The following is a 56231-nucleotide window of genomic DNA, read 5'->3' on the forward strand; positions in this document are numbered from 1 at the left end:
GTTGTTTGCAAGACCGCGTTCCCCCGTTCACTCACGTCCTTACAGGGCGATCCCGGCGCATTTCTGCGCAATCGCAAAAGAATTATCGGCATTAATAGCCAGTTAATTTCCAAGCGACATTCTGAACCTACGTTAAATCGACCTGGCCCCGGCCCCTTGGCATCACGTTGAATGCCGACCTTTTCTGGCGCCACACATATCGATTTATACGATTGATTTAAGCGTTTATTTGCGCTTTTTAATCAAATTTACAAGCGTAAAATCACTTCCACACCCACTGAACAAAACGAACACCTTCAGGAGCAACCACCATGAAAACCAAACTGATCCTCGCCCTGGCCCTCTCGGTACTGGCTGCCAACACCTTCGCCGCCGATGGTTATGACAAAACCCCAGGCGGTGCCTACACCGTAGCGGCCGATGGTTACGACAAGACTCCGGGCGCCAACGCTGTTGCCGCTGACGGCTACGACAAGACCCCAGGCGCCAACGCTGTTGCCGCTGACGGTTACGACAAGACCCCAGGTGCCAACGCTGTTGCCGCTGACGGCTACGACAAGACCCCAGGTGCCAACGCTGTTGCTGCCGACGGCTACGACAAGACCCCAGGCGCCAACGCTGTTGCTGCCGACGGCTACGACAAGACCCCAGGCGCCAACGCTGTTGCCGCTGATGGTTACGACAAGACCCCAGGTGCCAACGCTGTTGCCGCTGACGGCTACGACAAGACTCCAGGTGCCAACGCTGTTGCCGCTGACGGCTACGACAAGACCCCAGGCGCCAACGCTGTTGCCGCTGATGGCTACGACAAGACTCCAGGCGCCAACGCTGTTGCCGCTGACGGCTACGACAAAACCCCTGGCGCTGCCGCCATCAGCTAATCCGTGCGTTAGCCTTGCAGCCCGGCTTCGGCCGGGCTTAGTTGTTTCTGGGGATCCTGAAAATGCCACGACCCCTTGTAGGAGCCGGCTTGCTGGCGATGACGGCCGATCAGACGACGCAAGACTCCCTGGCCTCATCGTCAGCAAGCAGGTGCCTGCAAGGGCCAACACCTATCGCATTTCCCCGCGACGCATCGCACACTGTCGCCTTCCCTTGATGATCCGATCCCTGGAAACCCTCGAACCATGTCCGACGCCATCCACTACTACGAACCCGCCAACGGCCACGGCCTGCCCCACGACCCGTTCAATGCCATCGTCGGCCCACGGCCCATCGGCTGGATTTCCTCGCAGGATGCCCAGGGCCACCTGAACCTGGCGCCCTACAGCTTTTTCAACGCGTTCAACTACATTCCGCCGATCGTCGGTTTCGCCAGCGTCGGTCGCAAAGACAGCCTGAACAACATCGAACAAACCGGTGAGTTCGCCTGGAACCTCGCCACCCGGCCCCTGGCCGAAGCCATGAACCAGAGTTCCGCGGCCGCGCCCGCCGAGGTCGATGAATTCGAACTGTCCGGCCTCACCCCCTCCGCCTCGCGGATCATCAAGGTGCCACGGGTAGAGGAAAGCCCGGTGTCGTTCGAATGCAAAGTCACCCAGATCATTCAACTGCAACGGGCCGATCAGGCGTTGGTGCCCACCTGGCTGGTGCTCGGCGAAGTGGTCGCCGTGCATATCGCCAAGTGGCTGCTCAAGGATGGGGTCTACGACACCGCCGCCGCCGAACCGATTCTGCGCGGCGGTGGACCGGCGGACTACTTCCAGTTGGGCCCGGAAGCCTTGTTCAAGATGTACCGTCCACGATAGACCCGGTCGTTAAACCACCGACCAGGCCAACTCACCCTCTTCGTCGACATCAGCCAGTCGCGCAAGCTCTTGCGCGGCAGCCTCGTCGGCCTCGAAGGCGGTCTTGAACTTCTGTTCATCGAGTATTTTGTGAAACCGTGGTGCACCGGAACCGTCCAGGGCTTTCACGGCAATCGCCGCGCTATAACCGCCCTCACCGGGAACCACCGCCGAAACGGCTTCGAAGTGTGTGAATGCTTTACGTGCCATGCCTGTTATCCCGGCCAATTGATTGGCCGGCATTCTAAACCTTCAGCTGGCCAACTGCTGCAAGGCACCTGCGCTGGACAGATGAAAATCGCACTGGGCCCGGGCCGCGCTGACATCGCTGAAGGTATGGAAGTCGAAGCTGTCGACCACCAGGTCCTGGACCAGCTCGGCAAAGACCTGCATGGCCGGGGTATTGAAGTAGGCTGTCATGGCCGGTTGGTTGATCCAGAATCCGGACACCAACCACAGGTCGGCATCGGCCAGGGAGTGCTGCAGGGAAAATTGCAGGCAACCGGGGGCCTGGCGGGAGGGTTCGATCAGGCTGCTCAGCCGTGCGCCCAGCTCGGCGGAACGCCCAGGGCGTGCACGAACAAAGGCCATATGACTGACGGGGATAGGCTTGGACATGCGCGACGCTCCCGAAGAGAAGTTGTACTCGCTCAATCAGCCCGGGGACTGACTGCGACAGGAACAGAGATTAGAGCGTTTGACGAGGGGTCGTTAGTCGATTCCTGCCGGCTTATTGCACAATCCTGCCGCGACGCCGATTCCCGCCAGCGCCGAGCCCCCCGGACTGCCCTCTCCCTCCCCACCGCGTTTTGAGCAACTTCCCGGCGCCTGGCCGCCTGTAATATGACCGTCATATGAAAAGACTGCAGAATCAGGCAAGAATTGCGCAGTATTGTCCTGGCGTTGCGGATTGCCCAAACTTAAGCTTGCCCCATTCGCAATCACCTCCAGGGCCCGCCATGTCCTTGCTCGATCAACCCCAAGTCCCCCTGCCGGTAGAAATGGAAAAGTTGCGCGCGGAGCTGGCCGAGATCATCTACCGCAACACCGGTGAAGACGGCAGCTACGCCACCGCGGTGGGCTCGCTGCACCTGTCGCGCCATGGCCAGCCCCACGAATTCTCCCCGGTCCTGGCCCAGCCGGCCCTGTGTGTCATGGCCCAGGGTCGCAAGGAAGTACGCCTGGGGGATGAGAACTTTGTCTACGACCCGCTGAACTACATGGTGGTCTCGGTTTCCATGCCGATTTGCGGGCGGATCACCAGTGTCTCGCCGGAACACCCAATCCTCGCCTTGCGCGTGGATATCGATCCGGCCGAAATCAGTGCCTTGATTGCCGAGGCCGGTCCCATGGGCGTGCCCAGCCGGCCCACCGGGCGCGGCTTGTATGTCGAGCGCCTGGACACACAGATGTTCGATGCCCTGCTGCGCCTGACCCGCCTGCTCGACAGCCCGAAAGACATCAACATGCTCGCGCCGCTGATCCGTCGGGAAATTCTCTATCGACTGCTGCGCAGCCCGCAGGGCTACCGGCTGTATGAGATCGCCATCGCCAATAGCCAGAGCCACCGGGTCAGCCAGGCGATCAAGTGGTTGAACGGCAATTTCGAACAACCGCTGCGCATCGACAGCCTGGCCCGCGAGGCCAACCTCAGCGTGTCGACCCTGCACCACCGGTTCAAGGCGATGACCTCCATGAGCCCGTTGCAGTACCAGAAGCAGCTGCGCCTGCAGGAAGCGCGGCGGCTGATGCTGATCGAAGGCCTGGACGCCTCGGCGGCGGGCTACCGCGTGGGCTATGAAAGCCCCTCGCAGTTCAGCCGCGAATACAGCCGGCTGTTCGGCGCGCCACCGCTGCGCGACCTGGCGCGGTTGCGCCTGAGTGTCTAGGCGCTAGGCTGCCAGAACCCGGCACGCCTCGGCCGGAATGGTCACCGAGACCCTATGCCCCACCCCCAGGCCGATGCCCTGGCACGGCGTGCTCAGCGCCGTGAACGACACACCGGAACACTCGACGATGGTTTCAATGGTCGAGCCGATATCGCGGACGAAGATCACCGTGCCGAGCAGGCGATTGTGCCCCGCCGTCGACTCGGGCGCGGAGAGTTGCAGGTCTTCCGGGCGCACCAGCATCCGCACCTGCTTACCGGTCTCGACACCTGCACTGCTCGGTACCTCGATGCTCTCGCCCCCCGGTAGCCCGACCCTTCCGCCGCCCAGCACGGTGGCCGGAAAGATATTGCCCGAACCGATAAAGTCGGCGACGAACTCATTGGCCGGGTGCCGATAGATCTCGATCGGCGTGCCCACCTGCTGCACCCGATGCTCGCCCAGCACCACCACGATATCGGCCATGGTCATCGCCTCACGCTGGTCGTGGGTGACCATGATGGTGGTGATGTTCAGGCGCTGTTGCAGCTGGCGGATTTCCACCTGCATCGATTCGCGCAACTTGGCATCCAGCGCCGACAGCGGCTCATCCAGCAGCAGGAGCTTGGGCCGCGCGGCAATCGCCCGGGCAATCGCCACCCGCTGGCGCTGGCCACCAGAGAGCTTGGACACCGGCCGGTCGATCATCTCGCTCAGTTGAATCAGTTGCAGCAGTTCGACCACCCGCGCCTGCTGCTCGGCCTTGCCGACCCCGCGCAGCTTCAGCGGATAGGCGATGTTCTCGCCCACGGTCATATGGGGAAACAGCGCCAGGGACTGGAACACCATGCCGAAGTTGCGCAGGTGCGCCGGGGTCTGGCCGATGTCCTCGCCGTCCAGGCGGATCTCGCCACCGCTGAGGGTTTCCAGGCCGGCGATCATCCGCAGCAAGGTGGTCTTGCCGCACCCCGAAGGGCCGAGGAAGCACACCAGCTTGCCCTCGGGCAGGTGCAGATTGACGTCCTTCACCGCACAGGCCAGGCCGTAGTGTTTTTCGACGTTTTCCAGAATCAGTCCAGTCATGTTGCTTACCTCAAGAAATCAGAAGGAAACGCCGCCCTCGCCCACCAGCTTCTCCAACGCCCAGATCAGGACGAAGTCGATCAGCACGATCAGCACGGCAAAGGAGAAAACAGTCGGGTCCAGGGACGAGACGGTGCGGCTGTACATCCAGATCGGCACGGTCATCACGTCGATGGTGTAGAGGAAATAGGTCACGGTGAACTCGTTGAACGAGACGATGAACGCCAGCAGCATCCCGGCGAGAATCCCCGACTTCATCAACGGCACCACCACATCGAGGATCGCCCGCTGCGGCGAAGCACCAAGCATCTGCGCCGCCTCCTCGACCTCGCTGCCGATGGAGAGCATGGCCGCCGTGCAGTTCTTCACCACGAAGGGCAAGGCCAGGATCACGTGGGCAATCACCAACCGCGAGAAGCTCATCTGGAACGGCAGGCTGTCGAACACCAACAGCAACGCCAGGCCCAGCACCACCATCGGAAACACCAGGGGCAGGGACATCAACTGCAACGCCACGGCCTTGCCACGAAATTCGCAACGCACCAGCGCATAGGCAGCGGGCACCGCCACCAGGGTCGCAAACACCATGGTCAGGCAGGCCACCAGCAAACTGGTAGTCATCGCCTTGCCCAGGCTCAGTACATCGCTGCTATCGGGTGAGACGAAGGTCTGCCAGGCCGCGCGATACCATTGCAGGCTGTAGCTGCTGGGCGGGAAGTCGAGGTTCGAGGCACCGCTGAAGGACATGACGATCATGGTCAGGATCGGCAGCACCGCCAGCAGCAGGATGATCCCCGAAAGAATCCCGGCGAAGCGCCCGGTCTCCCCCGGCAGGATCGACAGGCGTTTGGACGACGACAGGCTCATTGGCAGGACTCCAGCATCCGGCGCCGACGGCCGGTGACGTATTCGGACAAGGTCATGATCGCCAGGGTGGTGATGATCAGGACCACGCCGGCCGCCGAAGCCGCCGGCCAGTTCATCAGCGGGGCAATCTGGTCATGGACCATCACCGCCAGCATCGGTACACGCCGACCGCCCAGCAGCAGGGGCACGACAAAGCTGCTGGCGTTGTAGGCAAACACCAGGGTCGCGCCGGTGATGATGCCCGGCAGGCTCATCGGCAGGACCACCTGGCGAAACACCTGGAAGCGGCTGGCGCCGAGGGTCGCGGCGGCCTCTTCGTAGGTGCGGGCGACACCGCGCATGGCGCTGGCGATCGGCAGGACCGCGAGGGGAAAAGCGGTCTGCACCAGGCCCATCAACACGCCGTTCTGGTTGTACAGCAGCATGATCGGGCGCTTGATCAGGCCCAGGCCCATCAGCGCCTGGTTGAGCATGCCGCCGGGACCGAGAATCACCAGCCAGCCGTAGCTTTGCAGCAGCAGGTTGACCAGCAGCGGCAGGAGCACCGCGGCGAGGAAGATTCGCCGCAGAAACGGCGAGGTCAGGCGCGACATGGTGTAGGCCACGGGGATCGCCAGCAGCACCGCGATCACGGCGCTGAACAGCGCCAGGCGCAGGGTCAGCAGCAACGACTTGAGGTAGTAGGGTTCAAGCAGTTGCGCATAGCTGGCGAGGCTGAAGCCGGTCCATTCGGCGCCCTTGGTGCCGACGCTCATCCGTAGCACCAGCAGGCTGGCGAGGATCAGCACGGCGAGAAACAGCATCGACGGCGAAAGGAAAAGCCAGGCCCGGGCGGTGGGCGAAATCCCCGTAGAGGGACGCGGCAAAACCACGCCGACCGGCCGGGTCAGAGGTTGGTGTTCCATAAAAAGAGTCTCGACTGAGAGAAATCATCAACAAGGCAGAAGCTGGCGGACACGCCTGATCGCCAGGATTGAACGCGGTCCCTTGTAGGAGCCTGGCTTGCCAGCGAAGGCGTCCTCAAGAACGCCAAAAGCTTCGCGGGCAAGCCGGGACGCCGGACCGCCTGCTCCCACAGGTTGCGCGGTGTCTTCGAATCCTGGCGCGACCTGAACCTCAGGACGAAAAGATTTCCGTATAGCGGCGAATCCACTGGTCATGCACCGTCGCCAGGAAAGCGTTGTCGTGCATGATGGCCTTATCGGCAATCTGCTCCGGCGTCAGGATGTACGGGCTCTTGCGCGCTTCGGCGGAGATGATCGCCTTGGCGTTGACCGGGCCGTTGAAGATGTCTTCGGCCATCTTGCCCTGCACCAGCGGGTCGAGCGAATGGTCGATAAAGGCGTAGGCCAGGTCGGTATCGCCAGGGCGATTCTTCGGCATCACCGAGAGCATCAGGTCGGTGTAGAAGCCTTCCTTCATACCGAATGTGGCACCCAGGCCGTAGGCCGGATCACGGATCTGTTTCGGAAAGAACGCCGGGGCATACAGGCCGCCCAGGTCCAGGGAGCCGGTACGGAACAGCTCGGCGATCTGGTTGGGGTTTTCCCCGAGGGTGACCACGCGGTCCTTGAGCTCGGCGAGCTTCTTGAAGCCCGGCTCGATATTGTGCTCGTCGCCACCGGCCAGCTTGGCGGCGATGATGATCAGGTCCATGGCCTCGGTCCAGTTCGGCGGCGGCAGGAACAGATTGCTGGCGAAGTCCTTGTCCCACAGCGCCGCATAACTGTCCGGCGCCTCTTTCACGGTGCGGGTGCTGTAGACCAGGCTGTTGCACCAGAGCAGGTAGCCGATGCCATGGCCGTTGGCGCCGGTACGGTATTTTTCCGGCACGTCGACCAGGTTGGGAATGCGGTTCAGATCGGGTTTTTCCAGGAGCCCGGCAGCGGCCAGGCCTTCGGCGCCGACACCGGCCAGGGTGATGATGTCGTACTGCGGACGATCACCGCCGGCCTTGAGCTTGGCGACCATTTCCGAGGTGCTGCCGGTGCGGTCGGCGATCACCTTGGCGCCGGTCTTGGCCTCGAAGGTCGCGGCGATATTGCGCAGGGCGGCAAGGCCGGTGTCATCGGACCAGGTCAGCAGCTTCAGGGTCTTGCCCTGGAAGCGGGTGTCGCTGGCATTGGCCCGGATAAACGGCATGCTCATGGCGGCGGCGGCCACCGAAGCGACGCCCACGGTCTTGATGAACTGCCTTCTGTTCAGGTCGTACTGGCCCATTTCGGACTCCCTTTATTCTTTTAGGTATGAGGTCGGTCGCAACGTCTGCGGCCGGTCTTCGATCTCGCTGGAGCCCCCGTGGACCGTGGGTCGTAGCTGAGTCGGCGGGTTCATCCTGAGGTCGCCTGGGACCGGCAACAATCGAAAGTTTGTCATTGAAGCCATGCACTCGGCGCATGCCTCATTTCGAGGCATGCACTGCCCTGTTTTACAGGGCGCGAATCACATGTTTGATTTCCTGGAAGGCCTGCAAGCCCCAAGGCCCCAGCTCACGGCCCAGGCTGCTCTGCTTGTAGCCGCCCCAGGCGGTTTGCGGGAAGATCACCTGCGGCGCGTTGATCCATACCAGCCCGGCCTGCAAGGCATTGGCGATACGTTGCGCGGTCTGGGCATTGCTGCTGACCACGCTGGCCACCAGGCCGAACTCGCTGTCGTTGGCCAGCGCCAATGCCTCGGCCTCGCTGGTAAAACTGCGCACACAGAGCACCGGGCCGAAAATTTCTTCACGCCATAACGCACTGTCCAGGGGCACTTCGGTGAAGATGGTCGGTCGCAAAAAATAACCGCGCGCGAGCTCCGGCGGACGTCCGCCGCCACAGACCAGTCGGGCACCGACACTCAGGCCACGGTCGATATGAGCGAGCACACGCTGGTATTGCGCCTGGTTGACCAGCGCGCCCATTTCCACCTCGGGGTCGAACGGGTCCGCCACACAAATGGCCTCGGCCCGCGCAGTGAGGCGCAGCAGGAATTCATCGGCGATCTCCTCCGCCACCAGCACCCGGCTGGTGGCCGAGCACATCTGCCCGGCATTGAAGAAACCGCCGCCACTGGCGAGCTCCACCGCCAGATCGAGGTCGGCATCGGCCATCACCAGCAGCGCCGATTTGCCCCCCAGTTCCAGGCTGACGCCCTTCACGGTTTCCGCTGCCCGCTGCATCACCTGGACTCCCACCGCATTGCTGCCGGTGAAGGAAATCTTCGCCACCCGAGGGTCGGCCGCCAAGGGCGCGCCGACGGCCAGGCCGGTGCCGCAGACCAGGTTGAAGACCCCGGCTGGCAAGCCGCTCTCAGCAATGATCGACGCCAGTTCCAGCTCCGGCAGCGGCGTGACTTCCGACGGTTTGAGCACCACGCAGCAACCGGCGGCCAGGGCCGGAGCCAGCTTCCAGGCAGTGGTGACCATCGGGAAATTCCACGGCACGATCAGCCCCACCACCCCGCACGGCTCGCGGCGGACATGGGCGGCGAAGGCGTCGCTGGGCAGCTCGACCGTTTTGTCCTGCTGCCCGTCGAGGGCCTCGGCCAGGCCCGCGTAATATTCGAAGGTGGCAATCACATCATCGACATCGATGCCCGCCTCGAACAGCGGTTTGCCGTTGTTGCTCGATTGCAGGTGCATCAGGGTTTCGCGGCGCTCGCGCACGCCCTCGGCAATCCTGCGCAGCACAGCGCCACGCTGTGCCCCGGTGGTCGCCGACCAACCGGCAAAAGCCCGGCTCGCCGCGCTCACCGCCTGTTCCACCGCCTGTCCATCGCCACCGGAAACGCTGCCGAGCAGAGCCTCAGTCGCCGGATTGATCACCCGCAGCTGTTCGCTGCCGGAACGCCATTGGCCGTCGATATAGAGGCCGTCCTGATTCATCTGCACTTTCATCACCAGGCCTCCCCTTCCATCCACAGGTGCTGGTCGATTTCGATCAGGGTCGGTCCCTGGCGATCCGCGGCGGCCTCCAGGGCGCTACGCAAGGTCTCAACACCGGAAACGGCCTCGGCCACGCAACCCAGGGCTCGGGCAACACCGATAAAGTCCGGGGTATAGATATCCACGCCAACCGGGGTGATAGCGCGATTGACCATGTATTTCTTGATCTCTTCGTAGCCCTGGTTGTTCCAAAGCAGCACGATGATCGGGGTCCGCGCTTCCACCGCGCTGGCCAGTTCCGACAGGGTGAACTGCAAGCCGCCGTCACCGATCAGGCAGACCACAGGAGGCCGCTGGCTGCGTTCGCTGGCGCCGCCCAACCAGGCACCGATGGCCGCCGGCAAGGCATAACCGAGGGTGCCGTAGCCGGTGGACGAGTTGAACCAGCGCCGTGGGTGCTCCGGGTTCAGGGTCAGGTTGCCGGTGTAGACCGGTTGGGTCGAGTCACCCACCAGCACCGCCTCCGGCAACACCTCGAGAACGGTGTTGAGGAATTGCGTCTGGGCACGGGTCGGAGCGTCCCAAAGCGCATCCAGTTCGGCGCGCAAGGCGGCGGCGCGTTGCGCTCCCCAATCGCCTTGGCGTGCAGCCAGCGCCTGGCCTTCGACGGCGGCGAGCAACGCCTCGGCGGCGGTCCGCGAATCGGACACCAGCGCGACCTTGGGCGGATAGTTGCGCACGGTCTGATCCGGGTCGATATCGACCCGCAGCAAGGTGCCGGGAATCTCGAAACCACCGGCAAAGGTGATGTCGTAGTCGGTTTCCGCCAGCTCCGTGCCGATGGCCAGGACCACGTCGGCATCCGCCACCAGGGCACGGGTCGCGACCATGGATTGGGTCGATCCGATCAGCAGCGGATGGCGCGACGGCAACATGCCCTTGGCGTTGATGGTCAGGGCCACCGGAGCCTCCAGCCGCTCTGCCAACCGGGTCAGCGCGGCGGCAGCATCGATGGCACCGCCACCGGCGAGGATCAGCGGATGGCGGGCCTTGGCCAGCAGTTCGGCCATTTGCGCGATCGCCGCGGGGGCGGCGCCGGCACGGGTAATCTGCACCGGCTGACTGTCGAGCAAGGCATCGGCGTTTTCCACCAGTACATCGAGAGGAATCTCGATATGCACCGGACGCGGCCGCCCGGCCTGGAACAGCGCGAAGGCCCGGGCCAGCACCGCCGGCAATTCGGCCGCCGACATCAGCGTATGGGAGAACGCCGCGACACCCGCGACCAGCGTGCCCTGGTTCGGCAACTCGTGCAGCTTGCCGCGCCCACCGCCCAGTTGACTGCGGGACTGGACGCTGGAGATCACCAGCATCGGGATCGAGTCGGCATAGGCCTGGCCCATCGCCGTGGTGATATTGGTCATGCCGGGGCCGGTGATGATAAAGCACACCCCCGGCTTGCCGCTGGTGCGGGCATAGCCGTCGGCCATAAAGCCGGCGCCCTGTTCATGGCGCGGCGTGACATGCTCGATGCTCGATGATGCCAGCCCGCGATAGAGCTCCACGGTATGCACGCCGGGAATGCCGAACACCTGCTCGACCCCGTAGCCTTCCAGTAACTTGACCAATACTTCGCCGCACGTCGCCATCTGTCCCGCCCTTCTTGTTCGTATAAGCCATGCTGCCGATGAGCACAGCGATAGGGTTATTGGAGCGTTTGGCCGATGGCGGGCACAAGGCAAAAATAGTCATACTAGGCATGTCCTGTCGTCATGCCTGAGCTGCCCCGCCATGAAACGTCCGCCACCGCTGCCCGCTCTGCATACCTTCCTGGTCACCGCCCAGTGCTGCAACTTCACCCGCGCGGCCGAGCTGCTGCACATCACCCAGGGTGCGGTGAGCCGGCAGATCGCCGGGTTGGAGAGCCACCTGGGTTATGCGCTGTTCCAGCGCCAGGCCCGTGGCCTGAGCCTGACGGCCCAGGGCCGCGAGTTGTTTCCGCGGATCCAGCAGGTGTTCAACCTGATCGACGAAGCGGTGGATCAGGTCGGCGCCCGGCGCGAGGCCCTGCAACTCAAGGCCCCGACCTGCATGATGCGCTGGCTGCTGCCACGCCTGTTGCAATGGCAGAAGGAACGCCCGGACGTGCCCGTGGAGCTGACCACCACGGTGCAGCACGCGGTGGATTTCCGCCGGGAAGAATTCGATGCCGCCGTGGTCTATGGCCCGGCGCCGGGGCCCTCGGTGGCGTCTCACCATCTGTTCGACGAGCAACTGACGCCGGTTTGCTCACCGCAACTGCTGGAAGGTCCGGTGCCGCTGAACAGCTTCGCCGACCTCGAGCAGCATATGCTCCTGCATCCCACCCGCGACCAGCGGGACTGGGAAGCCTGGCTCAAGGTAGCCGGCGCGCGGGTCAGCAATATTGGCAAGGGACAGCATTTCGACACCCTGGACCTGGCGATGAGCGTGGCGTCCCAGGGCACTGGCGTGGCAATTGGCGATTGGGCGTTGATCGGCGAGGACCTGAGTGCCGGAAGGTTGGTGATGCCGTTCGATTTGCGGGTGCGCACCGGGCAGGCGTATTACCTGGTCTACCCGGAACGGGCCGGGACGGCGCCAGAGTTGCGGGAGTTGATGGAGTGGCTGGTGGCGCAGGCGGCCACGCGGGTTTGATAAGACCTGCAGGAGCCGGCTTGCTGGCGATGCAGACGCCGCGGTGTCTCAGACAGACCGCGTTATCGTTCATCGCCAGCAAGCCGGCTCCCACGGGAGGCACGGCGTATCGCTAAAACTCAGTAGCCGACGGCGAAGCGCTGACGCGAGTGTGCCGGTTTCTCGACTTCATCCAGCAGGGCGATGGCGTAATCGGCAAAGGTGATCCAGCTGCGACCTTCGGCACTCACCAGCAGGTCATCCTTGCCCAGGCGGAAGTGCCCGGTACGCTCGCCTTCGACAAACTCCGCCGACGGCGACAGAAAGCTCCAATCAAGTTCCTTTTCCTGGCGCAAGCTCTCAAGGAACTCCGCCCCCGCACTGGCCTCAGCCTTGTACTCCGCCGGAAAGCCCGGGCTGTCGATCACCCGACCGCCACCTGGCAACAGCAGCGAACCGGCACCGCCGACCACCAGCAGGCGCTTGACCCCGGCCTTCTTCACCGGACCGATCACCGCCGCGGCCGGCAGGGTGGCGAAATGCGCGGCGCTGATCACCACATCGTGACCGGCAACCGCCGCTTCCAACGCCGCGGCATCCAGCGCATCGACCGCCTTTTTCACCACACCGGCACGCTCGGCGATCTTCGCCGGGTTACGGGCAATGGCGGTCACGCTGTGGCCGCGACGCAGGGCTTCTTCCAGCAACTGGCTACCGGCACGGCCGGTGGCACCAATGATTGCAATCTTGCTCATGACACTCTCCAGTTCCAATCGAATGACGCTGTGCGTCGAGGGGGCCTTCCCGCCCAGGGAGCAGGAAGGCTGATCTACAGATACGTCCAGTCCAATCAACAGGTGAGCGAACTCACCACTTCATCTCGCCCTTGGCGACCTTGGCGCTGAGCTCCAGGGAGGACTCCTCGCCGAGGCCCGGATAACGCTTCTTCATCGCCGCAATCAGTTCAGCGGAATCCTTGGCCTTGGCGGTCTCTTCGTCGAAGGCCTTGATGTAGTCCGCGGTAAATTGCACCGCCGCAAGGGAACGCGAGCTGTCGCCAAGGAAGTGACCGGGCACCAGGGTCTTGGGTTTCAGCGCCTGGATGTGTTGCAGCGTTGCCAACCAGGCCCGATGGGACTGCGCGGTCTGGGTGTCAGCCATCCACACATGGATGTTTTCCGCCACCACCACACCGCCCACGACCGCCTTGATCGACGGAATCCAGACAAAGGTGCGATCCGGTTGCTGGCTGTTCAAACCGATAACTTTCAGCTCACGCCCTTCCAGCGTCAGGCGATCGCCCTTGAGCACCTGGGGCACCACCGTGTGCGCCGGCACATCGGCGCCCATTTTCGGCCCCCAGAAAGCCAGCTTGCCGTCGACGGTGGCCTTGATATGCGCCACGGTCGGCGCCGATGCCAGCACCTTGGCCTGGGGGAACGCCTGGGTAAGGGTATCCAGGCCGAAGTAGTAGTCCGGGTCGCCATGGCTGATGTAGATGGTGGTCAGTTGCTTGCCGCTGGCGCGGATTTTTTCCACCAGTTGTTCGGCCTGGGATTTGCCGAACTGGGCATCCACCAGGATTGCCTCCTTCTCACCGCTGACCAGCACCGAACTCACCGGGAAAATCGCCGAGGTCCCAGGATTGTAGACATCCAGGGTCAAGGCCGGCTGGGCTGCCGCCGCGTGGGCGACAAAACCCAGGGTGGCGCTGGCGAGCAAGAGGCGACGAAACAAAGACAATCCGATCATGTGCAACTCCGAGATCTGTTGGCCGTGATGGCGATGAACAGAGCTTAGTTGCCCGAACCGATACAAAAAATGCGATGCTGGAACATAGTTTGTTTCTGAAAGTGGTCAAATCATGGATCGTCTTACAGCAATGCGGGTCTTCGTCACGGTGGTCGACCTGGGCAGCCAGTCGGCGGCGGCCGACCATCTGGACCTGTCGCGCCCGGTGGTATCGCGCTACCTCGCGGAGCTGGAGGACTGGGTCGGCGCCCGGCTGATGCACCGTACCACCCGAAAGCTGAGCCTGACCGCCGCCGGCAACGAAACCCTGCCACGCTGCCGCCAGATGCTGGAATTGTCGGCGGACCTGCAAGCCGCCGTCAGCGTACCGGACGAGGCGCCGCGCGGGCTGTTGCGGATCAGCGTCAGCACCTCATTCGGCCTGGCACAACTGGCCGATGCCATGGCCGAATACGTCAAGCATCATCCGGGTGTCAGCGTCGACCTGCAGATGCTCGACCGCACGGTGAACCTGGTGGACGAGCGCATCGACCTGGCGATTCGCACCAGCACCGAGCTGGACCCGAACCTGATCGCCCGCCGACTGACCGTCTGTCGCTCGGTGATCTGCGCTTCCCCGGCCTATCTGCGCGAACACCCAGCGCCGCAGCGGGTGGAAGACCTGAGCCGACACAACTGCCTGACCCACTCCTACTTCGGCAAAAGCCTCTGGCATTTCAAGCAGGACGGAGAACAGGTTTCAGTGCCGGTGCAGGGCAATATCAGCGCCAACGAGGCCAGCACCCTGATGCAGGCGGTGATCGCCGGGGCCGGTATCTCGATGCTGCCGACCTACCAGGCCGGGGCCTATATCAAACGTGGCGAATTGGTGCGCCTGCTGCCCCAGGCCGAACCGATACTGATGAACATCTATGCGGTGTACGCCTCACGCAAACACATGCCGGCGACGCTGCGCAGCATGCTCGACTTCCTGGTGCAGCGCTTTCCCGAAGTGCCACTCTGGGACGAGGGATTATAAAGACTGGCCGATCCAGCGGCTGAATAGCGCGCCTACGATACGCCGAGTGTGACTGGCAACTCCCGACAACTGACCTAGGCTTGAATCAGTGCCTTCTAGCGAACTGAGTCCGGCAGAGTCAGAGGTCAAGAGCATGAATATTCTAAAAACAAGAAAGTGTGCCGCCGTATTAGCTGTCACCGCCGTTGTAGCGCTCTACGCCACCGCGGCCTGGCGGGTAGAACAGATACGACAGACGCCACGGGGGTTATCCACCTGCCACCTGGATTTCTGCGTGCCCCATACGGCCAGCCTGAGTGCATTGAGATAATCTCGGCAGTTGTACTTACGAGGCTATCGAATAGCAGGCTATCGAGTACACTGGCAAGCATCCCCGCGCACTTGCCTGGTGAGCGGGTCAACCACTGCTTGCAGGTTCTACCGTGACCAATCTCAATCAGCCCGGCCAAACGAAGCCGGCGATTCGCAGTATCCTGATCGCCTTGATGCTGGCGATTTTCCTCGGTGCGCTGGACCAGACCATTGTCGCCGTCTCGATGCCCGCCATCTCCGCCCAATTCAAGGATGTCGGCCTGCTCGCCTGGGTGATTTCCGGCTACATGGTGGCCATGACCGTGGCCGTGCCGATCTACGGCAAGCTCGGCGATCTCTACGGTCGACGCCGGCTGATGCTGTTCGGCATGGGCCTGTTCACCCTTGCCTCGCTGTTCTGCGGCATGGCCCAGAGCATGGAGCAACTGGTGCTGGCGCGGATCATCCAGGGCATCGGCGCTGGCGGCATGATTTCGGTCAGCCAGGCGATTATCGGCGACATTATCCCGCCCCGCGAACGCGGCCGTTACCAGGGTTATTTCAGCAGCATGTACGCGGTGGCCAGCGTGGCCGGGCCGGTCCTCGGCGGCTATATGACCGAGTACCTGTCGTGGCGCTGGGTGTTCCTGATCAACCTGCCGCTGGGCCTGGGTGCCTGGCTGGTGGCCCACCGCACCCTGGTCGGCCTGCCGATACCGCAGCGCAAGCCGATCATCGATTATCTCGGCACCGTGCTGATGATCATCGGCCTGACCGCCCTGCTGCTGGGCATCACCTTCATCGGCCAGGGCCACCACTGGAATGACGGACAGGTCCTGGGCCTGCTGGTCACGGCGCTGATCGCCCTGCTGCTGTTTGTCCTGCATGAGCGACACACCGTGGAGCCCTTGCTGCCGATGCACCTGTTCCTCAACCGCAACGCCCTGCTGTGCTGGTGCACGATATTCTTCACCAGCTTCCAGGCGATCTCCCTCACCGTACTGATGCCCCTGCGCTTCCAGAGCGTGACCGGGGCCGGCGCCGACAGCGCGGCCCTGCACTTGCTGCCGCTGGCGATGGGGCTGCCCATGGGCGCCTACTTTGCCGGACGGCGGACCTCGGTGACCGGCTACTACAAACCGCTGATCCTGATCGGTGCGCTATTGATGCCGCTGAGCATCCTCGGCATGGCGTTTACCCCACCCCAGGCGGTGCTGCTCAGCAGCCTGTTCATGCTGCTCAGCGGGATCGCCGGCGGCCTGCAGTTCCCCACCTCGCTGGTGGGCACGCAGAACTCCGTGGCACAGCACGATATCGGCGTCGCCACCAGCACCACCAACCTGTTCCGCTCCCTCGGCGGCGCGATGGGCGTGGCACTGATGTCGGCGTTGTTGCTGGCGCTGTTGCAGGACTCCAGCCTGAGCCATTTGGCCGGCGCTTCGCTGGTCACCGAAGGCAGTTCGGGCAATGCCCTGCTCGAAGGCCTGAACAGCGCCGAAGGTCCGGCGCGCGACGCCTTGCGCGCCGAGCTGCTGTTGACCTTCCGGCACCTGCTGCTGATCAGCGCCGCCGTCGCCCTGCTGGGCCTGACGGCGGCGCTGGCGATGCCGAACAAGGTCCTGCGCGGGCGCGAAGACAAGGCCCGCTAGTCGACGGAATTCCCTGGTGGGGTCGGTCAAGGGCTGTAGTAGCCGACCGCCACCAGGTACTGCCCGACCCGCCTCAGGTAGGCATGCTTGTCTTCGATCTTTCCGGTCACCGGATTCTTCCAGCGATACTCATACTCTGCGCGCTCCTGCTTGGCCATCAGCGCCAGGATCGGCTCCCCCACCGGTTTGCCGTCGGGGTCCCTGATCTTGCTGAAGTCGGTGTTCACCAGTCGCAGGTTGGTCCCGTGGGCCAGGTAACGATGGGTTTTCAGGTCCACCACGAAGACATACAGGTCGTCCTCCAGGAAACCCAGTGCATTGATCGACTCGAGCGTGGCCTGCTTGTCCTTGCCCAGATCGGTCGCCACCCTGGCCAGCAAGGCTTCGGCCTGCTGCGGCGAGGCTCGGGGCAGGTAATAACCGACCGCGAGGATGCGCTCACCGACCCGCTGGAAAAACACCCGCTTGCGCTCGACCTTGCCATCATTCCAGTTCTGCCAGCGATACTCGGCCTCGTGGATGCCGCTGCCTTCCGGGGTCTTGAGCGTGTCCTTGAATGCCTTGCGCAAATCCAGGCCCAGGGCCTCGGATACGTCGTGCCCGATCAACGCTGAAGACGGCCCACCGCTGGCCAGCATCACCCCTCGGGTGTCGACCACAAACACATAGCGGTCCTGATCGACGAACTCGCCCTGGCGACTGAACGCCGCGAATGCCTTGTCGCCCTGGTCGCGGTAATAAGCCACGGCCTTTTCCAACAGTGCCTTGGCCGCCGGCGCTTCATCCGCCGGTGCGGTCGCCGCCAGCGCCGACCCCAGGCACAGCAACATCAAACAGCCTGACAAGGCCCGTGTTAAAGCAAACCCCATGATGCAGCCCTCATTCGTGTTGGTCGCACAGGAGCGTAGACCGCCACCGCCTATACGGAAGCATTCAGCAAGCCGTGGTCGGGACGCCCGAACTCCCTGCAAAATGTGCAGGCATTTTTTATCCGTGCCACTAGAATGCGTCCATCGGGAACCCGCCTACGGAATCGTCATGCCGCTTCGCTCAGTACTCTACTCGCAACGCTCGCTGATCCTGACGCTGATCGCCCTGCTCGCCAGCGGTTTCCTCGCCACCTCCCTGCTCAGCTACTATGCCTCGCGCGCCTCGATCCGCGACGGTATCGTCAACACCGAACTGCCCCTGACCTCCGACACGGTCTACTCGGAAATCCAGAAGGACCTGGTCCGCCCGGTGCTGATTTCCTCGATGATGGCCCGCGACACCTTCATGCGTGACTGGGTGGTGGCCGGCGAACGCGACCCGCAGCAGATGACCCGCTACCTCAACGAGGTCATGACCCACTACGGCACCTACACCGCCTTCTTCATATCCGCCAGCAACCTGACCTACTACCAGGCCAAGGGCGTGTTGAAGAAAATCCGCATCGACGACCCCAACGACCTCTGGTATTTCCGCGTGCGGGACATGCAGGCGCCCTACGAGATCAATGTCGATCCGGACACCGCCAACAATAACCGCCTGACCTTCTTCATCAATTACAAGGTCTTCGACTACGACGAGCACTTTATCGGCGCGGCGGGTGTCGGCCTGACCGTGGACGCGGTGGTCAAGCTGATGGACAAGTACCAGCAGCGCTACCAGCGCAGCGTGTACTTCGTCGACACCTTCGGCCGCCTCGTACTGACCGGCGCCGACGGCGGCCCCGAAGGTGCCCGGGCCGGGCAGTCGCTGAACGACCTGGCGAGCATGAAGAACCTGCAGGCCAAGCTGCCCAAGCCCCACGATGGCAGCTACGAGTACACGGAGCCGGACGGCAAGGAGCACTTCCTCAATGTGCGCTTTATTCCAGAGCTGAATTGGTACCTGTTCGTCGACAAGCGCGAAGACGGCGCCCTCAGCGGGATTCGCCAGTCGCTGTACCTGAACCTGCTGATCTGCCTGGTGGTGACCCTGATCGTGCTGGCCCTGCTCAACCGCGTGATCCATCGCTACCAGCGCAAGATCCAGGCCCTGGCGACCCTCGATAGCCTCACCGGCCTGCCCAACCGCCGGGGCTTCGACCTGCTGGCGGCCCAGGCTTTGCACGAGGCTCACCGCGAACCCAAGCCGCTGACCGCGCTGCTGCTGGATCTGGATCACTTCAAGCAACTCAACGATAGCCACGGCCACCTTGCTGGCGATGCCGTACTGAGCGGATTTGCCCGGGACCTGGAAGGCTGCCTGCGTCAGTCGGAAATCATTTGCCGCTGGGGTGGCGAGGAATTCATTGTCCTGCTCAAGGACACCGACGGCGCCAATGCCCAACTGATCGCCGAGAAAATTCGCCAGCATATCGAACAACAACGCTACAGCTACAACAGCCAAAACCTGCAACTAACCGTCAGCATCGGCCTGACCTCGCTGCAACCTGACGACACCCTGCACAGCCTGCTGGCCCGGGCCGATCATGCGCTGTACCGGGCCAAACAGAGCGGACGCAACCGCGTCTGCAGCGACCTGTCGAAATCCGCCCATGAATGACCCCGGCCTCTGCCCGGCCTGCGGTGCACGCAATGACTGCACCCTGGCCGACCCGCGCACAGCCGACCGGCCCTGCTGGTGCTACAACGTCAGCATCGACCCGGCGATACTCGAAGCCTTGCCCGACGAACTGCGCAACGCCGCCTGCCTGTGTCCGCGTTGCGCGCAAGTAGACGAGCAACTGAAGGCGCCCCCAGCACCTGCGCCATAACCTAATATGCTCGCCCACCCCGAAGTTTTCAGCCATGCGCCTTGACCGTTTCCTCAGCAACCTGCCCCGCTTCAACCGCCAGCAGGTGCGCCTGTTGCTGGTGCAAAAACGAATCAAGGTCGACGGCCTGATCGTCGCCGATCCCCATCATGAAGTTCGCGAGTTCAGCCAGGTCGAGGTCGACGACGACGTGCTGCAGGCAGGCCGCCCGCCACGCTACTTCATGCTGCACAAACCCCAGGGCTGCGTCAGTGCCACCCGCGACCCGGAGCACCGCACCGTCCTCGACCTGATCGACGAACCCGAAGCCGCCGAGTTGCACATCGCCGGCCGCCTGGACTTCAACACCACCGGGCTGATGATCCTGACCAACGATGGCCAGTGGTCGCGCCGGCTGACCCAGCCGCAGACCAAACTGCCCAAGGTCTACTACGTGGAGACGGAGCAAATCATCGGCCCCGAGTACGCCGAAAGTTTCGCCCGTGGCCTGTATTTCGCCTTCGAAGACCTCACCACCCAGCCCGCCACGCTAGAGTTGCTCGGCCCGCGCAGCGCCCGGTTGAGCATCGTCGAAGGCCGTTATCACCAGGTCAAGCGCATGTTCGGCCACTTCGACAACAAGGTCCTGCGCCTGCACCGTGAAGCCATGGGGCCGCTGGTGCTGGATGAACAACTGGCCCCGGGACAATACCGCCCGCTACGCAGCGAAGAAATCGACCGGATCTGAGCGCGACGACGACCGCTGAGCAGAAGTCACCGAGTTATGACAAATCGTTCCTTGCACAATCGGCACATGCCTGCTTGAATCAGACCGTCAGCCAAAATATGACTGACGAGTCACATGACTATTCCAAGAAACTCTTTGTCGGCTGCGAGGCCCACCGGCTCTCGCTCTCCGGCAGATTGCCCGCCTATAACAATACCCGTCGGCCAGGCTTCAACGGACCGACATGGGCCTGCAACATTCCAGGCGAATGCCTACCTGTCATATAGCTCGTGCACAGTTCGTTGCGCGCATACCCGCTTGCCAGGAGTCTTTTGACATGAGGCCAGAAATTGCTGTGTTGGATATACAGGGGCAGTATCGGGTTTACACGGAGTTCTATCGCGCAGATGCCGCAGAAAAGACCATCATCCTGGTCAACGGCTCGATGGCCACCACTGCGTCGTTTGCACAGACAGTGAAGAACCTGCACCCGCAATATAACGTCGTGTGCTACGACCAGCCCTACGCGGGCAAGTCCAAGGCCCACAACCGTCACGAGAAAATGCTGACCAAGGAAGTCGAAGGGCAGATCCTCCTGGAGTTGATCGACCACTTCGCCGCCGAGCACGTGATGTCCTTTTCCTGGGGCAGTGCGGCGACCCTGGTGGCCCTGGCGCATCAGCCACGGCGGATCGAAAAGGCGGTGATCAGTTCCTTCTCGCCGGTGCTCAGCGAACCGATGCGCGACTATCTGGAACGGGGCGTCGGCTACCTCCGCGCCTGCGACCGCGACCGCATGGGCCACCTGGTCAACAGCACCATCGGCAAGCATTTGCCGTCGCTGTTCAAGCGCTACAACTACCGGCATGTCAGCAGCCTGGCCGAGCATGAATACGAGCAGATGCACTTCCATATCGGCCATGTGCTCAACAGTGACCGGCTGTGCTACCTGACGGCAGCGAAACGAATCGAAGTACCGGTGCTGTTCATGAATGGCGAATGGGACGAATACACCTCGCCCAAGGATGCGCTGCAGTTTGGCCAGCATGTGCGCCACAGCCACTTCACCACGATCCGCAGCACCGGGCACTTTCTCGACATGGAACACAAGTCCGCCTGCCGCGACAGCCGTCATGCGTTGCTGGAGTTCCTCAAGCCGACGCACCAGGAAAGTCGATCGCGGTACTACCGACACGTTCAGGAGCACCATGCACAGGCCATGTGAACGTGGGCTATCGCGGGGTTGCCCAGTTCTGGCGAACGAACGCAAATCCCTCGATGAACGCAAATCCCTTGTAGGAGCCTGGCTTGCCAGCGAAGAGGCCCGAGTGGCCAGCAGAAGTCTCGCAGGCAAGTCCAGCACCGACAGGAGCCACGCTCGATCCTGCTGAAGGGTATTGGCCTTCCCGGCACTACCGCCGACCCGACGCCCGCGTTAAAACACAGATTTCCAAAGAAAAACTTCAAATCCCCGGCCACATCTGGTACAAAGTCAGCCGTTCTATCTGCGGGTATAGTTTAGTGGCAAAACGAAAGCTTCCCAAGCTTTAGTTGAGGGTTCGATTCCCTCTACCCGCTCCAATCAAATCCAGTCCGACGTTGCTGAACAGCGCGACGAAGACAAAAAACCGGCCCTCAGTGGCCGGTTTTTTTATGGGTGGGATTGCGCCAGGCCGTCAAAATCAACGCCTCATACCCGCGCAACTGCCTGCTGATCTGATGGTTTCCATTTTTTCCATTGCTTGCTTCAAGTCAGCGATCAGGTCAGCCGTGTCCTCCAGGCCCACATTGAGTCGTACCAATCGTCCGGCATAGTCTTTATTCGGCCGATCCAGCTTAGGGTAGACCAGAGCCAAACTGGTGACGCCGCCCCAACTCATTCCAATTTTAAACAGACGAAGTGCATCGACAAATTTTAGGACTTGATCGGCGGAGTATTCCTCACTGAACAAAACAGAGAATACACTTGCCGATCCGATAAAATCCCGGATCCAATACTCATGTCCGGGACACGATGGAAAAGCAGGGTGAAATACTGTTTGAATCACCTGGTTTCTATCGAGCCACTCTGCGATTTCAATCGTCGACTTCTCTAGGTGCGCCATACGAATACCTAGGGTTTGAAGCCCACGCAAGGCCAGACTGCAATCATCAGGAGATACCGCCAAACCCAGCTGCTTAAAGCTGCTCCCCACCTCCATTTTCGTTCGTTCATCACGGACAGAAACGCTGCCCAAAAGCAGATCACTGTGCCCACCGACATACTTGGTAAGTGCTTGCACGCTAATATTGACACCCTGAGCAAAGGCATCGAACAATATTCCTGCGGAATAAGTATTATCGATGGCGACAGGCACACCAAGGGCACTAGCCGCCTTGCAAATGCCCGGGATGTCTTGAACCTCCATTGTGACGGACCCTGGACTCTCCGTCCAAATCAAGGCTGTCTCAGGCCGGATGAGTTCTGCGATGCCCTCTCCGATCAATGGATCATAAAATTCTACATGTACACCGAACCTTTTCAGAAGCCCGCTGGCCATTTCTTTATTTGGCCCATATGCATTGTAAGGCACTAACACATGGCTGCCCGCCTGGCAGGTAGCAAAATAGACAAGTGCGATTGCTGCTTGACCGCCAGGTACCACGAAGGTGTGATAAGCATTCTCCAGTTGGCAAATGCGTGCACCGAGTTCCAGTGCAGTTGGAGTACCATAAAGACCATAAGTATAACGATCGTCGTGCTGTTCCCAATGATCGACAACGTCAGCTTGGCGTTCGAAGAGAACAGTCGAGCCTCGATAGGTTGGAACAGTTAACGACTTAAACCCTTTTGGCGCGAGCGTTTGTGGCTGGACAAGCTTTGTGTGCCAATGCATAAAAACTCCTTCAGATTCACCTGTGTCAGTGGTAATTTATTACGTCAAAGCATATAAGTGCTATCATTTTTAGACGGAAAAACGGGAAGTATTTTCATATGAAAGTTGATACTACGCTGGATACATTTGATCTGGCTCTTCTGGACATCCTCCAAAGGGACAACACTATGCCTCTACGCAAACTTTCCGAACAGGTCCACCGCTCCTCCGCTTCCATCCAACGACGTATTCAGCGTCTACAAAAAATCGGGGTAATTTGCGCCAACACGGCGGTCATCAATCCGACCAAGGTGGGCCAAATAATAACCCTGGTGGTCGAGGTTCATGCCGACCGGACACAAGCCACAGATTTAAACGTGATGAAGGTTTCTTTCTCCGGCCCGGAAATCCAACAGTGCTATTACGTCACCGGCGATGCGGATTTCTTATTAGTTCTCACCGTCGCCGACATGGGAGAATTTCAAGAAATCGCCCAACGCCTTTTCTACAACAACCCGAATGTAAAATGGTTTCGAACCATCGTCGTTATGGATCGTGTTAAAGCCACATTGGATGTGCGAGTATTGGAAACCCCCACCCCAAACGGGGATCGGTAGTACGAAACACATTTCTCCACATCAACAACAATGGCGTAATTTTATTTACGCCATTGCTCGCAGCCGACAAACCCCACGTTTACTTAACCACGCTGCGTGCTCTCAACGCTGAGCGAATCGACTTTATGGTGACCGCAGGCAAAATACACAACAGTCATAATAAACAGCCAAATAGGCCCTACTATCACCGCCACCCGTGTATCGGCCTGGAAGAACATCACCACGAAAATCAGCAGGAGAAACCCAATGGCAAATATAGATCCAAAGGGAAATAATGGCGCCCTGAACTTGCCATTCGGCAGAGCGAAGTATTTTTTGTAACGATAGTGCGACACCAAAATCACGCCCCACGTCCAGATCGCACCAAATGTAGCTATGGCTGTCATCCATACAAAAACGCTTTCTGGTGCAAAGTAATTTAGAAAGCCCCCCACGACCAGCGTCAGAATCGAAACCAATACCGCGTTTACAGGTATACCTGCCTTATTCACTTTCTGCATCCAGACAGGCGCTTGCCCTTGCTCTGACAAATTAAAAAGCATGCGACCGTTACTAAACAGACCCGCGTTAAGCGCAGATAACGCAGTCGTCAACAATGCAAAATTGACTATTCCCGCAGCGGAAGGAATCCCCATTTTATCGAAGACCATCACAAACGGGCTGCTGGAACTGGTAATTTCCGTCCACGGAATGACAGCCAAAATAACGATCAACGTACCAACATAAAAAAATAGCACCCGCCAGAAAATAGTATTTACGGCTCGAGCGAGCGACACCTCCGGATTTTTTGCCTCGCCCGCGGTCGTGCCAATAATTTCAATCCCCACGTAGGCAAACCCAACCATTGGAAGCGCTAGAAGCCAGCCCATCCCTCCGTTAGGGAAGAATCCACCGTGACTCCAGATATTGGAAATTCCTACCGCGACACCACTATTCCCCACTCCCCAAAAAATCATGCTTATGCCCAACGCCAGCATGACGAAAACGGTGACAATTTTTATGAGACAGACCCAGAACTCAAACTCGCCAAAGGCCTTGATCGCAATCAAATTGAAAGGAGGCATAATAATCAGCGCGGAAAACGCCCAGACCCAGCTTGGAACACTTGGATACCACGCCTTCATATACAGAGATATTGCTGAGAGCTCGGCCATACCGTCAGCCGCCCAGAGAAACCAGTAGGTCCACCCGGTTATAAAACCCGCCAGCGGCCCAATATATATATGTGCATAGCGGCTGAATGATCCTGCCACAGGATTGGCCACGGCCATCTCCCCAAGTGCGCGAATGACAAACAGTATCGCCGCGCCGCACAGCGCATAAGCAAGAACAATAGAAGGGCCAGCCGCTTCAATGGCGTTTGCCGACCCCAAAAACAGGCCAACCCCAATAGCAGAGCCTACAGCGATCATATTTATATGCCGCTGACTGAGCCCACGTTTAAGTTCGGTAGTCATTACCACCTCCTGATTTATTATTGTTTATCAAGGTATTTTGCAAGCCAAAAGTCAGCCATCCATGGTGGGTAGAACCACAAAAGTACAAAGCATTCAACTTGAACCCGCTTTATAGGGGCAATACTTGCCTGCAACGCAAAATCTGGCGTGATTTAGTTTGGTCTAGAAAAGCATCCAGAATCGTGTTTTCTATCCATTCGAAAGGTCCGTACAAAATCTATTATAAGCGGCGTGATATGTGTCCCCGTTTTTCAGGCCGCCCGTGAGAAATTTTCTCACCTTGCGGCCACCGCCTACGAAAACACCGACAACCTCACCGGCCCCCATCGCAAGGTGGCGATGGGCGTGGTGCATCTGATCGAGCTGGCTCAACGGCAGGTGGATTCGCTGCCGGAAGAGGAACCACCAGCAATCACAAACTGATGGGAACAGGTAGGCAGAAAAAGGGGAGCTCAGCTCCCCTTTCCTTCCTTTTCTCCACCCAAAGCTGAAACATGGTTGATAGCTATAGGCCATCAAACGATAATCCGGCCTCCCTACACTCACGCAAGGATATGCCGTGAAGAAGTCCCTTCTGTTGGTTCCATTGTTCGCACTGCTGCTGCAAGGTTGTGGCGTGACCATGACCCGCTACGAACCGAGCTACGAAAACGTCCAACAGCTTAAGCAAACCCCACCGCTGCAACCCATCAGCAATACCCAGGTGAAGGCGGCCCCCGGCCAGGACTCACTGACGGTCCGGGCTAACCCAATCCGCTCGCCGAGTGGCAGCATCCCCTTGCATATCCAGGACGCGATCAACGAAGAGTTGCGCAAAGCCGGCTTGCTGGACCCTCAAGCGGAGCGGCACCTGAATGTATTGCTGGTCAAGAATGAGCTGACGGCCGGAGCCAGTACCGGTACAGGCCTACTCTCTGCTCGCTTTACCTTGCTTAAAGGCAATGAGGTGGTCTATGACGCGACCAAGGACGTGAATCACGAGTGGAGCAGCAATTTTATCGGAGCCATTGCGATTCCGAACGCCGCCAATGCCTACAATCCGATGGTGCGTGATTTGCTGAAAGCCTTGTACAGCGATCCGCAGTTCATTCAGGCCTTGAAGTAAGGCAAAAAAAAGGGCCGCTATTGCGGCCCTTGGTTTATCAGGCGCGTGGTACGCCGGAATCAAGTGCCGAGTATTTCAGGCTATTGCTCTCGACCATTTGCTTGAGCAGCGCATTGACCTGGCGGCTGAAGGTGTCGCTGATCGCCGCTTTCGGAGTGTTGCCCATCAAAGGCACAAACCAGATCCCCATCCAGGTATTGATCGAGTCATGGTTGCTCCCATTGCTGACTGCCAGCCCTTGCTGGTCAACCGCTTCGAGACTCATGGTGTATTGATCGGTCGCCATTGCCGGAATGATCATAAGGCTGAGGCCACTGATAAAGCCCATGACCAGTTGGCCACCACCCGCCGGATGGTTGTAAACCTTGAGGTGCAGGTTGTAATCACCAGGCTGCTTCTGGAACTCATCCAGCGTGACCCGCCCAAAGAGCCCGGAATCGTTCAGCACTTTTTGCAGTTCAGGCTTGAGCATGTCGCGCGCCTGTGGAACTTCAACGGCGGAAGCGCTTTTTGGCACACCTTGGTAGAACTTGAAGTCCACATAGACATTCGGCTTGTTCGAATAGCTGGACATCGACGGCATCTTCACCGGAGCCACTTCGTCCTTGGTGAAGCTGGCGCAACCACTCAATCCCAGCACCAGGGCCAAGCCCAGAATTTTTCCAATTTGCATGACGACTTCCCTAATTGATGGCATAGCGCCTCCATGGCCGGAGCGCGGAGCGGATTCTAGAGAGTCACCAGTAATAACAAAAGGCCATACTCGAAAAAGTTGACCGAAAATCGGGAAAAGGCGGAGGAAAGAAAGCCACTACCCTGGTGCCAACCACCAGGGCGTACTCAAGCTGTTGCAGGGACTAGATCATGTCCCACTGGTAACCCGCGTCCACAGACGAGTACTCAGGCGCATCCCCGCAGGCGACATGGTCTTGATGGTGAACAGGGTATCGAGCACCGAAGGCGCTGGGTACGCCGCGGGATTGTTGCGCAGTTCCGGTTCGATGTATGGCAGCGATGCAAGGTTGCCGTTGGGGTACTGCACGGCATTGCTGATATTGGCGATTACCTTCGGGTCCAGCAGGTAGTTCATATAGGTGTAGGCGTTATCCAGATGCGGTGCGCCCTTGGGAATCACCACCATGTCCACCGCCACGGTCGAACCTTCCCTGGGAATGCTGTAGCCGAGGTTCACCCCACTCTTGGCCTGCTTGGCAGTGGCCATGGCCTGCAACACGTCGCCGCTGAAACCGATGGCCACGCAGATATTGCCGTTGGCCAGGTCGCTGACATATTTGGACTGATGGAAATACAGGATCGACGGACGAATCGCCAGCAGCGCCGCCTCGGCGCGTTTCAGATCCACCGGTTGCTCGCTGTGGGGATCAAGCCCAAGAGCGTTGAGGGTGATCGGCACCATCTGCGTCGGGTTATCGAGAAAGGCCACGCCACACTGCTTGAGCTTTTCGATGTTCTCCGGCTTGAACAGCATCTGCCAGGATTGGGTGATATCGGTGTTGCCGAAGATCGCCTTGATCTTGTCGACGTTATAGCCGATGCCCGTCGTCACCCACATATAGGGAATCGCGTAGCGGTTGCCCGGATCGCTGGCCTCCAGGATCTTCATCAACTTCGGATCGAGGTTTTTCCAGTTCGGCAGTTTGCTCCGGTCCAGCGGCTGGATCGCCTCGGCATGGATCAACCGCGGCAGGAAGTGGTTGGACGGGCTGACTAGATCATAACCACTGCCACCCGTCATCAACTTGGCTTCGGTGGTTTCGTTGCTGTCGATCACATCGTAAGTCGTCTGGACCCCGGTCTGAGCGGTGAAGTTGGTCAGGGTGTCGGGAGCGATGTAACCACTCCAGTTGGCGATACTGACGGACTCTGCCGCCTGCACTCCCCCCGCCGACAAAGCCAGGGTTAACAGTGCCGTGGTTGTGCGCTTGATCATGATGCCGCCCTCTCTTGTTTTAGTATTGCAGCGAACCTCGCCGCGACGGTTAACGCTCGTGCCGGGCGCGCCGGACTTCCCAGCCCATGCGCACTGTCGCACCGATATCGAACAGCGGTCGCGGCGGCAGGTAGCCGGGCCGGGCCTGGGCCAGCACATCGCGGAGCACCGGGGAGTCGCCGCCAGCGGCCATTTCCACCAGCAAGCGCCCCCACAACGTGCCACGCGCAACCCCGGAGCCATTGCAGCCGGACACCCCGTGCAGGCGCTCGGCGATACGACTGAAATACGGTTCGCCGGAACGGGTGGCACTCAGGTGCCCGGTCCAGGTGTGCTGCATATCCGCCGAAGTAATGCCGGGAAAACGTTTCTGCAGTCCCAGCAGATGCTGGTACTGCCGAGCCGCCAAGTCGGTGCTATCGAGGTCGCGCTGGCGATATTCGACGGTGTTGCGAATCAACAGGCGGCGGCCCGGCAACAGGCGCACCGTGGCCCCGCCCGGCAGGGTCGAGAGCACGCCCCAGCCCTGATCGTCGAGGAGCGTTTTCCAGCGCTCCTCGGTCAGGGGCCGAGTGATACTCGCGCTCAGTTCCAAGGCAAAAGTGCGGCTGCGGTGCAGACCGACCCGAGGCAGGAAGGCCCCGACGCAGACCAGCACTTGCGCGGCGGTGATTTCTCCTCCAGCGGTCTGCGCCCGCCAGCCCTTGCCGGCAATCGGTTGCAGGTCGTCGACACTGCTGTGCTCGTACACCTCGACCTGGGCCGGCAGCCGATCCAACAGGCCTTTGACATACTTGGCCGGCTGCAACAGGCCGTTGCCGCCGCAATGGATGGCTCGCTGGTAGAAGCCGCTGCCCAGGCGTTGCTGCAACGCTTCGCCCTCCAGGCACACAGCACTGGCACCCACGGCATTGAGAGTGTCCACGCGTAGCTCGCTGTGATCCAAATGCTGTGGCTGGTGAACCGCAAAATGGTAGCCGGCGTCGCTGAATTCACACTCGATATCGAGCTCGGCAATCCGCTGGCGCACCTCCTTGCCAGCGACGACGCCAATCCGCGAAGCGAGTTGATAGCCGTCATGGCCGGGCTGGCCGATCAGTTCATCGAGCGAGGGCAATTCATGGCTGACGACAAACCCCGAATTACGTGCCGATGCCCCCTGGGCCGCACGCTGACGATCGAGCAGCACAATGCGCTGCTGGGGAAACATCTGCGCCAGGCTATGGGCGGCCGAAAGACCGGTAATGCCACCACCGATAATCAGCCAGTCGGTTTTCTGCGAGCCTGTCAGCTTTGGCCGCTGGGGCGATTCACCCGCCAGGGCGATCCAGCCACATACATTGTTCAATGCCTGCCACTCCTTCACAATCCATGCGCTCAAGGCATTGCTGTCATCACCCTGGCCGCGCTACATACCTACAATCTAAGAAGATCAAAGCCAGGTTACGAACGTTATTAATTCATCCATCTATGCTGGTAACGCATGAATAAACCACTTCGCCTTCCGTCCTTGCAGGCTCTGCAGACATTGGTCCATGTGGCCGAGACCAACAGCTTCACTGATGCCGCGACGCGCCTGCACCTGACCCAGAGCGCAGTGAGCCGGCAGATTCAGCAGTTGGAAGAGCATTACGCCGTGCCCTTGTTCGAGCGCACCAGCCGTCGGGTGTCCCTCACCAAACAGGGCCGGGACGTGCTTGATGTGGCGTTGGAAGTGCTCAGGTCCCTGGGTGCCCTGCAAGAGCGCCTGACCCCGGCACCACTGGACCGCCCCTTTCGCATCCGCATCTTTGTGTCCCTGGCGGTGCGTTGGCTGCTGCCTCGGCTCAGCGCTTTTTATGCCGCCAACCCAGCACTGAGCCTGTCCATAGAAACCGTGGGCTTTGAAGCCATGGACCTGGAAAACGCGGAGCTGGGCGGCGATTGCGATGCTTACGTGGTGTATTTGCCCAAGGGGCTGGATGAACCGGCACTGACCCCCCTGTTCGACGAGTACCTGATTCCGGTGTGCGCGCCACGGCTGGAAGGCAACCTGGCACCGCCCGCGTCACTCGATGAATTGGCCGGACATGCGCTGATTCACGGTTCACCCCATGGCCAGGAATGGAGCACCTGGTTGCAAGCCCAGCCCGATCGGCCGACGCATACCTACAAGAACATCCTCTTCAACCTCGACGACCTGGCGCTGAACGCCGCAGCCCGTGGGCTGGGTGTGGCCATGACCGACCTGATCCTGGCCCGGGACGCCATCGACCGTGGCAGCCTGATCGTGCCCTTCGGCGAACCGCTGAAAACCGGTGGCGTCTACGCCCTCAAGCTGCGCGACAACCGCGCCGCGCACCCGGCCTGCAAGGCGGTCTTGAGTTGGTTCGAAGCCCAGATCGAGCAGCGGGATTGTCCGAAATGAACGCCCCTTCTCCAGCGGGCAACATGCTCTGGCGAGCACACGCCAGCGATCGGCAAACCGCCCTCTGGCCAACCTTTACAAGGCCCGCCCCGCGTGGCTCCATAACGTATTTTTTGGCGCATGAACATGGATATCGAGCTGGCTAAAACCTTCCTGGAAATCGTCAGATGCGGCAGTCTGATTGCCGCCGCGCAGCGATTGCATGTCACCCAGACGGCGATCACCGCACGCGTGCAAAAGCTGGAAAGCAGCCTCAACAGCAAGTTATTTGTGCGCAATAAAGCGGGGGCCAAACTGACCGCGGACGGGGAAGCCTTCGTTGTCTATGCCAACCAGTTGGTGCAAACCTGGGAGGCCGCAGTCAGGGATTTACCCCTGCCCGAAGGTTTCCATAAAATATTGCATATCGGTGGCGAAGTCAGTTTATGTAATCCGCTTATTCTGGATTGGGTGCGCGAGATCCAGAAATCAATACCGACCCATGCCATCAAAACCGAGATCAGGGACGGCTCAATGCTATTGCGGCAATTGGAGCTCGGCCTTTTAGATGCGGCCCTGGTTTATCAACCGGCCTACTGGCCCGACCTGCAGGTCGAGCAGATTCTCGAAGAGAAATTGATACTGGTCCGCCTGATCGCCAAGCCTGAACCTTATGTCTACATTGATTGGGGCGATGGTTTTCGGCAATCCCATGATGCGGCCCTGCCGGAGAAGGCAAAGGCGGCGCTTTCCTTCAACCTGGGGCCCGTAGCCCTGCAATATATCCTCGACAATGGCGGGGCCGGCTACTTCAGGACCCGCGTCGTGCAATCCTATATTGAAAGCGGCATTCTTGAGCGCGTCAGCTCAGCGCCAGAATTCAGCTACCCGACCTTCCTGGTCTACTCCCGTAGCCGATCATCAACCGAACTGCAGCTTGCCATAAAACTATTGAAAGACATTGTCACTCGGGATAGCGATTGGTCTCAACGCTGGGACCCACTGATCTGACTAATGCAGGTGCACGATCAGATCGCGGTGCAAGGCCGCGATCAAGTCCGTCTGTGTGATCACCCCAACAAACACGTCATCTTGCAGGACCGGAATACAGTGCAAACCCTGCTTTGATAATAACGGTATCAGCTCAACCATGTGGGCCGTTGTCGTCACACAGGTCACGGGGGCATGCATGATGTCTTTCAACAAGGTTTTTTTCTTGCCCCCAAATACGCCTGACAACCCGCGACTCCGACGGGTTACCGGGTGCTTGATAATATCCGTCAGGCTGATAATGCCGACAATATGTTTTTCTTCATTCAACACCGGCAAGGTTTTGATGTGGTGGTGCATCAGGATCCGCACCGCCTCTTTAATAGTGGTTTCCGGCGTCCCTGACAGCACGTCCCTCGACATGATATGGGAAGCTTGAATATCCCCCATGCTCCGTCTTAAAGCGTGCTTTTCAGTGGATCGAATAATACTTTCCAGATCCTCTCTCGTAACGTCAACAAATCCGTCAATATCCGCCAGGGCTGCGTCCAGATCATCACTATTAAAACCTAGCCTCTCGAACGGAGGGATGTCCCTGGTGTGATTGATCTCCGCCGATGGATTGATATGGGCTTTAGGGTAACGGACCCCTGTCAGATTATTGAATACCAGCGCACACCCCAAGAGAACCCCGGCATTCAGCATCACAGGATAAAAAACCTCCGTCCCCAAGGGTGCCAAATCGGTTTGAGACAAGACCACACAGAGCGCCACTGCCCCACCGGGAGGATGCAGACAACGCAGCATGCACATGCCGCCAATAGCCAATCCTGCGGCGACACTGGCACTCAGAAATGAATGACCGAGTAGCGGCACTGCTATCAGCGCAGCCACCGTAGCGACAAAATAACTGCCGACGATAGACCAGGGCTGAGCCAGCGCGCCCGTAGAAACAGCGAACAATAAAACAGCCGATGCGCCGACGGGCCCTACAAGATGAAGCGTCAGCTCCAGCCCATAGAAGTATTGGCACACCAGGGCTGTCACAAGAACACCTGCACACGCCCCCACTGATGCGCGCAACCATTCTCCGGGCTTGGTATTCGAGGGTGCCGGATAAAAACCCGACAAAGCAGACTTGATCATTTTTCACACTGAATAAAAAAGGCTCATTAATATTAATGAGCCGGTGTACCGGGGGAGGCACGAAAAAGAGCATTCGTTGGAGTCAGGCCGATATTTTGGCAACGCTGGACGTGGTTGACAAACGCAAAATATTGCTATTTGAATTCATTTTTTTTGATATGAAACTCCATCCCTCATCTTTCCCACCACTTTTCGAGCGTACAGGCCCAGCCCCCTCCAGAAAACAAGATCAGACTGGCTACCGGGCGCTCAGGTGTAATCAGAACAAATCGTTCCGTTACCCCTGGCCGTGTAGGTAGGGTGTTTACAACTTTAATCGTCGCCGCCAATACCGGAACGGAAACGGCGCATCGAGATCAGTGAAAAATTTGTAGACCTGGCCGTTGGTCAGGATAGAAATCCGGGCACTGGTGACATGAAAATAACGAAACAGCTGAGAGGCATGATTGAGATTGAGCGATTCGCCGATTTTTTTGCATTCAATCCGAATCTGAACCTCCCCGTCTTTCATGATCTCGTAATCAATCTTCTCGCCTTTCTTCGTCCCCACATCACAGACAAACTCTGGCGTTACCTCATGCGGGTCGAAAACATCGTAGCCAAGAACGGTGTTGATAAAGGGCATGACAAAAGCGTTTTTGGTGGCCTCTTCAGTCTGAATGGCAGCCCCCTGAAGACGGACCTCGGCGGCGAGACTGGTGAGCTTTTCGAAGAACTCCATGAACGACCTCTGACCTGTTCAGATCCATTGACGGGGATGACGGCAAAGTGACCGCCCTCAGGGCCCGACCACACAAAACCCGCCGTAGAACAATCCCGAAACAGATCTCGCCTACCTCTCAAACATTGATTGCGAGAATCTACGACTCCCTCTCTTGACACGAAAGTAGCTTAAAAGCTACTTTAAAAGCCAATGAACGACATCGTCCATTATCTGAATGCCACGGGCCGAGACCTTTATCAGGATTGGCTGGATCGCCTGAAGGATAGAACCGCAAAGGCAAGGATTACCCTGCGCATCAACCGTATGGCCGCTGGGGCTTTCGGAGACTGCAAACCCGTCGGAAACGGGGTATGGGAGTTGCGTATCGACCACGGCCCCGGCTACCGGGTCTACTACGCAAAAGCGGGAAGGCAACTGGTTCTGCTGCTGTCCGGCGGCGACAAGCGCCAACAGCAAGCCGATATAGAACACGCTATCGAGTGCTGGCTCGATTACCAGCGGAGGGCAACATGAACAGATCGCGTAGCCATGATCAAAGTGTGATCGAGATGATTCGCAACGATCCTGCGTTTGCCGTCGAATACCTGCGGCTTGCCTTCGAAGAACTGGATGCAGACGGCGGTGAGGCCGGCTTTCTAACCGCATTGCGCCATGTGATCGAAGCACGCGGCGGCATGGCGGAAATTGCCGAAAAAACCGGCCTGTCTCGGGAAAGTCTCTATCGCTCACTCTCGCCAAAAGGCAATCCGACACTGCGCACAATGAAACGGGTTGTGCATGCCACAGGCCTGACATTTGCCTCCATCGCGGCAGCCTGAAAGAGCGTGGTCAGCCCCGATCACGCCTTGCCACCTGAATCAGCCGTTACTTCCCGTCAGCCTGCTTCTTCAAGGCCGAGATCAACGAATTGTTCAGAGTGGCCAACGACCCGAACAGGGCCGACAACTCAGTATTCAGGGCGTTGACCTGCGCTGCCTTCTGATCCGGACTCATGCTCTTGTTCGCCTGAAGTCGCTGCAGTTCGGCCTGTTTCTGGGCGATCATCTTCTGAATCTGCTCGATCTGCTTGCGCAGTTGCTTGATCCCCGGTGGTTCCGAGGCCGCCGCCTGGGCCTGGGCGGCTTTGGACGCATCGACCCCGGCACCGGACAAATTGACCTTGACCCCTGTCGAGCTTTCAGCTTCGGTCTTGCCGTCTTTACCGGCATTGGCGGAATTCGCAGTACCGAGCGCAGACGATGCGGGAACGACAGTGGGGGTATTGATGGTAACGCTACTGATGGAAACCATGGCAGAAGCTCATTCAGGTTTAGGTCTCCTTGACATCGACCTGAAACCACCGAACTTTAGCGATTTTGTACAAACACAGATACAAATCACTACAATCGCCTTTATCAGTGCGCCACCGCCCCCCGCTTGACCCCATACATCGCCTCATCCGCGTGCTTGAACAGTTGCTGTGCCTCTTCGCCATTTTCCGGATACAGCGCAATCCCGATACTCGCCACGATGATCAGGCCGCAATCCTCCCATAACACGGGCTCGCGCAGCAGGCTGCGGACCTTGTCGGCCACCCGGTTCGCGTGCTCCGGCAGTTGCAGATGCTCCAGCAGAATAACGAATTCGTCACCACCGATACGCGCCACGGTATCGGTATCCCGGACACATCGTTGCAGGCGCCGGGCCACTTCCTGCAGGAGCAGATCGCCCACCGCATGTCCAAAGCTGTCGTTGACCTGTTTGAATTTGTCCAGATCGACATAAAGCAACGCCAGTAGCGCCCCCTCGCTCCGCGCCCGGACCAATGCGCTCTTCAGGCGCTCGTGGAGGAAAGCCCGGTTGGGCAGATGAGTCAGTTGATCGTAGCGCGCCATGTACTCCAGGCGTGCATGCAATTGCTTGCGCTCGATAGCCGCCGCGACCTGGGCCGAGACGAATTGCAGCAGCTCCAGGTCGTGTTCGGTGTAGCGCTCGCCACCGCTGCTTTTTACCAACAACGCACCAATGGTGCCGTTCTGTGAATTCAACGGCACGCCCAGGCAAGAGGGTGCGCCTTCAATGTTCAGCAACAGGGGCTGGCCGCTGCGCACGATCTCGGCACAGTTACGGTCGACCGTGTGCGGTTGGCGGCGGTCGTCAATATGGTAGGGAAAACTCAGCTGATCGCGCTGCTGATCGTAAAGCGCCACGCAAAAGTTCTCCGCCGGCAGCCATTCGCCGATGATCTGGTGCACCCGCTGGAACAGCGCCAGCAGATCCTCGGTGGCGTGGGCGGCCTCGGAAATCGCGTAGAGCGCCGCCTGCCGAGACTCCGCCAGCTTGCGCTCGGTGATATCCCGGGCCACGGCGATACGCAACTGGTCGACCTCGGACCAGCGCGCCGACCACATGATATGCACCACCTGGCCATCTTTGCGCACATAGCGGTTTTCAAAATACGGTTTGGGCTGACCGCCCATGATTTCGCTGGCGGCCATCAACGTGCGCTCGCGGTCTGCCGGCAGCACCAGGTTGATCATCGGCATACCGATCAGTTCGCCCTGGGTGTAGCCGAAGATCCGCTCGCAGGCGGCGCTGACAAAAACGAATCGCCCTTCGATATCCACCGCGCACACGGCGTCCATCAACAGGTCGATAAAGCTGGCCAGCGGTGTGACAGTCTTGGATTCCATCAGAAAGAGATCGCCCAAAAAAGTAAGCGTCAGCATCTATCCATGGAAACACCGGCTTCCTGCCCTCCCCTTGCAGCAGATTCAAGCCTTGTTCGGCATCAATCCCGGCAACGCATGGACCAGCGCATTGATGGCGAAGCCGATAAACATCACGCCACATAAGCGGGTGATTATCAACTCGTGCCGCTGGTAAAACGCCCTGACCCGCCGGGCGCCGACAACACCAATGAGGATAGCGTATGCCGCGACACCGCCAAGGAAACTGAGAAAAATCAGCCAAGGCAACATCGACCACTGCAACAGTTCGGCACGACTGGAAAGCAAGGCAGTAAAAGTTGCGACCGCCACCGGGTAAGCCTTGGGGTTGGTCAGGCCGAACAGGATGCCGTGTACGAAGGGTTGCCGCGCCGCGCCCTGGGGCGTCTCGGCACTGGAGCGCCGGGTGCGGATCGCCCGCAGGCCCAGCCAGAACAGGTAGAGACCGCTGAGTACACCAAGGATATCGAACGCACTGCTGCCGATTTCCCGGGCGCCGACGATGGCCACCAGCGCCGTGCTGCACCAGATCACATCGCCCAACAAGTGCCCACAGAGAAACCCCGCCCCCGCCACCCGTCCGCGGGCCGCACCGATGCCGAAGACCGCCAGCACACCGGGCCCCGGGGTAATGCCGTAGATAAAGCCGGAGGCGAGCACAGCCATGAGCAACGAAGCAGTCATCGGCAATTCCTGGGCGCAAGGCGTATTGGACTGGAGTCTATCAACCCCGCCGATTCAGCGCATTGACTACCAACCGATCAACCCAACCCCATAGCCGCTGCTTGACCCGCCGCCATAGCGGCCGTGCCTTCCAGTCCTGCAGGCTGACCGGCTCGCTGAGGGCGAAATCGTAGAGGAAACTGGCCTCCACCGCCCGGGTCAACGACGGATCGAGGGCTTCGAGATTGGCCTCCAGGTTGAAGCGCAGGTTCCAGTGATCGAAATTGCACGAGCCAATGCTGACCCAGTCATCGATCAGCACCATTTTCAGATGCAGGAAGCACGGCTGGTACTCGAAAATCTGCACCCCGGCCCTGAGCAGGCGCGGATAATAACGATGGCCGGCATAGCGCACCGAGGGATGATCGGTACGCGGCCCGGTCAGCAGCAGCCGCACATCGATGCCTCGATTGGCGGCCCGGCGCAGGGAGCGGCGGACTTTCCAGGTCGGCAGGAAATACGGGGTCGCCAACCAGACCCGCTCCTGGCCGCTGTTCAGCGCCCGCACCAGAGAGCGCAGGATGTCCCGGTGCTGCCGGGCATCGGCGTAGGCTACCCGGCCCAGGCCCTGCCCGGCCGGTGGAACTCGCGGCAGGCGTGGCAGACCGAAAGGCGTTACGGGTTTCCAGGCCGCACGCTGGGCGTTGGCCAGCCACTGGCGGTCGAACAGCAGTTGCCAGTCAAGTACCAGGGGACCGCTGATCCGCACCATGACTTCGTGCCATTCGAAGCGCTCTTCGCCCGGGGTCCAGAATTCATCGGTAACACCGGTACCGCCGACCACCGCCAGGGACTGATCCACCAACAAGAGCTTGCGATGATCGCGGTAGAGATTACGCACCCAACGGCGCCAGCTCAGACGATTGTAGAAACGCAGCTCGACCCCGGCCTCGGTCAAGCGTCGACGCAGGCCAAGGGTAAACGCAAGGCTGCCGTAATCATCGAACAGGCAACGCACCCGCACGCCCCGTTCGGCCGCTTCGGCCAGCACCCGGACCATGGCCTCGGCACAGGCACCGGCCTCCACCAGATAGAGCTCCAGCTCCACCTGCCGCTCGGCCCGGGCAATCGCCTCAAACATCCGAGGGAAAAAATTCGGGCCGTCGATCAACAGTTCGAAAGCGTTGTCGGCCCGCCAAGGGAAAATCGCCCCGGCCATGTCAGCGCGCCGCGAAAATCAGTACCGCACCCACCGGTACCGACAAACTGATGGCCGACAGACCGGCGGCCTTGCGTAATGTCGCCAGCCCTGGCAGCAGGTCGAAGTCTTCGGCATGCAGCACCAACGGCTCCAGGGTCACCACCTGGAAACGCCGGTCATCGAGTCGGGTCGCCAGCAGTTCGGCGTTGTAGCTGTGCTCCTTGCCGCGCAGCTTCACCACCAGCGGCAGGCGCAGCTCCAGTTGTGCGCCAGACGCCAGGTCGCTGATCGGCTGGACATTGATCTGCGCGACGATCTGCGCCTCGGGCCAGGTCTTGATCTCGAACAGGTCGCGACGCAAGCGCTCGTCGCGCAGGGGAATGCCAGTGCTGACCGACTCCAGTTCCACTTCCAGGGTCGCCAGGCCCCGACCGTCGATCTTGCCGTGCAAGGTCAGGAAACGATGGACTTCGGAAATATCGGCGTTGTGGGTGCTGATGAACGACAGGCGTGAGGACTCATTGTCCAGGTACCAGTTGGCCTGTGCCGGCAGGGCGAGCACCCCGAGCAGGGCCAGAAATAGGCGGGACCGGTGCATGCAAGCTCCTGATTGAACGTAGGCACCACCTTACCCGCCACGGATAGAGGTGGCAAACCACGGATCAGGGCTCCAGCCGGCAGCCCTCGCGCGGGCCAACCCAGACAGCACTGCTGCTGCGCCCCAGCCCCCGGGCGGTGACCCGGTGTTGCTGGGGATCATCATGGAAATCACTGACCGGAACCGACTGTTTGACGTACCCCAGGCAATAGTCCGCCGAATTGTTCATCACATAACGGCAGGAACAGTATTCCTTGGCGGTATAGGCGCTGATGATCCCCGGAAAAGCGTGCAAGGCCTGCCGCTCATGCCAGGTCCAGGTGCCCAGGGCCACCAGCAACACCAACAACAGACTGACCAGCGGACGCCGGCGCACAAATCCCTTGGTACTCATGGCGCCACCGTCGGCGCGAACGCCGCCAGTGCTCGTTTGAGCAGTTCGTTGTGCCGGTAGCTGCCGTCGCGGTCATCGCCGTAGCGCACGATAACCAGGTCCGCGCTGGGGATCACGTACAACACCTGGCCCCAGTGCCCGAGGGCGGCGAAGGTGTCCGGCGGCGCATCCGGCCAGGGCTTGGCGGCGCCCTTGATCGAACGATTGAGCCACCACTGGCCGCCGCCCACGGCTTCGTCCTGCCCTGGTTTGTAGCCGGCGAAGGGCCGCAGGTTGAAATTCACCCAGGCCCTGGGCAGCAGTTGCCGTTCCCCCCAGCGTCCCTCGCGCTCCATCAACAGGCCGATCCGCGCCAGATCCCTCGCCGTCATATAGACATAGGACGAGGCCACGAAAGTGCCGCTGGCATCGCGTTCCCAGACCGCGCTGCGAATACCCAGCGGGTCAAACAGAGCTGTCCAGGGATAGTTCGGGTAACGCTTGGCACCGACAATCCGGCGCAAGGCGGCGGACAGTACGTTGCTGTCGCCACTGGAATAACGGAAGGCCTGCCCCGGCCGGGCGAACTCACCATGGCCGGCGGTGTAGCCAGCCATATCGGTGTGCCCAAGGGTGTAGAGCATCGCCACCACCGATGACTTCAGCGGCGCGTATTCGTAGTCCTCCTGCCAGTCGATACCGGAGGACCAGTTCATCAGGTGTTCCAGGGTCACATTGGGATGGGCGCGCATGGGTCGATAGAAGCGCGCCGCCGAATCATGCAGCTGGAACAGGCCTTGGCCATAGGCCACGCCAAGCACGGCGGCCATCACGCTTTTGCTGACGGACCAGGTGAGGTGCGGGGTGTTGACGCTGGTGGGACCGGCATAACGCTCATAGACGATCTGGCCATGGCGAATCACCAACAGCGCATCGCTACGAATGCCTTTTCGCGTGTCATCGTCACGGGCGGGAAACGCGTAGGACTCCAGGGCCGCAACCGCCGGCCCGGACACCTGCGGCCCCAGGGACCAGTCTTCAGCCGGCCAGACCTCGGCACGCGCGGTGACGCAGAACGCCAACAACAAGGCAGGAAAAAAGGTCGAACCCTTGGACATGGAGCCCGCTCGCAGAAATAGCCTCGCGCCAGCTTAAGCGCGTTTGATGACAATCCGGGGCACGGATTCTCCGAGGCCGAATATAAAACCTGTGGGAGCAGGGCTTGCCAGCGAAGCCTTTTGCGTTCTCAAGGCCCCCTTCGCGGGCAAGCCCTGCTCCTACGGGTTTTGGGGAGTATTCAAGGTCTCGGCGCCTTGAGTGGCCCATCCCGGGACCCTGTCATATAAGCATCACCAAAGCTTCATGGCGATGACACCGGGGCTAAATAGCCTGACTTTGCACAACAAAGTCGACTGGCCGCACCCCTGGCCGGCAACCGGAGACTCGTAATGACCCAGATCGCCCGCATCAGCGACACCGGCAGTGAACGCCGCCTGCAAGCCGAACGCCTGTTGGGCGCCGCGGCATTGCAAGAAGCCCAGGCCTTGCGCTTCAACGTCTTCAGCGGCGAATTCAATGCCAAGCTCAAGGGCGCTGAACTGGGCCTGGACATGGATGATTATGATGTGCACTGCGCCCATATCGGCGTGCGCGACCTGAACAGCGGTCGCCTGGTGGCCACCACCCGCCTGCTCGACCACAAGGCCGCCAACACCCTGGGCCGTTACTACAGTGAAGAAGAATTCAGCCTCCACGGCCTGGGCCATCTGCAAGGGCCGATCCTGGAAATCGGCCGTACCTGCGTCGATCCGGCCTACCGCAATGGCGGTACCATCGCCGTGCTCTGGAGCGAACTGGCCGAAATCCTCAACGAAGGCGGCTACAGCTACCTGATGGGGTGCGCCAGCATCTCGATGCAGGACGGCGGAATCCAGGCCCAGGCGATCATGCAGCGCCTGCGCGAACGCTACCTGTGCAACGAGCACCTGCGCGCCGAACCGAAAAAGCCGCTGCCGTCACTGGATATTCCCGGCAACGTCATCGCCGAAATGCCTCCTTTGCTCAAGGCCTACATGCGCCTGGGCGCGAAGATCTGCGGCGAGCCGTGCTGGGACGAAGACTTCCAGGTAGCCGACGTATTTATCCTGCTCAAGCGCGACGACTTGTGCCCACGCTATGCCCGGCACTTCAAGGCGGCAGTCTGATGAGCCGCCTACGGGTATACGGCCGCATCGCACGGGTGCTGGTGGTGGTGGGGCTCGGCCTGAGCATGGCCAGCGTATTCGGGGTTTTCGAACGCCTGGGGGTCGCCAACTCCATGGTCCGGCGGCAACGCTGGTCACGCTTTTTCATGGCGCGCCTGAGCAATGCCCTGCCCTTTCGCGTAACCGTGCGCGGCGAACTGCCGAGCCGGCCGATGCTGTGGGTCAGCAACCACGTGTCCTGGACCGATATCGCCCTGCTCGGCGGCTTGGCCCCGATGTCCTTCCTGTCCAAGGCCGAAGTACGGACCTGGCCAGTGGCCGGGTGGTTGGCGGCGAAAGCCGGCAGCCTGTTCATCCGCCGTGGCTCGGGCGACAGCCAACTGATCCGCAAGCAGATGACCCGTCACCTGGAGCAGCAACACCCCTTGCTGATGTTTCCGGAGGGCACCACCACCGACGGTCGTTCGCTGCGCACCTTCCATGGTCGCCTGCTGTCGGCGGCGATTGATGCGGACGTGGCCTTGCAACCGGTGGCCATTCGTTATCTGCGCGACGGCAAGCCGGACCTGCTGGCCCCGTTCATTGGCGACGACGATCTGCTCTCGCACCTGATGCGCCTGTTTTCCAACGACCAGGGCGATGTGGAGATCCAGATTCTCGAACCGATCGCCTGCAACGGCCAGGAACGCGCGGCGCTGGCCTTCCAGGCGCAACAGGCGGTTCAGATGGCGTTGTTCGGTGAGGTGGCTGAAGTGAAACGTTCGGCACCGCGTCAGGCCGAAACCGAAACGGCTCGATCGGAAGCGGCATAAAACCCGGCGAGCCAGGCTACAGGGGATCGCGCTCACTCAACGAGTGAGCGCGGGAAAACGCCAGCAGCTCGGGATAGAACAGCCGGAAGTCCTCGCTCAACGGCTCATACAACCCCTCCAATTCGCCCATCGCATGCAGCAGCGCCTCCGGCCGCGACAAACGCCGCGAAATCCCTCGCAACACCTGTCCCAGCACCTCGAAATCGCGGTAGGAACCCAGCCAGTCGTTCGCCACCATATAAGGCACGATCTCGGCCAGACGCCCCGGCAGATTCCGCTCACTTTCCAGCACGCGATAGACCTGGGCGGTAAAGCTGTCCAATTCGCCTTCGGCATAGAGCGCCCAATCCCGCGCCAGGCAGTGATCGAAGAACACATCCAGGGCGATCCCGGCATAGCGCCGCCGTGTCAGGGAAAACCGCGACAAGGACTGACCCACCAAAGGGTGCCGATCGGTAAACACATCGATATGGCGATGCAGCTGAATCGCCGCTTCGATCGAGGGGGTGAACTGCCCTTGCACGCGACCCTTGACGAAATCGCCATAGAGGCTGCCGAGCAGTTGTTCCGGGCGCTGGCCGCCCAGATGCAGGTGTGCGAGATAATTCATGGTCGACAGCTTAGCACCTCGTCAGCCTATATCGTTATAACCCGATATAGCGAACCACACTGAGTTCAGATCAAAATCATATTGGTGTATCGCGAAATACCGATATATATTTCGCCCCATCGCGATATAACGTTTTACCCACCCCGAGCAACGACCATGCCCCTTGACCTCGACGAAATAATAAAAGCGCTGGCACACCCAGTACGCCGAGACATTCTCAGCTGGCTGAAAGACCCGAAAAACCAGTTCCCTGAACAGCACCACAACCATGAGTACGGCATCTGCGCCGGACAGATCGACCAGCGCTGCGGCCTGTCGCAGTCCACCGTGTCCGCGCACCTGGCGACCCTGCAACGCGCCGGGTTGATCAGCAGCCAGAAAGCCGGTCAATGGCACTTCTTCAAACGCAATGAGGAAACCATCCAGGAATTCCTCCGCATCATGAGCCAAGAGCTCTAAACAAGGACCGCACAAGATGCCCCTCTCGTTACTCATCCTGGCCCTCAGCGCTTTCGCCATCGGCACCACGGAGTTCGTCATCATGGGCCTGCTGCCCAATGTGGCGGCGGACCTGGGCGTGTCGATTCCCGGCGCCGGCTGGCTGGTGACCGGCTATGCCCTGGGCGTGGCGATCGGCGCACCGTTCATGGCCATGGCCACCGCACGGCTGCCGCGCAAGACGGCCCTGGTCGCGCTGATGGGGATCTTTATCGTCGGCAACCTGCTCTGTGCCATCGCCAGTGACTACAACGTGCTGATGTTCGCCCGGATCATCACCGCCCTGTGCCACGGTGCCTTCTTCGGTATCGGTTCGGTGGTGGCGGCCAACCTGGTGACCCCGGACAAGCGTGCCTCGGCGGTAGCCCTGATGTTCACCGGCCTGACCCTGGCCAACGTGCTCGGTGTACCGCTGGGCACCGCACTGGGCCAAGAAGCCGGCTGGCGCTCGACCTTCTGGGCGGTGACCGTGATCGGCGTGATCGCGCTGATCGGCCTGATCCGCTACCTGCCGGCCAAGCACGACGAGGAAAAACTCGACATGCGCGCCGAACTGGCGGCACTCAAGGGCGCCGGGCTCTGGCTCTCTCTGAGCATGACCGCACTGTTCTCCGCCGCCGTGTTCGCCCTGTTCACCTATATCGCGCCGCTGCTCGGCGAAGTCACCGGCGTCTCGCCACGGGGCGTGACCTGGACCCTGGTGCTGATGGGCCTGGGCCTGACCCTCGGCAACATCATCGGCGGCAAGCTGGCGGACAAGAACCTCGCCGCGACGCTGATCGGCGTGTTCATCGCCATGGCCGTACTGGCCACCGCGCTGACCTGGAGCAGCCTGGTGCTGATCCCCGCCGAGATCACCCTGTTCCTCTGGGCCACGGCCTGCTTCGCCGCCGTGCCGGCCCTGCAGATCAACGTGGTGACCTACGGCCAGGCCGCCCCCAACCTGGTCTCGACCCTGAACATCGGCGCCTTCAACGTCGGCAATGCCCTCGGGGCCTGGATCGGCGGCAGCGTCATCGCCAACGGCTTCGGCCTCACCAGCGTGCCCCTGGCCGCCGCGGCATTGGCGGTCCTGGCCCTGCTGGTGACCCTGATTACCTTTCGCCAGAGCGACAACGACGAACTGGCGCCTGCTATCCACTGAATTCCGCGACTAACTGATAACGAGGGTTGTACACATGGCAACTATTTTCGATCCGATCAAACTGGGCGACCTCGAACTGCCCAACCGCATCATCATGGCCCCGCTGACCCGCTGCCGCGCCGATGAAGGTCGCGTACCCAACGCCCTGATGGCCGAGTACTACGTACAGCGCGCCTCCGCCGGCCTGATCCTCAGCGAAGCCACCTCCGTGACCCCAATGGGCGTCGGCTACCCGGACACCCCGGGTATCTGGTCCAACGACCAGGTGCGTGGCTGGGCCAACGTGACCAAGGCTATCCACGCTGCCGGCGGGCGGATTTTCCTGCAACTGTGGCACGTGGGCCGGGTTTCCCATCCCTCGTACCTGAACGGCGAACTGCCGGTCGCACCGAGCGCCATCCAGCCCAAGGGCCATGTCAGCCTGGTGCGCCCACTGTCGGACTACCCGACCCCACGCGCCCTGGAAACCGCTGAAATCGCCGACATCGTCGACGCTTACCGGGTCGGTGCGGAAAACGCCAAGGCCGCCGGTTTCGACGGTGTGGAAATCCACGGCGCCAACGGCTACCTGCTCGACCAGTTCCTGCAAAGCAGCACCAACCGGCGCACCGACAACTACGGCGGTTCCGTGGAAAACCGTGCGCGCCTGATGCTCGAAGTGACTGACGCCGTGATCGAAGTCTGGGGCGCAGGTCGTGTCGGCATGCACCTGGCGCCACGCGCCGATTCCCATGACATGGGTGATGAGAACCTTTCGCAGACCTTCACCTACGTCGCTCGTGAACTGGGCAAGCGCGGTATCGCGTTTATCTGCTCCCGCGAGAAAGAAGCCGGCGACAGCCTTGGCCCACAACTTAAGGCGGCGTTCGGCGGCCCTTACATCGCCAACGAACGTTTCACCAAGGACAGCGCCAACGCCTGGCTGGCCAGCGGCAAGGCCGATGCGGTGGCCTTCGGCGTGCCGTTCATTGCCAACCCGGACCTGCCAGCCCGTCTGAAGGCCGATGCGCCATTGAACCCGGCGCACCCGGAAACCTTCTACGGCAAAGGCCCGGTCGGCTATATCGACTACCCGACGCTGTAAGCACGCGCCCACAAAGCTCGCCAGCAGCAAGCCCCGGCCCGAAAGTGCCGGGGCTTTTTTGTGGGCGGCGGGTAGGACAGTCGCCTGCAACTCGCCATATTCATTGAAGCAACTCACCCCAATACAGGAATAAGCCTACATACGACGCTGCCCTTTACTCCGGGTATTTTCGGTAGCAAACCCCATACTTACCCAGCAGCCCGCCGGAATCGGCCAGGCGCGCAGTGTCATGGGATGACGCTGTCTCAAAAGACCTCATTAAAAGGAATTAATAAGATGACACCCCTCTTGCAGTCCATCAGCCTCGCCCTGTTCTGTGCCGTACTCTCGGGCCTGATTTCATTGGCCGCCTTCGCCACCGGCGCGGCTGACGGCGACACGTTCGGACCTGGCGCCGCAGAACCAGACCCGTCAACACCGGGCTTTTCCAAAATAGTCACGTCCATCGAGATCAGCAACGACTCCCCCGAGCCCCTCGAACTCCTGGGCACCGGCCTCGACCTGCACGGCGCGGCGCCGTCAAGTTTCAACATCGCCAGTGGCGAGCGCCGTGAACTGGTACTGGACGGGCCGCGGGCCTGGTTTATCTATGGCGCCGGGCCACGCAAGTGCCGATTCGTTGCCCAACATACCCTGGAAGAACGCTTCGCCCACACCCAGCGCCCCAACTACCTGCCCATCTGGATCAGGAAAGCCGAGTCCATCGGTGAGCGCCAGGCTTCCTGCAAGGCGCGCCTGAGCAAAACCCTCAAGGCGCCCCCCTACAGCTACAACGTCAAGTTCAGCATGAGTTGAGTTGTATCGAGTATTGAACAATCGCGGTGGTCAACACCGGGTCAAGACAGAGCCTGCGGGGAAAAACACCGGGCCTTGTCGCCGCCGGCCCCCTCCCCCAGGCCACCGCCAGCCCGCAGAGAGCCAGCATCACCATGCCGTTGAGCGCCCGCTCAGCAATTTGTGCAACAAATCGGCACATTCATTCACAGAGTCGCAACACTTTCGCTACAAAATACGTAGCTTACTAACTACCAAGATAAAGCTGTCGGGTAGATAATGGTCAGCTGATATCTGTCGATATGACGCATCAACTTTGCTCGCGTCCGACTCTGATACAACTAGAATCAATTACGCATTTTGACTTAATTGCGCAGGCCCGGGCTCAAGCGCAGCATGTCCAGCCCAGTGTCGACCAGACGCTCCGCTTCCGTCTGCAGTTCAAAGCTGTCGGAGACCAACAGCCATTGAGCAATGATCCCATGGATGTAAGCGTGTATGGCAATGGCCGCACGGGCCGGGTCGAGTTGCTCGGGCAATTGTCCGCGGGCAATGGCGTTACGCAAGGTCAGGCCGATCTTCAGATTGCAGTCCACACTGGCGGCCTGGCGCTGACGGCGCAGGTCACACATTTCATCGGTGAACTCGCACTTATGAAACAGAATTTCGTTGATTCGCCGGGTCTGGGGGTCCAGCGCAACCTGACGAAGCACATGGATCAACAACGTGCGCATGCAGCCCAGCGGATCGACTTCCTCTTCACTCTCGCTCGCCCGGGCCAACGCATCCAGCGGCTCGTGGAGGCTGTCGAGCATCGCCTGCACCAACTCGGCCTTGTTGCTGAAATGCCAATAGATCGCACCCCGGGTCACGCCCGCCAGGGTCGCGATGTCGGCCAGGGTCGTGCGCGCCACACCACGCTCATAGAAGGCCTTTTCGGCAGCTTCGAGTATCTGTCTCCGGGTCTCCTGAGCTTCCTCTTTGGTGCGACGGACCATGGCAGTAAAACCTCAATCAGGGTGCCACGGAGCAACGCCGGGCGTAATCGGAACTTAATGGCGGGAGGCGATTCTTGTGCCTTTTCCCGGGCTAAATTACATGCTTTGTAACTATTTCTGCGCAAAGCGCAAGTATTTACAAACAACCATGAATGTAAGTATATTCATTAGCAACCTATTTATCCACCCGGATCACCTTTCTTACCCTTCCACTTTTCTTGTGCGCATCGTGCGCGCCTGACCCGAGGATCTTCATGCAACTCAAGCCAGCTGTTACCGCTCTGGTCACTGCCGTCGCCCTGGCATCGCTGCTCAGCGGATGTAAAGAGGAAAAGGCGGCTGCGCCAGCTCCCGCCGCGCCTCAGGTCGGCGTCGTCACCCTGCAAGCCCAACCGTTTACCCTGACTTCCGACCTGCCCGGCCGGACCACGGCGTACCGCATCGCGGAAGTTCGCCCACAGGTCAATGGCATCATTCTCAAGCGTCTGTTCAAGGAAGGCGGCGATGTCAAAGCCGGCCAGCAGCTGTACCAGATCGACCCATCGGTCTATGAAGCGACCTTGAAAAGCGCCGAAGCGAACCTGCAATCGACCAAGTCGATTTCCGATCGCTACAAGCAACTGGTGAATGAGCAGGCCGTCAGCCGTCAGGAGTACGACACCGCCGTCGCCAACCGCCTGCAATCGGAAGCGGCCCTGCAAAGCGCCCAGATCAACGTGCGTTACACCAAGGTCTACGCGCCGCTGTCCGGCCGTATCGGTCGTTCCTCGGTGACCGAAGGCGCGCTGGTCAGCAGTGGCCAGACCAACGCCATGGCAACGATCTCGCAGCTCGACCCGATCTACGTCGACGTGACGCAGTCCACCGCCGAACTGCTGCAACTGCGTCGCGAGCTGGAAAGCGGTCGCCTGCAGAAAGCCGGCGACAATGCCGCCTCGGTCAAGCTGACCCTGGAAGACGGCAGCCAGTACAAGCAGGACGGCAAGCTGGAGTTCTCGGAAGTCACCGTGGATGAAACCACCGGCTCCGTGACCCTGCGGGCGGTGTTCCCGAACCCGGATCACACCCTGCTGCCCGGCATGTTCGTGCATGCCCAATTGCAGGCCGGTGTGAACAGCGCCGCGATTCTCGCCCCGCAACAAGGCGTGACCCGCGACCTGAAGGGCACCCCGACCGCCCTGGTCGTCGGCCCGGACAACAAGGTCGAACTGCGTCAGCTCAAGGCCAGCCGTACCGTCGGCAACCAATGGCTGATCGAAGACGGCCTGAAAGCCGGCGATCGGGTGATCACCGAAGGTCTCCAGTTCGTGCGTCCTGGCGTTGAAGTCAAGGCCTCCGAAGCCAGCAATGTGAAGGCAGCCAACCCGGCACCTGCCCCGGCCACAGTTAAAGCCGCAGGCAGCAAAGGGGAGTAAACCATGTCGAAATTTTTTATCGACCGCCCGATTTTCGCCTGGGTGATCGCCTTGGTGATCATGTTGGTCGGGGCTCTATCGATCCTCAAGTTGCCGATCAACCAGTACCCGGCCATTGCACCGCCGGCCATCGCGATTGCCGTGACCTACCCGGGCGCTTCGGCGCAGACCGTGCAGGACACCGTGGTCCAGGTGATCGAGCAGCAACTCAACGGTATCGACAACCTGCGTTATATCGAGTCGTCGAGTAACTCCGACGGCAGCATGACCATCACAGCGACCTTCAATCAGGGCACCAGCCCCGATACCGCCCAGGTCCAGGTGCAGAACAAACTGAACCTGGCCACCCCGCTGCTGCCGCAAGAAGTGCAGCAGCAGGGTATCCGCGTGACCAAGTCGGTGAAGAACTTCCTGATGGTGATTGGTGTTGTCTCGACAGACGGCAGCATGAACCGCGACGACCTGGCCAACTACATCGTTTCCAACATGCAGGACCCGATCTCGCGGACCGCCGGTGTCGGTGACTTCCAGGTGTTCGGTGCCCAGTATGCGATGCGCATCTGGCTTGACCCGGCCAAGTTGAACAACTTCAAGCTGACCCCGGTGGACGTGAAAACCGCCATCGCCGCGCAGAACGTCCAGGTAGCCTCCGGGCAACTCGGTGGGCTGCCGGCCATGCCCGGCCAACAGCTGAACGCCACCATCATCGGCAAGACCCGCCTGCAGACCGCCGAACAGTTCAAGGCGATCCTGCTCAAGGTCAACCAGGACGGCTCGCAAGTACGCCTGGGGGATGTCGCCGATGTCGCCCTCGGCGGTGAAAACTACAGCATCAACGCCCAGTACAATGGCAAGCCGGCCTCCGGCCTGGCAGTGAAACTCGCTGCCGGCGCCAACGCCCTGGACACCGCCAAGGCCTTGCGCCAGACCATCGCCACCCTGGAGCCGTTCTTCCCGCCGGGCATGCAAGTGGTCTACCCGTACGACACCACCCCGGTGGTGACCGAATCGATCAAGGGCGTGGTTGAAACCCTGGTCGAGGCGATCGTGCTGGTGTTCCTGGTGATGTTCCTGTTCCTGCAGAACTTCCGCGCCACCATCATCACCACCATGACCGTACCGGTGGTACTGCTCGGGACCTTCGGGATCCTCGCGGCGGCCGGTTTCAGCATCAACACCCTGACCATGTTCGGCATGGTGCTGGCCATCGGCTTGCTGGTGGACGATGCCATCGTCGTGGTGGAAAACGTCGAACGGGTGATGAGCGAGGAAGGCCTGTCACCCAAGGAAGCGACCAAGAAATCCATGGGGCAGATCCAGGGCGCATTGGTGGGTATCGCCCTCGTGCTCTCGGCGGTACTGCTGCCCATGGCGTTCTTCGCCGGCTCCACCGGGGTGATCTACAAACAGTTCTCGATCACCATCGTCTCGGCCATGGCCCTGTCGGTGATGGTTGCCCTGATCTTCACCCCGGCACTGTGCGCCACCATGCTCAAACCGATCGCCAAGGGCGACCACGGCACGGCCAAACGCGGCTTCTTCGGCTGGTTCAACCGCAATTTCGATCGCAGTGTGCGTGGCTATGAGCGCACCGTCGGCAGCATCCTGCGCCACAAGGCGCCGTACCTGCTGGTCTACGTGATCATCTTTGCCGGCATGATCTGGTTGTTCCTGCGCATTCCGACCTCGTTCCTGCCGGAAGAAGACCAGGGCGTACTGTTCGCCCAGGTACAGACGCCATCCGGTTCCAGTGCCGAGCGGACCCAGGCGGTCCTCGACGAGATGCGTGAGTATCTGTTGACCAAGGAATCCGACACCGTGGCCTCGGTGTTTACCGTGAACGGTTTCAACTTCGCCGGTAATGGCCAGAGCTCGGGCCTGGGCTTCATCATGCTCAAGCCATGGCATGAGCGCACCAGCCAGAACAGCGTGTTCGGCCTCGCCGCCCGCGCGCAGCAGCACTTCTTCTCCTTCCGCGATGCGATGGTGTTTGCCTTCGCCCCTCCGGCCGTACTGGAGCTGGGTAACGCCATCGGTTTCGACGTCTATCTGCAAGACAAGGCCGGTATCGGTCACGAGAAGTTGATGGCCGCCCGTAACCAGTTCCTCGGCATGGCCGCGCAGAGCAAGGTGCTCAGTCAGGTGCGTCCGAACGGACTGAACGATGAGCCGCAGTACCAACTGAGCATCGACGACGAACGCGCCAGCGCCTTGGGCCTGTCCCTATCGGACATCAACAACAGCTTGTCGATTGCGCTGGGTGCCAGTTATGTCAACGACTTCATCGACCGTGGTCGGGTGAAGAAGGTGTTCGTGCAAGGTAAACCGAGTTCACGGATGAGTCCTGAGGACCTGCAGAAGTGGTACGTGCGCAACACCGCCGGGGTCATGGTGCCGTTCTCCGCCTTCGCCAAGGGCGAGTGGGTCTACGGTTCGCCGAAGCTCTCGCGTTTCAACGGCGTCGCCGCCGTGGAGATCCTCGGTGCTCCGGCCCCCGGCTACAGTACCGGCCAGGCCCTGGCGGAAGTCGAAGCCATCGCCGCGAAACTGCCGGCCGGCGTCGGGATTTCCTGGACCGGCCTGTCGTACGAGGAGAAGCTGTCCGGCTCCCAGGCGCCGGCGTTGTTCGCCCTGTCGCTGCTGATGGTCTTCCTGTGTCTCGCCGCGCTGTACGAGAGCTGGTCGATCCCCATCGCCGTGGTGCTGGTGGTACCGCTGGGGATCATCGGCGCGCTGTTGGCGACGACCTTCCGCGGGCTGTCCAACGATGTGTATTTCCAGGTGGGCCTGTTGACGACCATCGGCCTGGCGGCGAAAAACGCCATCCTGATCGTCGAATTCGCCAAGGAACTGCATGAACAGGGCCGCAGCCTGATCGATGCCGCCGTCGAGGCTTGTCGGATGCGTCTGCGTCCGATCATCATGACCTCCCTGGCGTTCATCCTCGGCGTGGTGCCGTTGGCGATTTCCACCGGTGCCGGTTCGGGTAGCCAGCACGCCATCGGTACGGGCGTGATTGGCGGTATGATCACCGCGACGATTCTGGCGATCTTCTGGGTTCCGCTGTTCTTCGTATCGGTGTCGTCCATCGGCGGCGAGAAGAAGCACAAGAAGTCAGACACTACTGAAACTCCAAGCAACGAGGCTGGCCAATGAGCAAGTCCCTTCTCAGTGTAGCGGTCGCGGCCTTCGTGCTCAGCGGTTGCTCGTTGATCCCCGACTACCAGCGCCCCGAAGCGCCGGTAGCGGCGCAGTACCCGCAAGGACCGGCCTACTCGCCGGCCCAGGCGGCGAATGTCGCGGCCGCCGAACAGGGCTGGCGCCAGTTCTTCAACGACCCGGCACTGCAACAGCTGATCCAGGTGGCCCTGGAAAACAACCGCGACCTGCGGGTCGCGGCATTGAATATCGACGCCTACCGCGCCCAGTACCAGATCCAGCGCGCGGACCTGTTCCCGGCGGTCACGGCCAATGGCAACGGCAGTCGGCAACGGGTGCCGGCCGCCGTCTCGAGCACCGGCAGGGAAACGATCAACAGCCAGTACTCGGCGACCCTCGGCGTCAGTTCCTATGAGCTGGACCTGTTCGGCCGCGTCCGTAGCTTGAGCGAGCAGGCACTGCAGACTTACTTCGCCAGCGAAGAAGCCCGCCGCACCACCCAGATCAGCCTGGTGGCCAGTGTGGCCAACGCCTACCTGACCTGGCAGGCCGACAAGGAACTGCTCAAGCTGACCCAGAACACCCTGTCGGCCTATGAGGAAAGCTACAAGCTGACCGCACGCAGTAACGAAGTCGGCGTGGCTTCCGCCCTGGATGTGAGCCAGGCGCGGACCTCCGTAGAAGGTGCCCGCAGCAGCCTGGCACAATTCACCCGCCAGGTGGCCCAGGACCAGAACAACCTGACCCTGTTGCTCGGTAGCGGTATCCCGGCCAACCTGCCGACGGCTCAACCGCTGTCGGCCAAGCTGCTCAGCGACATGCCGGCCGGCCTGCCGTCCGAGCTGCTGCAACGACGTCCGGATATTCTCGGCGCCGAGCACCAGTTGCAGGCGGCCAACGCCAATATCGGCGCCGCCCGCGCAGCGTTCTTCCCAAGCATCAGCCTGACCGCCAATGCCGGGACCTTGAGCCCGGACATGGGCGGTCTGTTCAAGGGCGGTTCGGGAACCTGGTCGTTCGCACCGAGCATCAACATTCCGATCTTCAACGCCGGTAGCCTGAAAGCCAGCCTGGATTACTCGAAAATCCAGAAAGACATCAGCGTCGCCAATTACGAGAAAGCCATTCAGACCGGCTTCCAGGAAGTCTCCGATGGACTGGCCGCACGCCAGACCTTCAACCAGCAGCTGCAGGCCCAGCGTGACCTGGTCGCCGCCAACCAGGATTACTACCGCCTGGCCGAGCGTCGCTATCGCATTGGTGTCGACAGCAACCTGACCTTCCTCGATGCCCAGCGCTCGTTGTTCAGTGCCCAGCAATCGCTGATCAGCGATCGCCTGTCGCAGCTCACCAGCGAGGTCAACCTGTACAAGGCCCTCGGCGGTGGCTGGTACGAAAACAGCGGCCAGGCCAAGCCGATCTCCGAGGAACCGCCGAAAGGCTGATCCTTCACCAGCCCACCGCTTCCAGGTGGGCTTTTTTTACCTGGACAAAAGGGCTAGTGGGAATCGCCGTCCCACCACCAATTCCAGAACCCCGGCAGGTGCACGGGCACGGTGCTGTCATGCACCGTGCGCGCCATGATCGCTCGCAACAAGGTCGAACTGTCCGTATAGAAAGGCTGCTCGGCGGTCCGCACGCCGGTGTCCCGTGCGCAGTCCATCAGGATCTGCAGATATTCCTGCATATGCCGGGCGGTGTAGCGATTGAGGTCGTGAAAGGTCACCACCACCGGAATCACCCCATCGACCACCGGCATTTCACCACGGGCGATCTGTTCGCGGACTTCGGCCAGGTGCTTGAGCAGGTTGGCTCGCCGCTGCGGGCTGGCGGTGATACCCCAGACCTTGCCGTCATTGGCACTCAGGTCGGTCAACAACACGTGCAGGCCATGCTGCTGGTAAGCGGCGAAGGTGCGCTTGTCGTAGTTCCAGAACGGCGGACGCAGGATCGTCGGCGGCGCGCCGGTGATCGCCGTAATGTCCGCAATGCCATTGTTGAGCGACTGCTCCAGTTCTTCCGGGCTCAAGGAGCGGTGATTGGTGTGCGAGGGGGTCGCGGTATGAAAGCCGAGGATATGCCCTTCGGCATGCTCGCGACGCATCAGCGCACGACCGATGTCGCTGTTACCCGCTCGGGTGGCACGGGTCTGGACGAAAAATATCGCCTTGATTCCCGGTTGGATCGGGTTATGCGCCAAGTCATCGAGCACCGACGCCGTCGGGTTCCAGAAACTCGAGGCGTTGGGACCGTCATCGAAGCTCAGCAGAAAACGGATCGGCGGCTGCGAACGCAGGGCCTGTTCGGTTTGGGGTGTCAGGGGCATCGGCGGACCGATGCAAGCGGCAAGGCTCGTGGCGATCACGAGCCCTGACAGCAATGCAGCAAACGACTTCATGGATGGGATGGGTCCGGATCAAGGCAATGGCAGAAGGGCCATCGCCCTTATCAGAGCACAACATCCGCGAAGGCGTTCAGGCCGCAGTGAAAGTTTCATCTAAAAGAGAAGGATTTCACTCGGAACGCCTCACACCCTGGCAGACAGGAAATCCAGCACCCGCTGGCTGAAGCCGTCACCGGCCTGCACGTTGGACAGGTGCGCGGCATGGAACTCGGCGTATTCGGCACCCTCGACGTGCTGCTGGATAAAGATCCCGCCCGAAGGCGGCGTCACCGCGTCCTCGCTGCCGGAAATCACCAGCAACGGCAGCTGGATCTGCGTCAACTGATCGCGAAAATCGGCGTCGCGCACGGCGCAGCAGTTGGCCGCATAGCCCTCGGGCGAGGTGGCCGCGAGCATCTCGGTAATCGGTTTGACCCGATCCGGGTGCGCCTCGGCGAATGCCGGGGTGAACCAGCGTGAAACCGCCCCGTCGCGCAGGGCCAGCATCGCCGCCTGGCCGCCCGTCGAAACGGCTTCGATCCGTGGATTCCAGCCGGCCGCATCGCCGATCTTGGCGGCCGTATTGCAGACAATCAGCCGGTGCAGGCGATGGCCGGCATTGATGCCCAACCATTGGCCGATCAGACCGCCCATGGACAGGCCGCAGAAGTGCGCCCGCTCGATCTCCAGCGCGTCGAGCAACGCCAGGACGTCATGCCCCAGTTGCTCGATGCTGTAAGGCCCCGGTGTCACCAGCGAGCGACCATGACCGCGGGTGTCGTAACGCAGTACCCGAAAGTGCTCGGCAAACAGCGGAATCTGGGTGTCCCACATCCCCAGGTCAGTCCCCAACGAGTTGGACAGCACCAGTACCGGAGCCTCGGGCGGTCCATCAAGCTGGTAATGCAGTTCACCTTCGGCAAGTCGTACGAAACCCACGGTTATCCCCTTCAAATAAAAACCCAACGTATTGACGCGCGTCCGTAAAGGACGCGCGCGAACCGATCAATGATCGTGGTGCAGGTAGGCCGCTTCTTTCGGCAGGCGCAGGCTGAACAGGAAGGCCACCGCCATCATCACCGTCACATACCAGTAGAAGGCGTTTTCCATCCCTACCGACTTCAGGTTCAGGGCCACGTATTCCGCCGAGCCACCGAAGATCGCATTCGCCACCGCGTAGGCCAGGCCCACGCCCAGTGCGCGCACCTGGACCGGGAACATCTCGGCTTTGACCAGGCCGCTGATGGAGGTGTAGAAACTGACGATCGCCAGTGCCAGGGTGATCAGCACAAAGGCCAGGAACGGGCTGGTCACGGTCTTCAGGGTCAGCAGGATCGGCACCGTGCACAGGGTCCCCAGGGCGCCGAACCAGAGCATGCTGTTACGCCGGCCGATGCGGTCCGAGAGCAGGCCGAACAACGGCTGCATGCACATATAGAGGAAGAGTACGGCAGTCATGATGAAACTGGCGGTCTTGGCCGTCATGCCGGCGGTGTTCACCAGGTACTTCTGCATGTACGTGGTGAAGGTGTAGAAAATCAGCGAGCCGCCGGCGGTGTAGCCGAGCACGGTGATAAAGGCGGCCTTGTGATCGCGGAACAACGCCCGGATGCTGCCGGCGTCCTTGTCCTGGCGGGTTTCCTTGCTGGTGGTTTCCTTCAGGGCGCGACGCAGCAACAGCGAGATCACCGCCGCGATGGCGCCGATCACAAACGGAATCCTCCAGCCCCAGGCCTTGAGCTCAGGTTCGGTGAGGAACTGCTGCAGGATCACCACCACCAGCACCGCCAGCAACTGGCCGCCGATCAGGGTCACGTACTGGAACGAGGCGAAAAAGCCGCGCTGGCCGCGCAGGGCCACCTCACTCATATAGGTCGCGGTGGTGCCATATTCACCGCCCACCGACAGGCCCTGGAACAGTCGCGCCACCAGCAGCAACACCGGTGCCCAGGCACCAATGGAGGCATAGGTGGGCAGGAAGGCGATGACCAGGGAGCCGCCGCACATCATCAGCACCGAGATCATCATCGAGTTCTTGCGGCCGTGCTTGTCGGCCACGCGACCGAACAACCAACCACCGATGGGCCGCATCAGG

55 protein-coding genes, 1 tRNA gene and 1 pseudogene (1 of these 57 running past the window's edge) are annotated in these 56231 nt (G+C 60.7%); 27 read left to right on the forward strand and 30 right to left on the reverse strand.

From position 1 onward, the window contains the following. Nucleotides 1–311 precede the first annotated feature (311 nt). Nucleotides 312–881: a hypothetical protein gene (locus M5C01_RS10985; protein WP_152738062.1), complete on the forward strand. Its 570-nt coding sequence runs from the start codon at nt 312–314 to the stop codon at nt 879–881. Between the two features lie 246 nt (nt 882–1127). Then, complete coding sequence (locus M5C01_RS10990; protein ID WP_152738059.1) at nt 1128–1748, forward strand: flavin reductase family protein; 621 nt, start codon at nt 1128–1130, stop codon at nt 1746–1748. A 9-nt stretch (nt 1749–1757) separates the two neighbouring features. Here M5C01_RS10990 and M5C01_RS10995 read toward each other — a convergent pair whose 3' ends face one another. Then, nucleotides 1758–1997 carry a hypothetical protein gene (locus M5C01_RS10995; RefSeq protein WP_177099919.1) on the reverse strand — a complete coding sequence of 80 codons (240 nt, stop codon included), beginning with the start codon at nt 1995–1997 and terminating at the stop codon, nt 1758–1760. A gap of 42 nt (nt 1998–2039) precedes the next feature. Beyond that, the gene (locus M5C01_RS11000; RefSeq protein ID WP_152738053.1) at nt 2040–2405 is read right to left on the reverse strand and encodes an antibiotic biosynthesis monooxygenase family protein; all 366 of its coding nucleotides are present in this window, start codon (nt 2403–2405) and stop codon (nt 2040–2042) included. A 341-nt stretch (nt 2406–2746) separates the two neighbouring features. On the opposite strand from M5C01_RS11000, the gene M5C01_RS11005 reads away from it, so the two are divergent. Continuing rightward, nucleotides 2747–3676: an AraC family transcriptional regulator gene (locus M5C01_RS11005; protein WP_103497877.1), complete on the forward strand. Its 930-nt coding sequence runs from the start codon at nt 2747–2749 to the stop codon at nt 3674–3676. A gap of 3 nt (nt 3677–3679) precedes the next feature. Here M5C01_RS11005 and M5C01_RS11010 read toward each other — a convergent pair whose 3' ends face one another. From M5C01_RS11010 to M5C01_RS11035, 6 genes are all read right to left on the reverse strand, one after another. Next, complete coding sequence (locus tag M5C01_RS11010) at nt 3680–4738, reverse strand: ABC transporter ATP-binding protein (RefSeq protein ID WP_152738050.1); 1059 nt, start codon at nt 4736–4738, stop codon at nt 3680–3682. Nucleotides 4739–4756: 18 nt separating this feature from the next. Next, on the reverse strand, nt 4757–5605 hold the full coding sequence (locus tag M5C01_RS11015) for an ABC transporter permease (protein ID WP_152738047.1): 849 nt from the start codon (nt 5603–5605) through the stop codon (nt 4757–4759). Beyond that, entirely contained in the window at nt 5602–6510 is a 909-nt protein-coding gene (locus tag M5C01_RS11020; protein ID WP_103497883.1) for an ABC transporter permease, read from the reverse strand. The genes M5C01_RS11015 and M5C01_RS11020 overlap by 4 nt, the downstream gene beginning before the upstream one ends. 211 nt (nt 6511–6721) lie before the next feature. Next, the gene (locus tag M5C01_RS11025; RefSeq protein WP_103496369.1) at nt 6722–7825 is read right to left on the reverse strand and encodes an extracellular solute-binding protein; all 1104 of its coding nucleotides are present in this window, start codon (nt 7823–7825) and stop codon (nt 6722–6724) included. 208 nt (nt 7826–8033) lie between these two features. Next, nucleotides 8034–9482: an aldehyde dehydrogenase family protein gene (locus M5C01_RS11030; protein WP_248764306.1), complete on the reverse strand. Its 1449-nt coding sequence runs from the start codon at nt 9480–9482 to the stop codon at nt 8034–8036. Continuing rightward, nucleotides 9482–11119: a 5-guanidino-2-oxopentanoate decarboxylase gene (locus tag M5C01_RS11035; RefSeq protein WP_152738044.1), complete on the reverse strand. Its 1638-nt coding sequence runs from the start codon at nt 11117–11119 to the stop codon at nt 9482–9484. Before M5C01_RS11035 ends, M5C01_RS11030 begins: the two co-directional genes overlap by 1 nt. Nucleotides 11120–11261: 142 nt before the next feature. Here M5C01_RS11035 and M5C01_RS11040 point away from each other — a divergent pair, with 142 nt between their 5' ends. Beyond that, complete coding sequence (locus tag M5C01_RS11040; RefSeq protein ID WP_152738041.1) at nt 11262–12146, forward strand: LysR substrate-binding domain-containing protein; 885 nt, start codon at nt 11262–11264, stop codon at nt 12144–12146. A gap of 119 nt (nt 12147–12265) precedes the next feature. On the opposite strand, the gene M5C01_RS11045 is transcribed toward M5C01_RS11040, so the two are convergent. Together M5C01_RS11045 and M5C01_RS11050 are read right to left on the reverse strand one after the other, a co-directional pair. Then, nucleotides 12266–12880 carry an NAD(P)-dependent oxidoreductase gene (locus M5C01_RS11045; RefSeq protein WP_152738037.1) on the reverse strand — a complete coding sequence of 205 codons (615 nt, stop codon included), beginning with the start codon at nt 12878–12880 and terminating at the stop codon, nt 12266–12268. Between the two features lie 112 nt (nt 12881–12992). Further along, on the reverse strand, nt 12993–13877 hold the full coding sequence (locus M5C01_RS11050) for an MBL fold metallo-hydrolase (protein WP_152738034.1): 885 nt from the start codon (nt 13875–13877) through the stop codon (nt 12993–12995). A gap of 112 nt (nt 13878–13989) precedes the next feature. Here M5C01_RS11050 and M5C01_RS11055 point away from each other — a divergent pair, with 112 nt between their 5' ends. The 3 genes from M5C01_RS11055 (at nt 13990) to M5C01_RS11065 (ending at nt 16835) form a co-directional block, all read left to right on the forward strand. After that, nucleotides 13990–14895 (forward strand): LysR family transcriptional regulator, encoded by a 906-nt coding sequence (locus tag M5C01_RS11055; protein ID WP_152738031.1) that lies wholly within the window; start codon nt 13990–13992, stop codon nt 14893–14895. Between the two features lie 133 nt (nt 14896–15028). Further along, nucleotides 15029–15205, forward strand: a complete 177-nt coding sequence (locus M5C01_RS11060) for a hypothetical protein (RefSeq protein WP_248764307.1) — start codon at nt 15029–15031, stop codon at nt 15203–15205. A 112-nt stretch (nt 15206–15317) separates the two neighbouring features. Beyond that, a complete protein-coding gene (locus M5C01_RS11065) occupies nt 15318–16835 on the forward strand; it encodes an MDR family MFS transporter (RefSeq protein ID WP_178129805.1) in 1518 nt (505 codons plus the stop codon). A 26-nt stretch (nt 16836–16861) separates the two neighbouring features. Here the strand turns inward: M5C01_RS11065 and M5C01_RS11070 are convergent, their stop codons facing one another. Next, entirely contained in the window at nt 16862–17704 is an 843-nt protein-coding gene (locus M5C01_RS11070) for a cache domain-containing protein (RefSeq protein ID WP_152738025.1), read from the reverse strand. A 169-nt stretch (nt 17705–17873) separates the two neighbouring features. Here M5C01_RS11070 and M5C01_RS11075 point away from each other — a divergent pair, with 169 nt between their 5' ends. From M5C01_RS11075 to M5C01_RS11095, 5 genes are all read left to right on the forward strand, one after another. After that, nucleotides 17874–19364, forward strand: coding sequence for a sensor domain-containing diguanylate cyclase (locus M5C01_RS11075; protein WP_152738022.1), 1491 nt, complete (start codon nt 17874–17876; stop codon nt 19362–19364). Next, on the forward strand, nt 19357–19575 hold the full coding sequence (locus M5C01_RS11080) for a cysteine-rich CWC family protein (RefSeq protein ID WP_152738019.1): 219 nt from the start codon (nt 19357–19359) through the stop codon (nt 19573–19575). Before M5C01_RS11075 ends, M5C01_RS11080 begins: the two co-directional genes overlap by 8 nt. 34 nt (nt 19576–19609) lie before the next feature. Further along, nucleotides 19610–20302: a pseudouridine synthase gene (locus M5C01_RS11085; RefSeq protein WP_103496358.1), complete on the forward strand. Its 693-nt coding sequence runs from the start codon at nt 19610–19612 to the stop codon at nt 20300–20302. 316 nt (nt 20303–20618) lie between these two features. Further along, on the forward strand, nt 20619–21506 hold the full coding sequence (locus M5C01_RS11090; protein WP_152738016.1) for an alpha/beta hydrolase: 888 nt from the start codon (nt 20619–20621) through the stop codon (nt 21504–21506). A 282-nt stretch (nt 21507–21788) separates the two neighbouring features. After that, a tRNA-Gly gene (locus tag M5C01_RS11095) sits at nt 21789–21862 on the forward strand. Nucleotides 21863–21963: 101 nt separating this feature from the next. Here M5C01_RS11095 and M5C01_RS11100 read toward each other — a convergent pair. Continuing rightward, nucleotides 21964–23157, reverse strand: coding sequence for a cystathionine beta-lyase (locus tag M5C01_RS11100; protein WP_152738013.1), 1194 nt, complete (start codon nt 23155–23157; stop codon nt 21964–21966). Between the two features lie 98 nt (nt 23158–23255). Between M5C01_RS11100 and M5C01_RS11105 the strand changes: the two genes are divergently transcribed. Continuing rightward, nucleotides 23256–23753 carry an Lrp/AsnC family transcriptional regulator gene (locus M5C01_RS11105; protein ID WP_152738010.1) on the forward strand — a complete coding sequence of 166 codons (498 nt, stop codon included), beginning with the start codon at nt 23256–23258 and terminating at the stop codon, nt 23751–23753. 83 nt (nt 23754–23836) lie between these two features. Here M5C01_RS11105 and M5C01_RS11110 read toward each other — a convergent pair whose 3' ends face one another. Then, nucleotides 23837–25210, reverse strand: coding sequence for an amino acid permease (locus tag M5C01_RS11110; protein ID WP_152738006.1), 1374 nt, complete (start codon nt 25208–25210; stop codon nt 23837–23839). Nucleotides 25211–25769: 559 nt separating this feature from the next. Between M5C01_RS11110 and M5C01_RS11115 the strand changes: the two genes are divergently transcribed. Beyond that, a complete protein-coding gene (locus M5C01_RS11115; protein ID WP_177099892.1) occupies nt 25770–26315 on the forward strand; it encodes a hypothetical protein in 546 nt (181 codons plus the stop codon). A 37-nt stretch (nt 26316–26352) separates the two neighbouring features. On the opposite strand, the gene M5C01_RS11120 is transcribed toward M5C01_RS11115, so the two are convergent. The 3 genes from M5C01_RS11120 to M5C01_RS11130 form a co-directional block, all read right to left on the reverse strand. Continuing rightward, a complete protein-coding gene (locus M5C01_RS11120; protein ID WP_152738001.1) occupies nt 26353–26988 on the reverse strand; it encodes a hypothetical protein in 636 nt (211 codons plus the stop codon). Between the two features lie 189 nt (nt 26989–27177). Then, nucleotides 27178–28266 carry a polyamine ABC transporter substrate-binding protein gene (locus M5C01_RS11125; RefSeq protein WP_152737998.1) on the reverse strand — a complete coding sequence of 363 codons (1089 nt, stop codon included), beginning with the start codon at nt 28264–28266 and terminating at the stop codon, nt 27178–27180. 49 nt (nt 28267–28315) lie between these two features. Continuing rightward, nucleotides 28316–29614: an FAD-binding oxidoreductase gene (locus M5C01_RS11130; protein WP_152737995.1), complete on the reverse strand. Its 1299-nt coding sequence runs from the start codon at nt 29612–29614 to the stop codon at nt 28316–28318. A 135-nt stretch (nt 29615–29749) separates the two neighbouring features. Between M5C01_RS11130 and M5C01_RS11135 the strand changes: the two genes are divergently transcribed. After that, complete coding sequence (locus M5C01_RS11135; protein WP_152737992.1) at nt 29750–30673, forward strand: LysR substrate-binding domain-containing protein; 924 nt, start codon at nt 29750–29752, stop codon at nt 30671–30673. Between the two features lie 126 nt (nt 30674–30799). Further along, on the forward strand, nt 30800–31663 hold the full coding sequence (locus M5C01_RS11140; protein WP_152737990.1) for a LysR family transcriptional regulator: 864 nt from the start codon (nt 30800–30802) through the stop codon (nt 31661–31663). Here M5C01_RS11140 and M5C01_RS11145 read toward each other — a convergent pair whose 3' ends face one another. Both M5C01_RS11145 and M5C01_RS11150 read right to left on the reverse strand, forming a co-directional pair. After that, complete coding sequence (locus tag M5C01_RS11145; RefSeq protein ID WP_152737987.1) at nt 31664–32788, reverse strand: HPP family protein; 1125 nt, start codon at nt 32786–32788, stop codon at nt 31664–31666. A gap of 343 nt (nt 32789–33131) precedes the next feature. Then, nucleotides 33132–33509: pseudogene (locus M5C01_RS11150) on the reverse strand (type I restriction endonuclease); the annotation flags it as partial. A gap of 192 nt (nt 33510–33701) precedes the next feature. Between M5C01_RS11150 and M5C01_RS11155 the strand changes: the two are divergent. Together M5C01_RS11155 and M5C01_RS11160 are read left to right on the forward strand one after the other, a co-directional pair. Next, entirely contained in the window at nt 33702–34025 is a 324-nt protein-coding gene (locus M5C01_RS11155; protein WP_152737981.1) for a type II toxin-antitoxin system RelE/ParE family toxin, read from the forward strand. After that, a complete protein-coding gene (locus M5C01_RS11160) occupies nt 34022–34330 on the forward strand; it encodes an addiction module antidote protein (protein WP_152737978.1) in 309 nt (102 codons plus the stop codon). The genes M5C01_RS11155 and M5C01_RS11160 overlap by 4 nt, the downstream gene beginning before the upstream one ends. Before the next feature lie 46 nt (nt 34331–34376). Here the strand turns inward: M5C01_RS11160 and M5C01_RS11165 are convergent, their stop codons facing one another. The 7 genes from M5C01_RS11165 to M5C01_RS11195 all read right to left on the reverse strand — a co-directional run bounded on the left by M5C01_RS11165 (nt 34377) and on the right by M5C01_RS11195 (nt 40173). Then, on the reverse strand, nt 34377–34802 hold the full coding sequence (locus M5C01_RS11165; RefSeq protein ID WP_103496352.1) for a hypothetical protein: 426 nt from the start codon (nt 34800–34802) through the stop codon (nt 34377–34379). Nucleotides 34803–34906: 104 nt separating this feature from the next. Next, entirely contained in the window at nt 34907–36184 is a 1278-nt protein-coding gene (locus M5C01_RS11170) for a GGDEF domain-containing protein (RefSeq protein WP_152737974.1), read from the reverse strand. 81 nt (nt 36185–36265) lie between these two features. Then, on the reverse strand, nt 36266–36904 hold the full coding sequence (locus M5C01_RS11175) for a LysE family translocator (RefSeq protein WP_152737971.1): 639 nt from the start codon (nt 36902–36904) through the stop codon (nt 36266–36268). Between the two features lie 40 nt (nt 36905–36944). Then, the gene (locus M5C01_RS11180) at nt 36945–38102 is read right to left on the reverse strand and encodes a phosphatidylserine/phosphatidylglycerophosphate/cardiolipin synthase family protein (protein WP_103496350.1); all 1158 of its coding nucleotides are present in this window, start codon (nt 38100–38102) and stop codon (nt 36945–36947) included. A 1-nt stretch (nt 38103) separates the two neighbouring features. Continuing rightward, complete coding sequence (locus tag M5C01_RS11185; protein ID WP_152737968.1) at nt 38104–38682, reverse strand: YceI family protein; 579 nt, start codon at nt 38680–38682, stop codon at nt 38104–38106. A 64-nt stretch (nt 38683–38746) separates the two neighbouring features. Then, complete coding sequence (locus M5C01_RS11190; RefSeq protein ID WP_152737966.1) at nt 38747–39076, reverse strand: amidase; 330 nt, start codon at nt 39074–39076, stop codon at nt 38747–38749. Next, nucleotides 39073–40173 carry a serine hydrolase gene (locus M5C01_RS11195; RefSeq protein ID WP_103496347.1) on the reverse strand — a complete coding sequence of 367 codons (1101 nt, stop codon included), beginning with the start codon at nt 40171–40173 and terminating at the stop codon, nt 39073–39075. The genes M5C01_RS11190 and M5C01_RS11195 overlap by 4 nt, the downstream gene beginning before the upstream one ends. A gap of 330 nt (nt 40174–40503) precedes the next feature. Here M5C01_RS11195 and olsB point away from each other — a divergent pair, with 330 nt between their 5' ends. Together olsB and M5C01_RS11205 are read left to right on the forward strand one after the other, a co-directional pair. Continuing rightward, on the forward strand, nt 40504–41259 hold the full coding sequence (gene olsB, locus M5C01_RS11200) for an L-ornithine N(alpha)-acyltransferase (protein WP_103496346.1): 756 nt from the start codon (nt 40504–40506) through the stop codon (nt 41257–41259). Continuing rightward, nucleotides 41259–42071 (forward strand): lysophospholipid acyltransferase family protein, encoded by an 813-nt coding sequence (locus tag M5C01_RS11205; RefSeq protein ID WP_103496345.1) that lies wholly within the window; start codon nt 41259–41261, stop codon nt 42069–42071. The genes olsB and M5C01_RS11205 overlap by 1 nt, the downstream gene beginning before the upstream one ends. A gap of 16 nt (nt 42072–42087) precedes the next feature. Here M5C01_RS11205 and M5C01_RS11210 read toward each other — a convergent pair whose 3' ends face one another. Next, nucleotides 42088–42681, reverse strand: coding sequence for an ACP phosphodiesterase (locus M5C01_RS11210; RefSeq protein ID WP_103496344.1), 594 nt, complete (start codon nt 42679–42681; stop codon nt 42088–42090). Between the two features lie 156 nt (nt 42682–42837). Here M5C01_RS11210 and M5C01_RS11215 point away from each other — a divergent pair, with 156 nt between their 5' ends. The 4 genes from M5C01_RS11215 (at nt 42838) to M5C01_RS11230 (ending at nt 46202) form a co-directional block, all read left to right on the forward strand. After that, nucleotides 42838–43140 (forward strand): helix-turn-helix transcriptional regulator, encoded by a 303-nt coding sequence (locus tag M5C01_RS11215; protein WP_100938725.1) that lies wholly within the window; start codon nt 42838–42840, stop codon nt 43138–43140. 16 nt (nt 43141–43156) lie between these two features. Beyond that, complete coding sequence (locus M5C01_RS11220) at nt 43157–44323, forward strand: MFS transporter (protein ID WP_152737963.1); 1167 nt, start codon at nt 43157–43159, stop codon at nt 44321–44323. 34 nt (nt 44324–44357) lie between these two features. After that, complete coding sequence (locus M5C01_RS11225; RefSeq protein ID WP_152737960.1) at nt 44358–45407, forward strand: alkene reductase; 1050 nt, start codon at nt 44358–44360, stop codon at nt 45405–45407. Nucleotides 45408–45683: 276 nt separating this feature from the next. Next, on the forward strand, nt 45684–46202 hold the full coding sequence (locus tag M5C01_RS11230) for a hypothetical protein (protein WP_103496341.1): 519 nt from the start codon (nt 45684–45686) through the stop codon (nt 46200–46202). A 344-nt stretch (nt 46203–46546) separates the two neighbouring features. Here M5C01_RS11230 and M5C01_RS11235 read toward each other — a convergent pair whose 3' ends face one another. Continuing rightward, entirely contained in the window at nt 46547–47179 is a 633-nt protein-coding gene (locus tag M5C01_RS11235) for a TetR family transcriptional regulator (RefSeq protein WP_103496340.1), read from the reverse strand. A gap of 254 nt (nt 47180–47433) precedes the next feature. On the opposite strand from M5C01_RS11235, the gene M5C01_RS11240 reads away from it, so the two are divergent. From M5C01_RS11240 to M5C01_RS11250, 3 genes are read left to right on the forward strand one after another with little or no spacing between them, the layout of a single operon-like run. Beyond that, a complete protein-coding gene (locus M5C01_RS11240) occupies nt 47434–48594 on the forward strand; it encodes an efflux RND transporter periplasmic adaptor subunit (protein WP_152737957.1) in 1161 nt (386 codons plus the stop codon). 3 nt (nt 48595–48597) lie between these two features. After that, nucleotides 48598–51750, forward strand: coding sequence for an efflux RND transporter permease subunit (locus tag M5C01_RS11245; protein ID WP_152737953.1), 3153 nt, complete (start codon nt 48598–48600; stop codon nt 51748–51750). Beyond that, entirely contained in the window at nt 51747–53198 is a 1452-nt protein-coding gene (locus M5C01_RS11250; protein WP_152737950.1) for an AdeC/AdeK/OprM family multidrug efflux complex outer membrane factor, read from the forward strand. The genes M5C01_RS11245 and M5C01_RS11250 overlap by 4 nt, the downstream gene beginning before the upstream one ends. A 53-nt stretch (nt 53199–53251) precedes the next feature. Here the strand turns inward: M5C01_RS11250 and M5C01_RS11255 are convergent, their stop codons facing one another. The 3 genes from M5C01_RS11255 to M5C01_RS11265 form a co-directional block, all read right to left on the reverse strand. Beyond that, nucleotides 53252–54151, reverse strand: coding sequence for a polysaccharide deacetylase family protein (locus tag M5C01_RS11255; protein WP_152737947.1), 900 nt, complete (start codon nt 54149–54151; stop codon nt 53252–53254). 129 nt (nt 54152–54280) lie between these two features. Beyond that, complete coding sequence (gene pcaD / locus M5C01_RS11260; protein WP_178129804.1) at nt 54281–55075, reverse strand: 3-oxoadipate enol-lactonase; 795 nt, start codon at nt 55073–55075, stop codon at nt 54281–54283. A 66-nt stretch (nt 55076–55141) separates the two neighbouring features. Continuing rightward, nucleotides 55142–56231, reverse strand: the 3' portion of a protein-coding gene (locus M5C01_RS11265) for an MFS family transporter (RefSeq protein ID WP_152737940.1). It continues 206 nt past the right edge of the window; only the last 1090 of its 1296 coding nucleotides appear in the window; the start codon falls outside the window, past its right edge; its stop codon occupies nt 55142–55144.

Origin of the sequence: Pseudomonas sp. MWU12-2319, from assembly GCF_023242525.1 — a bacterium.
GTDB lineage: Bacteria > Pseudomonadota > Gammaproteobacteria > Pseudomonadales > Pseudomonadaceae > Aquipseudomonas > Aquipseudomonas gingeri_D.

What these genes read in the sequence shown, in the direction of transcription:
- M5C01_RS10985 (WP_152738062.1), top strand. Translation starts at nt 312, where the DNA reads ATGAAAACCAAACTGATCCTCGCCCTGGCCCTCTCGGTACTGGCTGCC.
- M5C01_RS10990 (WP_152738059.1), top strand. Translation starts at nt 1,128, where the DNA reads ATGTCCGACGCCATCCACTACTACGAACCCGCCAACGGCCACGGCCTG.
- M5C01_RS10995 (WP_177099919.1), bottom strand. Translation starts at nt 1,997, where the DNA reads ATGGCACGTAAAGCATTCACACACTTCGAAGCCGTTTCGGCGGTGGTT.
- M5C01_RS11000 (WP_152738053.1), bottom strand. Translation starts at nt 2,405, where the DNA reads ATGTCCAAGCCTATCCCCGTCAGTCATATGGCCTTTGTTCGTGCACGC.
- M5C01_RS11005 (WP_103497877.1), top strand. Translation starts at nt 2,747, where the DNA reads ATGTCCTTGCTCGATCAACCCCAAGTCCCCCTGCCGGTAGAAATGGAA.
- M5C01_RS11010 (WP_152738050.1), bottom strand. Translation starts at nt 4,738, where the DNA reads ATGACTGGACTGATTCTGGAAAACGTCGAAAAACACTACGGCCTGGCC.
- M5C01_RS11015 (WP_152738047.1), bottom strand. Translation starts at nt 5,605, where the DNA reads ATGAGCCTGTCGTCGTCCAAACGCCTGTCGATCCTGCCGGGGGAGACC.
- M5C01_RS11020 (WP_103497883.1), bottom strand. Translation starts at nt 6,510, where the DNA reads ATGGAACACCAACCTCTGACCCGGCCGGTCGGCGTGGTTTTGCCGCGT.
- M5C01_RS11025 (WP_103496369.1), bottom strand. Translation starts at nt 7,825, where the DNA reads ATGGGCCAGTACGACCTGAACAGAAGGCAGTTCATCAAGACCGTGGGC.
- M5C01_RS11030 (WP_248764306.1), bottom strand. Translation starts at nt 9,482, where the DNA reads ATGAAAGTGCAGATGAATCAGGACGGCCTCTATATCGACGGCCAATGG.
- M5C01_RS11035 (WP_152738044.1), bottom strand. Translation starts at nt 11,119, where the DNA reads ATGGCGACGTGCGGCGAAGTATTGGTCAAGTTACTGGAAGGCTACGGG.
- M5C01_RS11040 (WP_152738041.1), top strand. Translation starts at nt 11,262, where the DNA reads ATGAAACGTCCGCCACCGCTGCCCGCTCTGCATACCTTCCTGGTCACC.
- M5C01_RS11045 (WP_152738037.1), bottom strand. Translation starts at nt 12,880, where the DNA reads ATGAGCAAGATTGCAATCATTGGTGCCACCGGCCGTGCCGGTAGCCAG.
- M5C01_RS11050 (WP_152738034.1), bottom strand. Translation starts at nt 13,877, where the DNA reads ATGATCGGATTGTCTTTGTTTCGTCGCCTCTTGCTCGCCAGCGCCACC.
- M5C01_RS11055 (WP_152738031.1), top strand. Translation starts at nt 13,990, where the DNA reads ATGGATCGTCTTACAGCAATGCGGGTCTTCGTCACGGTGGTCGACCTG.
- M5C01_RS11060 (WP_248764307.1), top strand. Translation starts at nt 15,029, where the DNA reads ATGAATATTCTAAAAACAAGAAAGTGTGCCGCCGTATTAGCTGTCACC.
- M5C01_RS11070 (WP_152738025.1), bottom strand. Translation starts at nt 17,704, where the DNA reads ATGGGGTTTGCTTTAACACGGGCCTTGTCAGGCTGTTTGATGTTGCTG.
- M5C01_RS11075 (WP_152738022.1), top strand. Translation starts at nt 17,874, where the DNA reads ATGCCGCTTCGCTCAGTACTCTACTCGCAACGCTCGCTGATCCTGACG.
- M5C01_RS11080 (WP_152738019.1), top strand. Translation starts at nt 19,357, where the DNA reads ATGAATGACCCCGGCCTCTGCCCGGCCTGCGGTGCACGCAATGACTGC.
- M5C01_RS11085 (WP_103496358.1), top strand. Translation starts at nt 19,610, where the DNA reads ATGCGCCTTGACCGTTTCCTCAGCAACCTGCCCCGCTTCAACCGCCAG.
- M5C01_RS11090 (WP_152738016.1), top strand. Translation starts at nt 20,619, where the DNA reads ATGAGGCCAGAAATTGCTGTGTTGGATATACAGGGGCAGTATCGGGTT.
- M5C01_RS11100 (WP_152738013.1), bottom strand. Translation starts at nt 23,157, where the DNA reads ATGCATTGGCACACAAAGCTTGTCCAGCCACAAACGCTCGCGCCAAAA.
- M5C01_RS11105 (WP_152738010.1), top strand. Translation starts at nt 23,256, where the DNA reads ATGAAAGTTGATACTACGCTGGATACATTTGATCTGGCTCTTCTGGAC.
- M5C01_RS11110 (WP_152738006.1), bottom strand. Translation starts at nt 25,210, where the DNA reads ATGACTACCGAACTTAAACGTGGGCTCAGTCAGCGGCATATAAATATG.
- M5C01_RS11120 (WP_152738001.1), bottom strand. Translation starts at nt 26,988, where the DNA reads ATGCAAATTGGAAAAATTCTGGGCTTGGCCCTGGTGCTGGGATTGAGT.
- M5C01_RS11125 (WP_152737998.1), bottom strand. Translation starts at nt 28,266, where the DNA reads ATGATCAAGCGCACAACCACGGCACTGTTAACCCTGGCTTTGTCGGCG.
- M5C01_RS11135 (WP_152737992.1), top strand. Translation starts at nt 29,750, where the DNA reads ATGAATAAACCACTTCGCCTTCCGTCCTTGCAGGCTCTGCAGACATTG.
- M5C01_RS11140 (WP_152737990.1), top strand. Translation starts at nt 30,800, where the DNA reads ATGGATATCGAGCTGGCTAAAACCTTCCTGGAAATCGTCAGATGCGGC.
- M5C01_RS11145 (WP_152737987.1), bottom strand. Translation starts at nt 32,788, where the DNA reads ATGATCAAGTCTGCTTTGTCGGGTTTTTATCCGGCACCCTCGAATACC.
- M5C01_RS11155 (WP_152737981.1), top strand. Translation starts at nt 33,702, where the DNA reads ATGAACGACATCGTCCATTATCTGAATGCCACGGGCCGAGACCTTTAT.
- M5C01_RS11160 (WP_152737978.1), top strand. Translation starts at nt 34,022, where the DNA reads ATGAACAGATCGCGTAGCCATGATCAAAGTGTGATCGAGATGATTCGC.
- M5C01_RS11165 (WP_103496352.1), bottom strand. Translation starts at nt 34,802, where the DNA reads ATGGTTTCCATCAGTAGCGTTACCATCAATACCCCCACTGTCGTTCCC.
- M5C01_RS11170 (WP_152737974.1), bottom strand. Translation starts at nt 36,184, where the DNA reads ATGGAATCCAAGACTGTCACACCGCTGGCCAGCTTTATCGACCTGTTG.
- M5C01_RS11175 (WP_152737971.1), bottom strand. Translation starts at nt 36,904, where the DNA reads ATGACTGCTTCGTTGCTCATGGCTGTGCTCGCCTCCGGCTTTATCTAC.
- M5C01_RS11180 (WP_103496350.1), bottom strand. Translation starts at nt 38,102, where the DNA reads ATGGCCGGGGCGATTTTCCCTTGGCGGGCCGACAACGCTTTCGAACTG.
- M5C01_RS11185 (WP_152737968.1), bottom strand. Translation starts at nt 38,682, where the DNA reads ATGCACCGGTCCCGCCTATTTCTGGCCCTGCTCGGGGTGCTCGCCCTG.
- M5C01_RS11190 (WP_152737966.1), bottom strand. Translation starts at nt 39,076, where the DNA reads ATGAGTACCAAGGGATTTGTGCGCCGGCGTCCGCTGGTCAGTCTGTTG.
- M5C01_RS11195 (WP_103496347.1), bottom strand. Translation starts at nt 40,173, where the DNA reads ATGTCCAAGGGTTCGACCTTTTTTCCTGCCTTGTTGTTGGCGTTCTGC.
- olsB (WP_103496346.1), top strand. Translation starts at nt 40,504, where the DNA reads ATGACCCAGATCGCCCGCATCAGCGACACCGGCAGTGAACGCCGCCTG.
- M5C01_RS11205 (WP_103496345.1), top strand. Translation starts at nt 41,259, where the DNA reads ATGAGCCGCCTACGGGTATACGGCCGCATCGCACGGGTGCTGGTGGTG.
- M5C01_RS11210 (WP_103496344.1), bottom strand. Translation starts at nt 42,681, where the DNA reads ATGAATTATCTCGCACACCTGCATCTGGGCGGCCAGCGCCCGGAACAA.
- M5C01_RS11215 (WP_100938725.1), top strand. Translation starts at nt 42,838, where the DNA reads ATGCCCCTTGACCTCGACGAAATAATAAAAGCGCTGGCACACCCAGTA.
- M5C01_RS11220 (WP_152737963.1), top strand. Translation starts at nt 43,157, where the DNA reads ATGCCCCTCTCGTTACTCATCCTGGCCCTCAGCGCTTTCGCCATCGGC.
- M5C01_RS11225 (WP_152737960.1), top strand. Translation starts at nt 44,358, where the DNA reads ATGGCAACTATTTTCGATCCGATCAAACTGGGCGACCTCGAACTGCCC.
- M5C01_RS11230 (WP_103496341.1), top strand. Translation starts at nt 45,684, where the DNA reads ATGACACCCCTCTTGCAGTCCATCAGCCTCGCCCTGTTCTGTGCCGTA.
- M5C01_RS11235 (WP_103496340.1), bottom strand. Translation starts at nt 47,179, where the DNA reads ATGGTCCGTCGCACCAAAGAGGAAGCTCAGGAGACCCGGAGACAGATA.
- M5C01_RS11240 (WP_152737957.1), top strand. Translation starts at nt 47,434, where the DNA reads ATGCAACTCAAGCCAGCTGTTACCGCTCTGGTCACTGCCGTCGCCCTG.
- M5C01_RS11245 (WP_152737953.1), top strand. Translation starts at nt 48,598, where the DNA reads ATGTCGAAATTTTTTATCGACCGCCCGATTTTCGCCTGGGTGATCGCC.
- M5C01_RS11250 (WP_152737950.1), top strand. Translation starts at nt 51,747, where the DNA reads ATGAGCAAGTCCCTTCTCAGTGTAGCGGTCGCGGCCTTCGTGCTCAGC.
- M5C01_RS11255 (WP_152737947.1), bottom strand. Translation starts at nt 54,151, where the DNA reads ATGAAGTCGTTTGCTGCATTGCTGTCAGGGCTCGTGATCGCCACGAGC.